Consider the following 56110-nt stretch of genomic DNA (forward strand, 5'->3'; position numbering starts at 1 on the left):
TGGCCGAGTTCCAGGCGCCTTCGACGACACCGTTCCCGACGGTGCCCCCTGTGGTGGCGTTGGTGGCGCCGTTGATGTGCGTGGAGGCGGCCGAGTCGTCGCCGGGCAGGGACTTGAATTTGTCCTGGTACCCGTAGATGAAAGTCGGAATGGTGCGGAAATCGTTCGCCAGGTTCTTCACCTTGGCGCTGTTGATCAGTTCCTGGCCCTTGAGGATGCCCCCGAGGAGCAGGCCGATGATGACCAGCACGATCGCGATTTCAACGAGCGTGAAGCCGGATTGTTGCGATTTCATTTTCTTCTCCTGGTGTAGAGGCGGGTGACGCTCAGAAGCCGAAGAGCCCGGCCAATTGGCGCGAGTTCTCGATGACCCGCGCGATGAGGCCCAGCAGCAGTCCGGAGCCGAGAACGGCGACGGCGGCATCGAGTGGCTTCAGTGTCGGGGTCTTCATGGTGAGCTCCTGGGTCGGTTGTGCACCCAAGTCTATGCAACCGCCATGCCAGAAGTGTTAAGCATTTGATTTTGAATGATTAAGCGACAAATGTTCCGTTTTGCCAGGCATCGGAACTTCGCTGGCTGTCGAGAATCCGGACACCAGGTGTCTGGCCCTCAGGCAATCGGACAGGTTCGCGGGGTCGCCGGTGGTCCGGTGGCTACGTCGCACCTGTGCGATTATCGAGCCGGACACCCCCGACACGATCCCCTTGCCCGCGACTGCCTTCTACGCCACCCGCCTGGGCGGCCTCCTGCACAACTCTCGGCGCTGGGTGGTGCTCGCGATGCTCCTCGCGCTGCACGAGGCGCTCATCACCGACCCCGGCGGGAATTTCCAGCGCATCTGGCTGCTCGTGCATTTCGGCCTGTTCCTTATGTGGCAGCCCTTCTTCGAGACCGACCAGGAGCTGGGCAGGTTCGCGATCGGCCTCCTGGTGGCGATCACCTGTGCGATCCTCTACTTCCTTCCAGGGTGGCTCATCGGCGCGTGGATCTGCGTCCTCATCGGAATTCTGGGGGGCAAGGTCTTCATGGTGCAGGCCTCGCGGCGCGGCCGGTTCTACCTGGTCGCGTTCTTCTACCTGGCCTCGGTGATGCTGCTTTGGGCGGTGCCGCGCCTCGTGCTGCGCGAATCGGCGATTCCCGAGCCCGTCGCGGTGTTCGCGCAATGGCTGCTGCCCCTGACGCTGGCTGCGCTGGTATTCCTGCCGTTCGACCCGAATGACGACGATTCGCGTCAGGTATTCGATTTCTTCTATGCGGTGCTCGTCTTCCAGCTGGTGGTGGTTCTGGTGCTCGGGTCGATTGCGCTCATGCGCTACACCGGCGGGGAGTACTTCCAGGCCGCCGGCCTGACGGTGATCGGCTTCGGCGCCACCCTCTTCGTGCTCGCGGTGTTCTGGGGCCCGCGCGAGGGGTTCGGGGGTCTGCGGACCTACCTCTCGCGCTACCTGATGTCGGTGGGCATGCCCTTCGAGGTGTGGGTGCGGCGGGTGGCCGAACTGGCCGAGCGCGAGGCCGATCCGCAACGCTTCCTCGGGCAGGCGCTGCTTCTGGTATCGGAGCTGCCCTGGGTGCGCGGCGGTCGCTGGAAGACCGCGGAGGGCGAGGGCGAGTTCGGGGCACGCTCGGATGACGTCGTGAAGTTCGGCTTCCACGGGCTCGAACTCACGTTCCATACCGAGATCAGCCTGTCACCGGCGCTCTTCCTGCACATGCGCCTGCTCGCGCAGGTGGTGGGGGAGTTCTACGAGAGCAAGCGCCGCGAAGAGACGATGCGCCGCAACGCCTACCTTCATGCAGTTTACGAAACGGGCGCGCGCCTCACGCACGACATCAAGAACCTTCTGCAGTCGCTTTATGCGCTCACCTCGGCGTCCCCTCGCGAAGGGGCCATGGACCCGGCCTACGCGACCCTCCTGCAGCGCCAGTTACCTCAGCTCACCAAGCGCCTGCAGTCCACGATCGACCAGCTTCGCTCGCCGCAGGTGGAAACGACCGAAGTGCTGCGCCCCGCGCGGATATGGTGGGCCGACGTCGAGCGCAGGCATTCCGCCGACCGGCTCGTGCTCGAAGCCAGCATCGACGGCGATGCGGGGGTGCCGGCGAACCTGTTCGACGCGTTTCTCGACAACTGTCTCGACAACGCGCGCGGCACGGGCAGCACGGCGGCGCGCATCAAGGCCTCGCTTGCCGTGAGCCGGGGCCGCGCCGAACTCGTTTTCGAAAATGATGGAGATGCCGTGCCGGCTGCGGTCGAGAGGACGCTCTTTCGCGAGCCGATTGCGGACTCGACCAGGGAAGGCCTCGGTATCGGCCTTTATCAGGTGGCGCGCCTCGCCGCGCAGGCGGGCTACGCCATCGAACTCGCCCACAACGAGCCCGGCCGCGTTGCCTTCCGGCTATATCCGGGCTGACAGGCCAGCTCAAGGCAAGCGCCCGGCGGCGATCATGCGGGCGGCGAGCACGTTCACGGGAACCCAGGTGAGGTAGTCGTCGAACTCGTTGCCGGGCACGGTCGAGAGTTCGTGCGACACAAAGACGGCATCGCCATCGAGGTTGCGCGACTCGTCGGTGCCCGGACCTGGACGTTGCATAGCGTTCGGCCCCAGCGAAAGAAGAATGAACGCCGCGCGGCGAGTGAGCTGATTCGCCGCCGGGCCGCAACCCGATGCGCTTGCGGCCGAACCCACGCCGCAGATCACGAGGTATCCCGGCCAATCGCCCAGGGCGGCCAGCGTGGCCTGCTGCATGCCGTTGGCGCGCGTCAGCGGATTCGCCACGCCACCGACCAGGTGGCCGGCTCCGAAGACGGCGTAACGGATGCGATTGGATTGCGTGCCCCACCCATCCCGCGCGAACCCGTCCTCATCGAGCGGCGCCAGGCCGATCGACGCCGCGGGAAGGAATCCATCGTGGAAGTTGGAGCAGTTGCCGTCCCGCGAATCGCCGCCGGCCGCGAAACTCTCCTCTCCGCGGCTGCCGGTCGTGGCGGGGCAGGCAAGCCTTCCGTGGGTCGCGGCAAAACCGAGCAGGGCCTCGCGCGCCTCGTCGAGGATACGCCGCGTATCCTCCTGCCGGCGCATCGCAACCTGGGCGGCGAGCGGAACGGCGAGCCCCGAGACCAGGATCGCGAGGACCAGCATCACCAGCATCACCTCCAGGAGCGTGAAGGCGGGAGAGGCATCCTGTTTCGCGCTCATGGCCGGGTTCCTCAAGGGCCCGTGACCACGACGTCGTTTCGGCTGCGGCTGGCAAGCGTCGCCACGCGGTTGTAGGACGCAGTCGCCGGGCCCTCCGGGTAGGAAAGATCCGCGGGACACTCGGGCGCCGCGGGATTGGCATTGAGGCGCCGCAGGTCCGCGTTGGCTCCCTCGAGCCAGTCGCGCACATCGGCATCCGCCATCGCGCTGCGTGACTGCCGCCCCGAATCGAAGAGTAGCGGAGGGCCGGCGACGAGCACCGCGTAGCGACGACCCTGCGAAGCCACGCCTGCGCCGTCTTGCGACACGAAGAGGCAGGTGAGGGAATCGCAGGCCGCCGGAGCGCCGGGGGCCGGCCGATTCGCGGGCGCCACCGAATAGAACACGTGCCGCTTCCACGCGCTCCACCAGGTGAAGCCGGTGGCGCCTGCCGTGCTGCCGTTGGCGTCGGCGATGCGGCACCCTGGCGCCCATTGCCCGAGCATGGTGGTGCCGCTATCGCGGACCGTGGCCAGGAACGGTGTATCGGGAACGCGCCCGAACAGCGTGCCGGACGAATCGGATCCGCGAAGAATGAGGTCCGGATCGCGGCTCCGGCACGCGGGCGCAGCCCAGGGCAGCAGGCCGCGGTTTTCGCTCCGCGCTGCGTAGTCACGAAGGCAGGCGGAAACTTCCTCGGCTACGCGGCGCATCACGCGCGGCATCAGGTCGTCGTAGGAAATGACGGCCAGCCGGTCGTTCACCCAGACGGTGCCGTCGCGGCCGGCTATCGGCCCGTGGATGAACCCGTCGCGATTGCCCGCGCGGCCGGCGGCATCGTTGCGATCGACGAAACGGGCATTGTCCTCGTCGGCGTAAGCGGGGCCGGGCGAGCGGTCGAGGTAGTTCGCCGGGTTGCACTTCGGCGTGAGCGTGGGAGGCGAGGTGAGGCAGTGGCCCGCGGCATTGCAGCGCCCGCCTTCGCAGGTGCGGGCCTGTGTCGTCGTCGATGCGCCGTTGCCTGCCCAGCGCGCGATCGGCGGACCCGGCGCGAAGATCACCGCGACCGCGCCGCCCCTCCCGGGCTCGTAGGGGCTGGGGGAAGTGCCGTCATGGATCACCGTGCCGGATGCGTCGCGAATGGTGATGGTGCCGAGCGCCGCCTCGGGGCTCATGTCGAGGCAGGCGGGGCTCACGGTGCAGTTGAGCAGGCCCTTGTGCTTGCTGGACACCGCGTACCACAGGCGCTCGCCGTGCGCATCGCGCAGGTCCGGCAGCCCCAGTGTCTTCCACGGCAGCCGCCCGAGGCGCTGCCATTGGCCCGTTTCGCCCGTCATCGAGCCGCACGTGGACTCGGCCCAGCCGTCGTCGTCGAGGTCGGGGCAGGGAAGGTAGCCGGGGCCGACGATCTCGTCGAGGGGCCGGCTGGTGGCGTGGGCGGTGAGCGCTTCTCGCGCGGTGGCGAGGGCCTGGTCGGTGATTGCGGCGCGTCGTGGGCCCGCGGCGCTGCGCGCGATGGCGGCGGTGAGCGCCGTCAGGACGGCGATGGCAAGGATGGCGGCGATGGCGACGAGGGCGATTCCCCGTTCGCGAAATGGGGGCGCCATGGCGGTCCTCCGGAAGCGTGGGTCGTGTCCGGAGTTCTACCGATGCGACTCGCGATCGTCCCGCGGAAATTGCGGAAACGCTTCAGGGAATTTCGTCACGCGCGAAGGCGGAGGCGTAACGAGTCAGGGACAGTCTTCGCTGGCGATTGCGCCGGGAGCGGCGCACGCAGCGTTTGTCGAAGGGCAAGTGGCGATGGCTGAGACGTTCAGCGTCGACGAGAAATTGAAGAACTGGGTGAGCCGCGGCTCGATCGTCACCTGGTCGAAGTCGCCGCCGGGGTTTATCGTGAAGTTGGCGCGACCGTCGCCAGTGCGGCATGCGATCTTGGTTATCCGGATGGCCGATCCCCCGATGACGAAGTCGAAGCTGACTCGCTCCAGTTCCCCGGACTCACTTCCGAATCGGCCAAGCGTGACGCCGAGATACCGTCCCGTTTGTGTGAAGGAAAATGTAAGTCCCTCGTTCGTTGCGCGGTTGGCTGTTGCGGTCGTTTGGGAGTTGGAGCCCGTGCCGATTGCACCGATGCCCGTGCCCACGTTGAGGTCGAAACCCACATTCCGTGCGGTGTCGCCGAAAGCCGTCACCGTGAAGGTGCCGAAATTGAGCGAATTCCGACCGGTGTTGAACTGGGTCGAATTGCCGCCGGCTGCGGCGATGGACGCTGCCGTGAATTCCTGTGAGGCCGTCGTTGGGGGGGGCGCGGGCGCATCCCACGACTTTGCGGTCAGCCTGGCGCTATTGATCAAGTCGGAAGCGGAAACGGCAACGACGATATCGTCGAAGAACGCGGCATCGGAGGTCGCGGTCCCCGGGACGGAGTACGACCATAACGCGTACGTGCCGCTGGCCTGGGTATTCGGGTACTCGCGCGTACCCGCGGAGGGAGGCGCGATGCGGGTCCCGCCTTCTGCAACAAAGGCGCCTGCACCGGACTCACCATGACTCACAAGGATGAATGCATATCCGGATGCCGTGCCTGCCTCGCTTTGTATCGACAGGCTGTTTGCCGCCAGGTTTCGATAGGCAAGGTAGGTACTGTCCCTTGTGTCGTGCGGCGAAGAATTGCACCTTCCGGTGCCGGGCACCGCGGCGACGGCCCAGGACTGCGTGTTGCAGTCGGTCATGCTGACGCCGCCTGCCTGAGTGAACCCGGCGGGGCCCGCGAAGACGCGGTACGAGATCTTTCGCCCCCATCCGTCGAGAGCGTCGGAGCGGCGCAGCGCAAGGGCAGCCCAGGGGATCACTCCGTTGGCCGAGTCGCACGTTGCGGAAGGGCCCGCGGGATCCTCGGTGCCGGCGTCGGCGGCGCCCGAGGCTGGACAGGGAAGGCGTTGATTGAGGCTGGCGAACTCGATGAGCGCATCGCGCACGAGTTTGAGATTCGCTTCAGTCGCGACGCGCCGGTCCAGCATGGCCTCGGATCGAAGATAGCTGCGGCCCAGCATCATGGCGGCCAACGCCAGGATCACCACGATCACGACAATCGCAGCAGCAAGACCGCGTTGAGACCGAAGCGGGAGCATGGTCGATCCGTCAGTGAGCGCGCGGACCGAGTTGCGCCTTCGTCGCGACCGTCAGGATGGAGGGTCGAAGGACGAAGTCATCGAAATGGCCGGCGCTCGCCGGGTAGGACGGGAAGTCGTCGACGTAGTAGGGTGCAAGCGCAAGATTTGCAGCGTTTTTCGCCTCCTCAGTGCCCGAGGCCGTCCCCGCGCCGGCCTGCAACACACCTTGGTTGTTGTACGCGCCCTCTCCGTTTTCACCATGGCTGATTACCACATAGGCGGCCCCGGTGGACGGGGTCAACGCTGAATTCATGGTCGTCCCGCCAGCGAGGTTCTTCACGTCCAGGCCTCGTCCGGCTGTCACGTTCTTGGGGTCTGTCCACTCGCTGGGCGTGAATGTGCTCGAGGGGGGGGAGGGATTCACGCAATACCCGTTCGTGATGTCCACTGCGCCGTTCCGGTCCGCCGCACCCGCCGGATCACAGCGCGTGAAGTTCATCGAGCCTGCGCCTACGAAATCCGATGAAACACGATACGTCAGCCTGTTGCCCCAACCATCCGTGACGTCTTGCTCCGCAAGACCGAGAGCCTGCCACGGGACAACGCCGGTCGCCTGACTGGCTGCGCAAACCCCGGTGGGAGGATCGGGGTTCTCCTTGCCCGCATTCGCATCCGTGCCGGGCGCTGTCCCAATCGCGGGGCACGGAAGGCGGCGATGTTGCGAAACGAAGAGCGCAATTGCCGTCTCGACACCGGCCAGGCGCTGCCGCGTGACCTCGCGCCTTTGCTGTCCCAGCATGGACGTTGCGATCCCCGCAAACATCGCCAGCAGGAACGACAGGACGACGATCACCACGGCGATCTCGATCAGCGTGAATCCGGTGGCACGCGCGGTGGCCGTCCTGCGCATGGTGATCACTCCGCCTTGCCGCCTTTGGTCGGGGCGGCCTGGGCCTTGTTCTGTGCCGCCGGCCTTCCGGCCCCTTCCCCGTTCTCGACAGTTGCGGGAGCCGGCGGCTCTGGAGGCAAGGGAATGGGTTCGTACCGCTCGACAATCCGCGGTTCGAGCAATCCCTGCATCCTTCCATCCCTGGCCGGGTAGGGCTGCTTGTCGAGAAACACGGTGCTCTTCCCGTCGCTGCGCTTCACGTATCCGGTGACGACGGGATCGGCCCGCATGGCGGATCCGGAGCCTTGCTTCACCTCCGTCGGGTCGCCGCGCCGCAATTGCTCCAGCGCCTCGCGTTCCTTCGGCGAATAGAAGAGAGTGCCCAGTTGCGGCTCTGCGGCCTGTTCCGCCATCGCGGCGCCCGAGAGCAGCAGCAGGAAAGCAGCGACGCTAGTTCGCACGGTTGCCCCGCTTGTCCTTGAGCGATATCCACTCGAGCGTGCATTCTGCCTCGACCCGCGGGCCGGTGGCGGATACCGCGCCTACGGCCATCTTGCGAAGGGTGCAGCGGCTCAGCGGGTTGAACCCCCGTTCGGGCTTTGCGAGATCCTCGAGGAACGCGAGCGCGTCGCCCTCATGGAGGGCCAGCGCGTGAACCTTGACGCGGCTTCCCAGCACCTCCACCGCATTGAAGACGCGCCCTCCCGCAAGCGGCAGCGGCCGCTGTGCCGCGATCTCGTACTCCAGTCCCAGGAGGTGGTGGCGTGTTTTCAGGCGGTCGAGCCGCTCGATCAGGTCGAGGCGGCTTTCCTCCTGCAGTATCCCGCGCTTGACGAGGTCCTCGAAGATCTCCGAGGACGACTTCAGGTCTTCCCGTTCGCGCTTCGCGGCGTTCACGCGGGCCTGCGCCTCGGCGAGCGCCCGCTTCGACGAAATATCGTCTCGCTTCTCCTTCTGCAGGTAAAGGAGGCTTCCCCAGGCCACGGCAGCCGCGGCCACGATGGCGAGCCCCAGGATCACCCACGCGATGCGCAGCGACCGGAAGCCCTCCTTGGAGAACATCACGTTCATGACCGGGGCTCCGTCGCCCGGGACACCCGGACGCTGAACCGCGCCTGGCTCGTCACCGGATCGCGCTCGCCCAGTCGCGCGGAGATGGCGCTGCGCGGCGTGATGTCGAGGGGGCTGTCGAAAAGGCTCGCCTGGTAACCGGGAATTGCCGCGATGTCGGCCACGAAGGCCTGGACGTTCGACAACGCCGCGCGGAAGCCCAGGCCGTCGATGGTCACCGTGGCTTCGAGGATCGCCACCGCATGGCGTCCCGAGGAAAAGGGGGCTTCCGCGGTCATTGCCGCAGGCCTCTGCCCGGTGCCTTGGGTCGGGTCGGCGCCCTTCGCCATCGCCTTCAGCGGAGGGGCTTCACGGGGAATGATGGGAACCAGCAAAGGCGTGACCTTGTCGTCGTCGGCGGACTGCCACGCCACTTGCGTGAGCCGGATCTTCGGGTGCTTCTCGAGGACGACGGACACCGGCAGGAGGAACGACTCCACCGTCGGGTATTCGCGCAGCAACCCGGAATAGAATGCCACCGTGTCGCGCATCGTCTGCCCGCCGACGCCCTGCGCGGGCATGGAGCGAGCGATGTCGTCGAGTTCCCGGTTGGAAGCCATGATCTGCCTGGCCGTCAGCAGGTCCTGCCCGCGGTTCTGGAGGGCCAGGGAGAGGTTCCAGCCGCCATAGGCCACCCCTGCCCCGAGGAAGGCGCCGGCGATCGAGTAGATCGCGATTCGCGCATTGCGCAGCATCGCGTAGCGGCGAAGCTCGGGGGAGGCGAAATTGTTGGCCCCGGGCCGGCGCAGGAACAGGTGCGACAGGACCTCCTCGGCGCTCGAGGACACGGGCGGGGGCTTGAGGCCCAGCTTCGCCGCCACCTGCTCGATGTCGAGCAGCCGGTACTGGATCTGGTCGAAGTCGCGAAGCACCGGCTCGATCGAGGGTCGGTCCTTCGGGTGCAGGAGAACGCAGACCTCCAGCCCGTCCGTAGGCGCAAAATAGCGCAGCGTGTCCAGGTACTGCCAGGTCCTGCCGATCTCCTCGGCGAGGAAGTTGCCGAGCGTCTGGCCTTCCTCGAGATCGACGGGCGTGAGGCGGCTGAACTTGATTTCCTTGTTGCGGAAATAGGTCTGCCGCAGCGCGTCTCCCGGCGTGAAGGTCACCAGCAGCGTGTGCGGAAATTCGAGCCCCAGGTCGGAGAGCAGCCGGCCGCTGAAGACGGCGGAGGAATGGATTCCCTCGACGGGAACCTTCAGGCGCTCCAGAACTTCAACCCAGGGCCGCAGGATCTCGCCGTTGGTGATCGCCGTGTAAATGACGCGGTCGTCGCGGCGGCCATCCGCCTCGCGGCCCTGTGCGATGGCATGCCGGTAGGGCGTGCCGCGGAAGAGCTGGGAAAGCTTGCGCGTGAGCACCGCCTCCTGGTCGCGCCCCCCCAGGTGCGGGATCGTGTCGAGACGGAAGTCCTCCTCGGCAAGGTCGGTGATCAGGTGCGTCGGAACCTGCTGAAGGCCGTGCAGGTGGCGCTCGAAATCCTCCATGCCGGCGCCCGAGACCGGGAACACGGTGCGCCCCGTGATGCGCCCCCCGTGGGCGACGAGGCTCACGAGGTTTTCGTTGGTCAGGTAGAGGAGGTGCCGGGCGGCCATGGGGCGCTAGAACTTGATCTTGCTGATCACGTCGTACAGCGGCAGGAAGATGGTGTAGAGAATCGCCACGATCAATCCCCCCAGCACGAGCGTCGTTGCCGGTCCGATGAGGCTTTGCATCTTGTTGATGCCCTCGCGCACTTCGCGGTTGTAGAAGTAGCTCACGTTGACGAGCGCCGTGTCGAGCCCGCCCGTCGATTCGCCCACGCGCAGCATCCGCAGCACGAGCGGGGGGAAGAGCTTCGTGGCGGTGAAGGCCTGGCTGATGCCCTGCCCCTCGGAAATGGACCGGCCCACGCGCTGCAGCGCCTCCTCCATTATGCGGTTGCCCATGATCTTCTCGCAGATCTGGATGCAGTCGAGCACGCTGATGCCCGAGCGGTAGAGCATGGCGAAGAACGTGGAGAACCGCGCGAGCATGATCTTGAAGCGGATGGGCCCGATCACCGGCATCCTGATGGACAGGGACTCCAGGCGGCGCTGCAGGTTCTCGTTCGTCCGCGCGGTGACGAGGATCCCGGACACCACCGCGATCGGCACGCCGAGCAGCAGGTACCAGTACTTCACGAAGATGTTCGACAGCCAGATGAGCAGCTCGGTTTCGCGCGGCAGCTTTGGCACCAGCGACTTGAAGGTGGAGGCGAGCTGCGGGACGAGGAAGATCATGAGGACGAAGATTACGCCGACAACCACCACCATCACGATCGCGGGGTAGATGAGCGCCCGCTGGGCCTGGCTGGCCATCTCGTCCTGCCACTTGAGGTTCTCGGAGAGCTCGTCGAGCACCTCGCTGAGCTGCCCGCTCTGCTCGCCGGCGCGCACCAGCGCCACGAAGACGGCGTCGAAAATGTACGGGTGGTTGGCCATGGCGTCCGAAAGCCTGAGGCCCCCCTCGATGTCCTCGATGAGCCCGGCCACCACCTGCCGGAAGCCGGGGTTGTCCACCGTGTCGCGCAGGTCGGTCAGCGCCTCGATGATGTTCACGCCCGCCTTGAGGAGCTGCGACAGGTGGAAGCAGAACGTGATGAGCTCCTGCCGAGTGACTCGCCGGGACCGGGCTGCGACGCTGCGTTTGACCGACTCGAACGTGACCAGGTCGAGCCCGAGGCGGCGAAGCCGCATCTCCAGGTCGATCGCGTTGGTGGCATCGAGGCTGCCGGAGGAGATCCGGCCTTCCTCGTCGACGGCGCGGTAGGCGAAGAGCGCCAAGGCGACTCCTAGATGACGCGGTCGGTCAGGTCGACCACGCGCGAGATCTCCTCGAGGCTCGTCTGGCCCATGAGGACGCGGGAGATGGCGTCGTCGGCGAGCGTGCGAAAGCCTTTGGCGGAGGCGGCGGTGCGGATTTCGCGGCCCGTGGCGCGGCGCGCGATGAGCTCGTCGATCTCGGAATCCAGCTTGAAGATCTCCATGATCGCCAGGCGCCCCCGGTAGCCCTGGTTCTCGCATTTCGCGCAGCCCACCGGCTGGTAAACCGGCCGGTCATCGGACTCGTCCATGGAAAGCAGCTGCCGCGTGGCCGGATCCGGGTCATAGGGGGCACGGCAATGCACGCAGAGCTTGCGCATCAGGCGCTGCGCGATCACGCCGATGATGTTGCCGGCCATGATGTCGGGAAGCACGCCCAGGTCCATGAGGCGCGGAATCGCGCCGATCGACGAGTTGGTGTGCAGCGTCGAGTAAACCTGGTGGCCGGTCATGGCGGCGCGGAAGGCCATCTCGGCCGTCTCCTGGTCGCGGATCTCGCCCACGAGGATGATGTCCGGGTCCTGGCGCATCATCGAGCGGATGCCCGAGGCGAAGTCGAGCTTCACGACCTCGTTCACGGAGGTCTGCCGGATCATCGCCATCGGGTACTCGACCGGATCCTCGAGCGTCATGATGTTCACGCCCTCGGTGTTCACGTGATTGAGCACCGAATAGAGGGTGGTTGTCTTGCCGCTGCCCGTGGGGCCGGTCACGAGGATGATGCCCTCGGGCCGCGCGAGCATGAGCTTGAAGATCTTCAGCTCCTCGGGCTGCAGGCCCAGGTCCTCGAGCGGAACGATGCCCTTGTCGCGGTCGAGGATGCGAAGCACGATGTTCTCGCCGTGCGTGGTGGGCTGGGCGGAGACGCGGAAATCGACCTGGCGGCCGGAGAGCAGCAACGAGATGCGGCCGTCCTGGGGCGCGCGCGTCTCGGCGATGTTCATGCCGCTCATCACCTTCAGGCGCACCACCATCGCGGCCCAGTAGTTCTTGTGCAGGCTGCGGATCTGGCGCAGCACCCCGTCGATGCGGTAACGGATGCGCAGGAACCCCTGCTCGGGCTCGAAGTGGATGTCGGAGGCGTTGCGCTTCACCGCGTCGTTAAGGAGCGCGTCCACCAGGCGCACCACCGGCTGGCTGTACTCGTCGAACTCCGCGGCGAGGCTCTGGTAGTCGATCTCGCCGGTCTCGATCTCGTTCAGGATGCCGTCGATCGAGAGCTCGAACCCGTAATGGTGCTCGATGCCGATGGTGATGTCGGATTCGCGCGCGAGGACCTGCTCGATGCGCAGGTCCTCGCGCACCAGCGCGCGGATCTGGTCGAGGGCCACCACGTTGGTCGGGTCCGACACCGCGATGAGTAGCGAGCGCTTGTCGTGGTCGTAGGAGACCGGCAGCACGTGATAGCGACGCGCGAGGTCCTTGGGCACCAGGGCGATGGCGGCCGGGTCCACGATCGTGTTCTCGAGATCGATGGACACCTGCCCGAGGGTCTCGGAGAGGATGTCGCGGATCGTAGCCTCGGTGACGAACCCGAGCGTCACGAGCACCTTGCCGAGCGGCGCCTTGAAGCGCTTCTGCTCGGTGAGCGCGATGTTGAGCTGGTCCTGGCTGACGATCCCCTTCATGAGGAGCGTCTGGCCCAACGGAACCTGGGAAAGGGGCGTTGCCTGCACGTTGCCCATCGCTAGGGCTTGAGCTCCGCGATCCGCCGCGAGACCTGGCCCTTGTCGAACTGAGCGGCCTGCTTGCCGGTGGCGGCCAGCGCTCGTTGGTAGAAGTCGGCGGCGAGCCGGGACTGCCCCAGGTGGTCGAGGCTAACGGCAAGGTTGTACGCAAGGTCCGCGCTGTCGGGATCGAGGCGGTAGGCCTCGAAATACGCGGCCTGGGCTTCGGTCCAGCGCGACTGCGACGCGTAGAGATTGCCGAGAGTGAACTGCAGGGCCGAGCTCTGCGGATAGCGCGTGATGTCGGCGCGAAGCTGTGCCTCCAGGCCATCGGGGCGCGTGAAGTCCGCGAGCGAGGCAAGGCCGGCGACGGCCGACGGGTTCTTCGGGTCGAGCGCAAGGACGCGGCGGTAGTGGCGCGCGGCGGTCTCCCGGTCGCCGGTTCTGGCGGCAGCGGTGGCGAGCCCGAGATGCGCGTCGATGCTGGTCGCGTCGGCGGCCACGGCGGCCTCATAGGACGCGCGGGCCGCGGCGGGCTCGCCGCGTTTCAGGGCGTCGTAGCCCCGGCTCACATCGGGGGATATGCGCGGTGCGTCGATCGTGCGGGTGAGCTTGAGCGGCGGGGCCGGCTTCCCGTCGGCCGATTCCTTGAGCAGGCTCATGACGAGTTGTTCGGCCGCCTGGGGCTGCGGCTTGGGCCTGGCGGGAGCTGTCGCGAGATTCTCCGGCTTGAGCAGCGCAACCGGCGGCACCGCATCGGGACCGGGCGCAGGCAACGCTGCCGCAGGCGGTGCCGGCGTAACGGGCCGGGGAGCGGACACGGGGCCCCGGGCCACGGACGGCGGGGACTTGTTGATCTCGTACCAGACGTATGCGCCACCGGCGGCACAGAGCACCACGGCGCCGGCCACGATGGCGATGATCGCCTTGTTCTTTCCCGATGCCGGCGAGGCGGGATGCGGTTCGGCCTGCTTGGCGGCGAATGCCGCCTTGGCGCCATCGCGGTCGCGCTTCACATTCGCCGCGGCAGTCGGCGCGGCAGTCGGCGCGCCAGGCAGCGTCTCGGTCGCCGGCGCGTGGGATTCGAGCTCGAGCCGGCGGCGCTGCCCGGATTCCGCGGCGGCTGGCGCGGCGACTACCGCGGCGGGCGGCTCGTGCCCCTGGCGCGCGAGCTTCTCCTGCTCGGCGCGCTTGAGGGCATCCAGGAGAAGGCTCATCGCGCCGCCTCGGGAACCGGCGGTTCAGGCACGATCGGGTTGGGCTTCGACAGCGGCGCTTCCAGGCGCTCGATGCGCCCCATGGCATCCTGGAACTCGGGCACCGGTCCCTGCGTGTCCCGGAAGAATTCGCCGTCGGGCAGCAGTCGCTTGTAGGCCGCAAGGTCGCCGTCGATGCTCGCGTTTCGCACCACGAGCGGCCTGAGGAAGATCACCAGCTCCTTCTTGGTCGACGTGTCATTGCGGTAGCTGAAGAGATCCCCGAAGATCGGGATGCGCGATGCGTTCGGCAGCCCGTCCCGCGATCCCTGGAAGCCGTCCTCCATGAGGCCGCCGAGGACCGCCGTCTGGCCACTGGCCACTCGCAGGACGCTTTCCATCTCCCGCGTGCGCGTTTCCGGGATCAGGCTCGGGATGGCCGGCTGGGTGAGGGTCGAGCGAAGCGCGGGGTTGGGATCCTGGACGTACTTGGTGACGCTGGTGATGGTCGGGCGCACGTTCAGGGTGACCACGTCGTTTTCGCTGATCTGCGCCGTGAGGTTCATGATGAAGCCGACCGGCACCACGTTCTGCGTCGTCGTGTACGTCGTCGTCGAGGTGTTCGCGTTGGTGTTCGTGTCCGCCTTGATCGTGAAGTACACGATGTTGTCGGTGACCTTGAGCACGGCGGTCTGGTTGTTGAGGACCATGAGCAGGGGCTCGACAGCACGCGCGTCTTGCCGAAGGTGTTCAGGAGCTTCACGGTGGTCGCGATATTGCCGCCGGCCGCAGGATTGGGATTGCTGTAGGTGAGCGAGAAGAACGGGGCCGCCGACAGCGCGGCGCCGAGGAAGCTCTGGCTGATGGAGTACCCGAGCCCGTTCGTGGCCAGCGCCGACCAGTCCACGCCCGATTGGTACTGGTCGCTGAGCGCCACTTCGACCACGGTCGCCGCGATGACCACCTGCCGCTTCGACGAGCCGCTGACCTGCTCGATGAACTCCGCGACCTTCTCGTGCTGGCGCGAGGTGGCCCGGACGGTCACGGTGCCGGACTCGGCGTTCACGATGACCGAGGCGGCTTCCCGGAACGTGAGGCGCTGCTCCACGAAGTCCGACGCCTGCTGGACCTGGGTCTGTCCCGGTGTGAGCGTCGTCGCGCCGGCGGCGCCGGCGAGCGCGCCCTGGGCGGTGGTGCCGGCCGCCGCCCGGCGTTGCGCTGCCGTCTGGGTGGTCGCCAGGCCCGTCTGGCCGCGGCCGCTCACGAAGGTCTCGCTGCTGCCCTCGGGGAGGAGCCTGTCCGTCTCGCGCAGCATGTCCTTGATGTTCCTTTCAAGGGTTTCCCAGAAGCGATTGCGGGTGATGCTGTTGATGCGCAAGGTGGAGTTGTTGTCGCCCTGGCCGCCCGCTGGCGCGCCGGTCCCCGAGACGCCCCCCGAAATCACCTGCGTGGAGACGGACACCGTCTCCGTGGTTTCGCGGGACAAGTTCACGTAGTCGACGCGATAGTTGCGCAGGTACGGGCTGTCGGGCATGACGTGGATCGTCTGGCCGTCGATCTCGTAGCGCATGTCCACCTGCTTCGAGATCCGCGTGAGGATCTGGCGGAGCGTCTGGTCGATCGCGTTGAGGGTCACCGACCCGTCGAGGCCGGGATGGACGTCCACGTTCACCTTCGTCTCGGCCGCGATGGCGAGCAGCACGTCACGCACCGGCTGGTTGGAGACGACGATGGAGTACTTGATCTCGGCGGCGCGCGCCTCGGGGGGCGGCGGCAGCGGAGCCGGAAGGACCGGCTTCGGTATCGAGGAAGCCGCCGCGCCGCGCCCCGGATCCTGCCGGAGGTGGCTCTCGGGCTGGGCGAGCGGCTGCGTTCCACACCCTGCCGCGAGAGCAGCCAGCACTGCCACGGCGAAGACACCGGAGCCGCGGTTCAGGCGCATCGTCAAAATGTTTCCGTAAGTGATTGTTTTTGGGGGGGAACCAAACACGCCACTTTATAGCGTTTTCGATGGCGGAACGCAATCGAAACCCGCCCGATTCGGGCCATGGAAACGACTTGACGGACCCGTCGGACCCCGATCATGTCGCCGGCCGCTGGCGAACGTCGTTGCGGACGGCCTCCACCGATCGGACATAGGGGCGGAACTGGCGCAGGTTCGCGGGCAGCGCGTTGATCGCTTCACTCGCCTCGCGGCGGCTCTGGAAGGCGCCGAACAGGACGCCGACCTTGGGCGAGTCCGCGCTCCCGCTCGGGTAGAGGAAGAGCTCCTCCGGTTTGAGCGTGCGAGAGGCTTCCCCGAGGTAGGAATCGATGTACGCCGGATCGCGCGCGTCCGTCATCATCAACTGGACCACGTAGCGGCCTCCCGAGGGACTTTCCAGCAAGGCCACGCCGGCCGCATAGCGCGAATCGACGCGCGCGGTGCTGTCCGCCGGGGTCACCGGGAGGCTCTTCGAATTCGATGGCCCGCCCGGCGCGGTTTCAGGCCTGGCCGGAATCGTTGCCGGCGTGTCCGTGGCCACCGCGGCGGCGGCGCCTGCAGGGGCTGCGGCTTGCGGGTGGGCCTCCTGCGCCACCGCCGTCCCGGACGGCGCAGCGGCCGGGGGAGAGGGAGCCGGCGCCACAGAGGCCGCGGCGGGCGCTGTGGCCGGCGCGGGCTGCAGGAGAAGCGCGGCGCCGTATCCGATCGCGATGCCCAGCGCGAGGCCCGCGACCCCCGTCACCACGGCGCGCCTGGGCGAAACCTTGGGAGCCACCACGATCTGGGTGTCCGACACGGCAGCGCGCGCATGGTCCGGGCTTACGGTATGCGTCCCGGCTGCGAACGCCGCGAGGAGCGTCTTGTCCGCGTAGATGTTGATCCGCCGGGTGAGGCCCTCGGAGGCGTCCGAGATGATGCGAAGCGCCTCGGTGCCGAAGAGGTCCGGGCCATGGTAGCCGGCCGCGCGCAGCCGGAAATTGATGTAGTCCTTGATGTCCCGCGGCGGGAGCGGGGCGAGCCCGAAGGCGTGCGTGATGCGCTCCTTGAGCTGGCGCATGTGCGGCAGGTTCAGGTGTTCGTCCAGCTCCGGCTGCCCGAAAAGGACGATCTGCAGGAGCTTGGCGGTGCCCGTCTCGAGGTTCGAGAGCAGCCTGATTTCCTCGAGCGTGGCGAGCGGCATCGCGTGCGCCTCGTCGATCAGGGCGACGACCTGGCGCCCCTGCGCATGCAGCGCGACGAGGCGCTCCTGGAGGCCGCGAAGGAGCTTGGTGGTATTCGCTCCCTGGGTGTCGATGCCGAGTTCGCTCGCGATCGCGATGAGCATCTCGTCGCGGGTGAGGCTGGGCACGGCCAGGTAGATGGTCTCCACCGTTTCCGGGAGCCGCTCCATGAGCACGCGGCAGAGCATCGTCTTGCCGGTGCCGACCTCGCCCGTGACCTTGACCAGGCCCTCGCCCGCGGTGATCGCATAGACCAGCGCCTCGAGCGTGGCGCCGCGGTTGGCGCCGGCGAAGAAGAACTCCGTGTGCGGCGTGATGCGGAACGGCGCCTCGCGCAGGCCGAAATGCTCCAGGTACATCGTCATGGCAATGGCAGGCCGGGGGTCAGTTGCGGGCGGCGGGCACGGGTGCCGGCTCGGGAGGATCCGATGCGGCGAGTTTAGCACCCGCGCGCCCGGCCGCTTCGAGTCGGCTGTAGAGGGTGCTGCGGGATATCCCGAGGAGCTTGGCCGCCTGCGACATGTTCCCCTCGGCCACCTCGATGGCGGCGTCCAGGTAGGTCGATTCGACGGCCTTCAGCGCCGTGTCCAGGCTGAAAGGGCGCCCCGACGCGAGCTCGGCCCGCGCGCCGGCCAGCGGGTCGCCGCCGAGGCCGGGAATGGCCTGTTGCGGGGCGAATTCGGCTTCCAGGTCGGTCACGCCGACCGTATAGCCGGCGAACTTGGTATGGAGCCGGATCACGATGTTGCGCAGCTCGCGGACGTTTCCCGGGAACGCGTAGGCCAGCCAGCGTGCCCGGGCTTGCTCGTCGAGCTCGAAGGGCTGGGTGCCGGCGCGCTCCGAGAACACGCGGCTGAAATGGTCGAGGAGGCGAAGCTTGTCCTCGCCCAGGTCGCGCAGCGGCGGCATTGCGATGGTGAAGACCGAAAGGCGGTGGTAGAGGTCGGCGCGGAATCTTCCCTGCTGGATTTCCCGGCGCAAGTCGCGGTTGGTGGCCGCCACGATCCGGGCGCGGCTTACGCGCGTCTGCGTCTCGCCCACGCGCTGGTACTCGCCGTTTTCCATGACGCGCAGGAGCTTTGCCTGCAGGTCCACGGGCAATTCCCCGATCTCGTCGAGGAAGAGCGTTCCCTCCGCGGCATCCTCGAAGTAGCCCGCCTTCGACTGGACCGCGCCGGTGAACGCGCCCTTCGCGTAGCCGAACAACGTTGGCTCCACGAGGGAGGGGGATATTGCCGCGCAATTCAGGGCGAGGAAGGGCTCGCGCGCCCGCGGGCTCAGGTGGTGCAACGAGAAGGCGACGCGCTCCTTGCCGCTCCCCGACTCGCCCTCGATGAGCGCAGGGAAGCCCGAGGACGCGTACAGGTCGATCTGGCTGCGCAGCTTGCGCATGGGCGGGCTCTCGCCGATGATCGTCCGGCCTTCCTCGGCGCTGCCCGGGGCCGGAGCGAGGTCGCGCGAGCGCAGGACTCGCCGCAGCAGCGCGCGCAGATCGTCGGGTTCGCACGGCTTGGGCACGAGGTCGGCCGCCCCGAGCGCGCGCGCGCGGCGGGCGTTCGATTCCTCGTTCTGCCCTGTAAGGACGACGATGCGGACGTCCGGCGCGTGCGCCAGCAGGTCGCCGATGAGCTTGAAGCCCTCGTTGGGCAGGTGTGCGGCAGGAGGCAGCCCCAGGTCGATCAGGGCAAGATCCGGCGGGCCGGGCATTTCGCGAAGCGCCGCGATGGCGGAGGCGCGATCCGACGCGCAGGCGAGCTCGAATTCCGGGCCCAGGACATAGGCGAGGCTTTCGGTGATCAGCGGATCGTCGTCAACGAGCAGGAGGCGGGGCTTCATCCGGGGTGCCGGGGCACTGATGTATGACGGTGATTATAGGACGCCGCGGCCGCGGGAGTGCCTTCGGATTGCTGCTAGAATGGCGCTTCATTTCCGCACCGACCCCTATCCCCGCGTGTCTGCAGAAAATCTCGTCGAGATCGACGGCGTGAATTTCGGCTACGGTCGCCGCCTGGTGCTCGAGGGCATCTCGATGCGCGTGCCGCGCGGCAAGGTGGTCGCCATCATGGGCGGCAGCGGTTGCGGAAAGACGACGCTACTTCGACTCATGAGCGGCCAGTTGCGGCCCACGCGCGGCGTGGTACGCGTGGACGGCCGGGTGGTCCACGAACTCGACCGCGAGGGGCTCTACGCGCTTCGCCGCCGCATGAGCATGCAGTTCCAGTTCGGCGCCCTTTTCACCGACATGACCGTCTTCGACAACGTCGCGTTTCCGCTGCGCGAGCATGCGAGCCTGCCCGAGGCGATGGTCCGCGACCTGGTCCTGATGAAGCTGGAAGCCGTGGGGCTGCGCGGCGCGCACGGCCTGATGCCATCGGAGCTTTCCGGGGGCATGGCCCGGCGCGTGGCGCTGGCGCGGGCCGTGGTGATGGACCCGATGCTGGTCATGTACGACGAGCCCTTCGCCGGGCTCGACCCGATCGCGATGTCCGTGGTGGGCACGCTCATCCGGCGCCTGAACGACGCGCTCGGAGCCACCTCGATCATCGTGACGCACGACGTCGTCGAATCCTTCCAGATCGTGGACTACCTCTATTTCGTCGCCGACGGACGCGTGGTCGGCGAGGGAACGCCCGCGCAGATCCGCTCAACGGACATGCCGGTGGTGCACCAGTTCGTGCACGGGGAGACCGACGGCCCCGTTCCTTTCCACTACCCGGCGATGGCGTACGGCGAGGACATGGGGCTGGCGGCGCCCTGCGCGGAGGTTGCCCATGCTTGAGCGGGCTCGCCGCACCCTGGCGCGGGTGGGGCACAACTTCATCGACAACGTCTGGCGCGTGGGGTCGATGACGCGGTTCTTCTTCGTGGTCCTCGCCTCCTCGGGCACCAGCTTCCAGCGCTTCCGCCTCGTGATGCGCGAGGTGTATTTCACGGGGGTGCTTTCGCTCATCATCATCATGGTCTCGGGGCTGTTCGTGGGCATGGTGCTGGGATTGCAGGGCTTCGAGACGCTGCAGAAGTACGGCGCGCAGGAATCGATCGGCGTCCTGGTGGCTCTCTCTCTCGTGCGGGAGCTCGGGCCCGTCGTCTCGGCGCTGCTTTTCGCGAGCCGCGCGGGTTCCGCCATCACCGCGGAGATCGGCCTCATGAAAGCCACCGAGCAGCTCACGGCGATGGACATGATGGCGGTCTCCCCGATGTCGCGCGTGATCGCGCCGCGCTTCTGGGCAGGCGTGATCTCGATGCCGCTGCTCGCAGCGCTTTTCTCCGCGATGGGCGTTTTCGGCGGCTACCTCGTGGGCGTCGTGATGGTCGGCGTGGACAACGGCGCCTTCTGGTCGCAGATGCAGGCGGCGGTGGACTTCCGGTATGATGTGATGAACGGCGTCGTGAAGAGTTTCGTGTTCGGTATTGCCGTGACGGTCATCGCGACTTTCGAGGGTTATGATGCGCCGCCGACCGCGGAAGGCGTATCGGGCGCGACGACCCGGACCGTGGTGAGTTCCGCGCTCACCGTCCTTGCCCTGGACCTGATGCTCACTGGGTTCATGCTTCGCGGCGAGAGCTGAAGGACACACCGCAAGCAACGCGCGAATATTATGGAAAGAACAACCATCGATGTCTGGTTCGGCGCCTTCGTGCTGGCGGGTTTCGCGGCGCTGCTGGTGCTCGCGCTCAAGGTGGGCAACCTCGGCGCCGAGCGCGCGAGTTCGACGTATCACGTCGAGGCCCGCTTCGACAATATCGGCGGCCTCAAGGTGCGCGCGCCGGTGCGCAGCTCCGGGGTGCTGGTGGGACGCGTGGCGGACATCCGGTTCGATAACGAGCGCTTCCAGGCCTCGGTCCTCCTCGCGCTCGACTCGCGCTACGGATTTCCCAAGGACACGATCGCCTCGGTTCTCACTTCAGGACTGCTCGGCGAATCGTACGTCGGGCTGGACGCGGGTGGCGACGACAAGAAGCTCGCCGACGGCGACCGCATCACGATCACGCAGTCGGCCGTCGTGCTGGAACGACTCATCGGCCAGCTCCTCTTCAGCAAGGGCCAGGACGACGCGACGAAGAAGTAGGGCGCCTGGAACCCCCGGCTCCGGAACCGCTCCAATCGCAGACCCCGCCCCAAGACAGGACAGCCCATGACCCGAATGCTCGCAGCCCTGGCCCTGACCACGGCCGCCCTTCTCGCCGGCACGTCCGCCCTTGCCGATGAAACCGCCCCCGATGTGCTGGTGCGCAAGTCGATCGACGAGGTGCTGGCCATCATCAAGACGGACAAGGACCTGCGGGGCGGCAACCAGAAGAAGATCCTCGATCTCGTCGAGGAGAAGGTGCTCCCCCATTTCGACTTCAACCGGATGACGCGTCTTGCGGTGGGCCGCAACTGGGCGCAAGCCTCGGATGCCCAGAAGGAAGCGCTCACCCGGGAATTCCGCACGCTGCTCGTTCGCACCTACTCGACCTCGTTGTCCCAGTACCGCAACCAGACGATCGACGTGAAGCCCGCCAAGTTCGCGCCGCAGGACAAGGACACCGTCGTGAGGACGGTCGTCAACCAGCCCGGAGGGCAGCCGATACCCATCGATTACGGCATGCAGCGCTCCGACAAGGGCTGGAAAGTGTACGACGTGATCGTCGATGGCGTGTCGCTCGTCACCACGTATCGCGGCACGTTCAACGAGCAGATCCAGAAGTCCGGCGTGGACGGGCTCGTGAAGACGCTTGCCGACCGCAACCGCCCCTCGGAGACCCCGAAGGCGGCAGTCAAGGCCGACCTCAAGTAGTGAACGCGAACGCGCGCGCGCAGGTCCTGGCCCTCGAGGGAGCGCTTTCCTTCGAGACCCTGCCACGCGTGCTGGCCGAGAGCCAGGCCTACAGCGCACACCCCGATCTTCCGGACCGCCTCATCATCGACTTCGCGAAGATCACTGCGGTCGATTCCTCGGCGGTCGCGCTTCTGCTCGAATGGCGCCGCGAGGCCGCCCGGCGCGGCAAGGGCATCGAGTTCACGAACCTCCCGGCCAACCTCCTCGCGCTGGCCGAGCTCTACGGCGTTACCGCGCTCATCCAACCCTGCCGGGCCTGATGGTGGCCGCGGTCGAGGTGCAGGAAGCCTGCAAGAGCTTCGGCCCGCTTCGCGCGCTCGATGGCGTATCCCTCGCGGTGGAGGAAGGCGAATTCTTCGCCTTGCTCGGACCGAACGGCGCGGGCAAGACCACGCTCATTTCCGCGCTGGGCGGCCTGGTGCGCCCCGACTCGGGGCGATTTCGCGTGATGGGCCGCGATGTCGCCGCCGAATACGGCGTGGCTCGCAAGCTCCTCGGAATCGTTCCGCAGGAGATCGTCTTCGATCCCTTCTTCAGCGTGCGCGAGACCCTCGAGCTGCAGTCGGGCTACTTCGGGCTGCGCGGCAACGGAGCGTGGATCGAAGAACTGCTCGAACGCCTGGCGCTGGGGGCCAAGGCCGATGCGAACATGCGCTCGCTCTCCGGCGGCATGAAACGCCGCGTGATGGTGGCGCAGGCGCTGGTCCATCGCCCGCCGGTCATCGTGCTCGACGAGCCGACGGCCGGGGTGGATGTCGAGCTGCGCCAGACCCTCTGGCAGTTCATCCGCGAGCTGAATGCGGCCGGGCACACCATCGTCCTCACGACGCACTACCTGGAGGAGGCCCAGGCCCTGTGCTCGCGCATCGCGATGATGAAGGCCGGGCGCATCGTGGCGCTCGATTCGACCGAGCGCCTGCTCGCCGCGTTTTCGGAGCGCGTCCTGCGGGTGAAGCTCGATTCGTGCGACCTTCCCGCCTCCCTCACCCCCGGCGCGACCCTCGATGCGTCCGGATGGCACCGGATCCCGGTCGGCAATGCCGCCCAGGTGGAGAGCGCGCTCGCGCGGCTTCGCGAGGCGGGCGCGCGGGTGACGCACCTCGAGGTCGCCGAGCCGGAGCTCGAGGAGGTGTTCGTGAAGATCATGGCGCGCAGCGAGACGCCCGCGCGCGAGGCCGCATGACGCGCGGCTTCCCGACCCTGTTCCGGAAGGAAGTGATGCGCTTCTGGAAGGTGGCCTTCCAGACCGTGGCGGCGCCAGTGCTCTCTGCGCTCCTCTACCTCGTGATCTTCTCGCACGCGCTGGCCTCGCATGTGGAGGCCTACCCCGGCGTGGGCTACACCCAGTTCCTGGTGCCGGGACTGGCGATGATGTCGATGCTGCAAAACGCGTTCGCCAACGCCTCCTCCTCGCTCATCCAGTCGAAGATAACGGGCAACATCGTGTTCATCCTGCTTGCGCCCCTCACGGCGGGTGACCTCTTCGCCGCCTACCTCCTCGCCGCCGTCGTGCGGGCGGTTGCCGTGGGCGCGGGCGTGATCCTTGCGGCAGCCTGGATGGTCCCGCTTCCGCCTCCGAACCTGCTGTGGCTCGCCGCGTTCGCGTTCACCGGCGCGGGGATCCTCGGCGCGCTGGGCATCGTTGCGGGAATCTGGGCCGAGAAATTCGACCAGCTCGCGGCTTTCCAGAACTTCGTCATCATGCCGTTCACCTTCCTTGCCGGGGTCTTCTATTCGGTGGAGTCACTGCCCCCCTTCTGGAAGGCGGCCTCGCAACTGAACCCGTTCTTCTATGTGATCGACGGATTCCGGTATGCCTTTTTCGGGAAGGCGGACGTGTCGCCCTGGGCGAGTCTCGCGATTGCGAGCGCCACGTTCTGTGCCCTATCATGGCTGACTCTTCGCCTGCTGCGCTCGGGCTACAAGTTGAGGCATTGAGGTCACCATGGCCGACAGAAGATCCATCGATGAAACGATCCGCCAGGGGCTCGAGTGCACGCACGTCGAGGTCCGCGGCGACGACGGGGCGCACTTCGAGGCGCTCATCGTGAGCCCCTCCTTCGCGGGGCTTTCCCGCGTGCGCCGGCACCAGCTGGTCTATGCCGCGCTGGGCGACCGCATGCGCGAGGAGATCCACGCGCTCTCGATGCAAACCCTGTCGCCTGAGGAGTGGACCGGCCGCTGACCCGATGCCCGGGCCGGCCCGACCGGTTCCCTGAAACGAACCCTGCAGAAGCAGGGTGACGATGTTCGGGCCCGGTGCCCGCCCGCCCGCGTCAACCCGAGAGCCCCGTCATGATCACCATCGCGCTTTCCAAGGGTCGCATCTACGAGGAAACGAAGCCGCTCCTCGAGGCGGCGGGCATCGTTCCCGCCGAGGACCCGGAGGTATCCCGCAAGCTGATCCTCCCTACCGCGAAGGCTGGCGTCCGGGTGATCATCGTGCGCGCCTCCGATGTGCCCACGTACGTGCAGTACGGCGCCGCCGACCTGGGCGTTGCCGGGCGTGACCTGCTGATCGAGCACGGGGGCCGCGGCCTCTACCAGCCCCTCGACCTGGGCATCGCGCGCTGCCGGATGATGGTGGCGGTGTCCGAGGATTTCGACTATCCCGCGGCGGTGCGCCAGGGCGCCCGGCTGCGCGTGGCGACCAAGTACATGCAGGTGGCGCGCGAGCACTTCGCCGCCAAGGGCGTGCACGTGGATCTCATCAAGCTCTACGGGTCGATGGAACTCGCGCCCCTGGTCGGGCTCGCCGACGCCATCGTGGACCTCGTGGACACCGGCAGCACCCTGCGCGCCAACCGCCTCAAGGCTGTCGAGGAGATCCTGGCGGTATCCAGCCGGCTCATCGTGAATCCCGCCTCGATGAAGGTGAAGCGCGCCGAAGTGCTGCCGCTCATCGAGGCTTTCGAGAGGGCATCCCGTGCCTGAACCGCGCCGGCTGTCGAGCCGCGACCCCGGATTCGAAGCGCAGCTCGATTCGCTCCTTGCGTTCGAGGGCGCCCAGGACGAAGGAGTGGACCGGGCCGTGGCGGCAATCCTCGCGGACGTGCAGCGGCGCGGGGACGAGGCGCTCCTGGACTACACGCGCAGATTCGACCGCTGGTCCCCGGCCTCGGCATCCCATCTCGAGGTGACTGCGTCCGCCTGCCGCGAGGCGCTGGCCCGCATCGGCCGCCCGGAACGGGAGGCCCTCGAGACCGCAGCCGCACGCATCCGCGCCTATCACGACCATCAGCATCTGCGCAGCTGGCGGATCGAGGACGAGGATGGCACGATGCTCGGCCAGCAGGTCACGCCGCTCGATCGCGTCGGCCTGTACGTGCCCGGAGGCAAGGCCGCCTACCCGTCCTCGGTCTTGATGAATGCGGTGGCCGCGAAGGTTGCCGGCGTACCCGAGCTGGTCATGGTGGTGCCCACGCCGGACGGCGCGACGAACGATTACGTGCTGGCGGCCGCTTCGCTCGCCGGCGTTGACCGCATCTTCCGCCTGGGCGGCGCCCAGGCGATCGGGGCCCTCGCGTTCGGAACGCGCAGCGTCCCGGCCGTCGACAAGATCGTCGGACCCGGCAACGCCTACGTGGCCGCCGCGAAGCGCCGGGTCTTCGGCCGTGTGGGCATCGACATGGTGGCTGGCCCCTCGGAAATTCTCGTCGTGGCCGACGCCTCGGCGAACCCGGACTGGGTTGCGATGGATCTCTTTTCGCAGGCCGAACACGACGAGATCGCCCAGTCGATCCTGCTCACGCCCGATGCGGCGTTCGCCGACCGGGTCCTCGCATCCATGCGCGCGAGCCTCGACGCGATGCCGCGGCGCGCCATCATCGCGGCCAGCCTGGCCAATCGCGGTGCGCTCATCGTGGTGCGCGACATGGACGAGGCCTGCGCGATCGCCAACAGGATCGCGCCCGAGCACCTGGAGCTGGCCGTGGCCGACCCGGACGCGCTGCTGCCGAAGATCCGTCACGCGGGCGCCATCTTCATGGGCCACTATTCCTCGGAGTCGCTGGGAGACTACTGCGCGGGGCCGAACCACGTGCTGCCCACTTCCCGCACCGCACGGTTCTCATCGCCGCTGGGGGTCCATGACTTCCAGAAGCGCTCGAGCCTGATTCGCGTCACGCGCGAGGGGGCTGTCCGGCTCGGGGCCACGGCGCGCACGCTCGCCCGCGCCGAGGGGCTGGAAGCGCACGCGCGAAGCGCGGAGCTGCGAAGCGAGAAGGGCCAATGAAGGGCGCCGAGCAGTGGGTGCGCGACGAAATCCGCGCGCTGCGGGCCTACCACGTTGCTCCGGCGGCCGGCTTCGTGAAGCTCGACGCGATGGAGAACCCGTATCGCCTGCCGCCGGAGCTTGCGGACGACCTCGGCCGCCACCTCGCACAGGTCGCGATGAACCGCTACCCCGATCCCGAGGCGCCCCGCCTGAAGGCGATCCTGCGCGAGGCGATGGCGATTCCAGACGGGCTCGGCATGGTCCTCGGCAACGGCTCGGACGAGATCCTGCAGATAATTGCCGTGGCGCTCGCGAAACCCGAGGCCGTGATGCTCGCGCTCGAGCCCTCGTTCGTGATGTACCGGATGAGCGCCATCACCGCCGGCATGCGCTTTGCCGGGGTGGATCTCGCGGGCGATTTCTCGCTGGATCTTCCGGCGACACTGGCAGCGGTCGGGCGGCTTCGGCCCGCGCTCACCTGGATCGCCTATCCCAACAACCCCACGGGAACGCTGTTTTCCCGCGAGGCGATCCTTGCCATCGTCGAGGCCTCGCCCGGACTCGTGGTGGTGGACGAGGCCTACTACGCTTTTTCGGGCGGGGCGTCCCTCCTGTCCGAGGTGGGGCGGCATCCCAATCTCGTGCTGGTGCGCACTGTCTCGAAGCTCGGGCTCGCCGGCCTTCGTCTGGGACTCGCGGTCGGGCCCGCCGACTGGCTGGAGGAATTCGACAAGGTCCGCCTTCCCTACAACGTGAACGTGCTATCTGCGGCGGCGGCGGAATTCATCCTCTCCCGCCGCGAGGTGCTGGAGGGGCAGACGCGCCGGATCGTCCTCGATCGCGCGCGGCTCGAGGAGGGGCTGGACGCGATCCCCGGCGTGACCCGATTTCCCTCCGCGGCGAACTTCGTGCTGGTGCGCGTTGCGGACGCGCCGCGGACGTTCGAGTCTCTCAAGGCGCGTGGTATATTGGTTCGCACCCTCCACGGCTCTCATCCCCTGCTCGCCAACTGCCTCCGGCTCACGGTCGGGGCTCCCGACGAAAACGCGAGGTTACTCGCGGCACTTGCCCAGGCGACCGGCTGAATCCATGCGCACCGCGGAAATCCAGCGAGACACGAAAGAAACCCAGGTCTACGTCTCCGTGAACCTCGACGGCACCGGGAAGGCGAGCCTCGCCTCGGGCATCCCGTTCCTGGACCACATGCTCGACCAGATCGCCCGCCATGGGGCCGTGGACCTTGCCGTGAAGGCCAGGGGCGATCTCGACATCGACGCCCACCACACGGTGGAGGACATCGGCATCACGCTCGGCATGGCGGTCGCGAAGGCGCTCGCCGACAAGAAGGGCATCCGTCGCTACGGGCACGCCTACGTCCCCCTCGACGAAGCGCTCTCCCGCGCGGTGGTCGATTTCTCGGGCAGGCCGGGCCTGGAATTCCACGTCGCCTTCACGCGGGCCCGGGTGGGCGAGTTCGACGTGGACCTCACCCGGGAGTTCTTCCAGGGCTTCGTGAACCACGCGCTCGCCACCGTTCATCTGGACAACCTGCGCGGCGACAATTCGCACCACCAGTGCGAAACGATCTTCAAGGCGTTCGCGCGCGCGCTGCGAATGGCGGTCGAGCCCGATTCGCGCGCGGCAGGCGTCGTTCCCTCCACGAAGGGAACCCTCTAGGCAAATCACCGCAGCCGGGGCGTGGCCCCGGGGCCGGCATGGGACAGCGCATCGCAATCGTCGATTACGGGATGGGCAACCTTCGCTCGGTGGAGAAGGCGCTCGTGCACGTGGCGCCGGCCGCCTCGGTCGCGATCACGTCCGAGCCGGATGCCATCCGCGCGGCGGACCGGGTTGTCTTCCCGGGGCAGGGGGCCATGCCCGACTGCATGAAATGTCTCGTGGAAAGCGGTCTGGGAGAGGCGGTCGGGGAAGCGGCGGCCACGAAGCCGTTCCTGGGGCTGTGCATCGGGCTGCAGATGCTCTTCGAGCGCAGCGACGAAGGCGACACGCCCGGCCTCGCCATCCTCCCGGGCGAAATCCTCGCCTTTGCGCGGGCCGCGCAGACGCGGCAGGCCGGGTTCAAGATTCCCCACATGGGCTGGAACGAGGTCTGGCAGGCGAAGGCCCATCCGATCTGGAAGGGGATCGCGGACGGGGCGCGCTTCTATTTCGTGCACAGCTATTATTGCCAGCCCCGCGACCCCGCGCTTGTGGCGGCGACTACGCACTACCCGCACGCCTTTACCTCGGCCATCGCGAGGGATAACATCTTCGCGACGCAATTCCATCCTGAGAAAAGCAGCGCCGCGGGGCTCACGCTACTCGAGAACTTCACTTCCTGGACCCCTTAAGGATCCGGCCCCGACCGCTCCCATGCTGATCATTCCCGCGATCGACCTCAAGGACGGCCGCTGCGTTCGCCTCGAACAGGGCGACATGGCGACCGCCACCGTCTTTTCCGACGACCCCGGAAAGACCGCCACGCACTGGGCCGGGCTCGGCGCGCGTCGCGTCCACGTGGTGGACCTTAACGGCGCCTTCGCCGGCAAGCCGGTCAACGAATCGGCGATCAGGGCGATCATCGCGGCCGTCGATCACGACATCCCGGTCCAGGTGGGTGGCGGCATTCGCGACCTCGATACGATCGAGCGCTACCTGGACGACGGCGTCTCCTACGTGATCATCGGGACGGCGGCGGTGAAGAACCCCGGCTTCCTGCACGAGGCTTGCGACGCCTTTCCGGGCCACATCATGGTCGGGCTCGACGCGAGAGACGGCAAGGTCGCAACCGACGGCTGGTCCAAGCTCACGGGCCACGACGTCGTGGATCTTGCCAAGCGCTTCCAGGATTACGGTGTCGAGGCCATCATCCATACCGACATCGGACGCGATGGCATGCTCAAGGGTGTGAACGTCGAAGCGACCGTGAAGCTCGCCCAGGCGCTTGCCATCCCGGTCATCGCAAGCGGCGGCATTGCCAATCTCGACGACGTGAGGCGGCTTTGCGCCGTCGAGCCCGAAGGCATCGTCGGCGCCATCACCGGCCGGGCCATCTACGAGGGACGCCTCGATTTCGTCGCGGCCCAGAAGCTGGCCGACGGCGAGGCCTGACCGGCGAACGGCCGGCGCCTCGCACCGCCCCACGAGACCATGGGCCTCGCCAAGCGCATCATTCCCTGCCTCGACGTTCACGCGGGCCGCGTGGTCAAGGGCATCAATTTCGTGAGCCTGCGCGACGCGGGCGACCCGGTGGAAGTCGCGCGCCGTTACGACGAGGAGGGGGCGGATGAGATCACCTTCCTCGACATCACCGCGTCGAGCGACGCCCGCGACACCATCATCCCGGTGATCGAGCGCGTGGCCGAGCAGGTGTTCATCCCGCTCACCGTCGGCGGCGGCGTGCGCAAGGTGGACGACGTGAGAAAGCTCCTCAATGCGGGCGCGGACAAGGTGAGCATCAACACCGCGGCCATCGAAAATCCCGCGCTCGTCGCGGAAGCGGCGCATCGCTTCGGCTCCCAGGCCATCGTCGTCGCCATCGACGCCAAGCAGGCCGGTCCGGGCAGGTGGGAGGTCTACACGCACGGCGGAAGACAACCCACCGGTCTCGACGCCGTGGAGTGGGCGGTCAGGATGGCAGGGCTTGGCGCGGGAGAGATCCTCCTCACCAGCATGGACCGCGACGGCACGAAGGCGGGGTTCGACCTGGAGCTTACGCGCGCGGTGTCGCGCGCCGTTCCCGTGCCGGTGGTTGCGAGCGGAGGCGTCGGGACCCTCGAGCACCTGGCGCAGGGCGTCGAGATCGGCGGGGCGGACGCGGTGCTGGCCGCCTCGATATTCCATTACGGGGAGTTCTCGGTGGGCGAGGCGAAGCGCTTCATGGCCGGCCGCGGCATCGAGATGAGGCTCTAGGGCGAGCCATGGACTACCTCGACGCCATTGCCTGGAACGCCGACGGCCTCGTGCCCGCCGTGGCGCAGGATGCCGCATCGGGTGAAGTCCTGATGCTCGCCTGGATGAACCGCGAATCCCTGGCGAAGACCGTCTCCACGGGCGAGGCGGTGTACTGGTCGCGCTCGCGCGCAAGGCTCTGGCGCAAGGGCGAGACTTCGGGGCACCTGCAGCGCATCGTCGACATCCGGCTCGATTGCGACGCCGATGCGATCCTGCTTCGCGTCGAGCAGGTGGGCGGCATCGCCTGCCACACCGGCCGTCGGCGCTGCTTCTTCAACTTGCTGGGGTCCGAAGGCGGCTCGGCGCGTTGGAGCGCGACGGACCCGGTCCTCTCCGATCCGGGAAGATTCCGAAATGGCGGCTGACAGGACGATCCTCGAACGGCTGGAAGCGGCGATTGCGGCGCGACGCGAGGCCGACCCTTCCTCCTCCTACGTGGCGAATCTCAACGCCAAGGGGCTGGATGCCATCCTCAAGAAGATCGGCGAGGAGGCCACGGAGACCGTCATCGCCGCCAAGACGGGGGAGCGCGCCGGCATCGTCCACGAGACGGCCGACCTCTGGTTCCACTGCCTGGTGCTGTTGGGGCGGCAGGGGATTGCCGTATCCGAAGTGCTTGCCGAGCTCGAGCGGCGCGAGGGCCGCCCGGGAATCGAGGAAAAGGCCTCACGAAAGGAATCGCGATGAACAAGGACGACTGCCTCTTCTGCAGGATCGCGGCGGGAAGCATCCCGTCGAAGAAGGTCTACGAGGACGAGGAGATCCTCGCCTTCCACGACATCCAGCCGGTCGCGCCGGTCCATTTCCTGATGATCCCGAAAGAGCACATCGACTCGATGGCCGAATGCGGCCCCGAGCATGCGCCGGTTCTGGGCCGCATGATGGCCATGGCCGGCCGGCTCGCGAAGGAGCAGGGGGCCACCGACGGCTTCCGCACCATCGTGAACACGGGCAGGGTGGGGCGGCAGGACGTGTATCATTTGCATGTCCACATCATCGGCGGCCCGGATCGCCTTCCGCGAATGATCGCTGCGGAATAGCGACGCCGCAAGGAGCGTTCCATGGGTTCATTCAGCATCTGGCACTGGTTGATCGTCCTGGTCATCGTGCTGCTCGTCTTCGGCACGAAGAAGCTGCGCAACATCGGCGCCGACCTGGGTGGCGCCGTCAAGGGCTTCAAGGATGGCATGAAGGGCGAGGACGACAAGAAGCCCGCCGGAGAGATCGCGGCCACTGGCGCGACGCTCGAGGGCGAGGTCAAGGACAAGCAGAAGAGCTGAACGCCCGGGCGGCGGAAACGCTTCGCCGGGCGCTACCATGTTCGATATCGCTTTCTCCGAATTGCTGGTGATCGGGGTGGTGGCGCTTGTCGTCATCGGCCCGGAGCGCCTCCCCAAGGTCGCCCGAACGGCGGGGATTCTCTTCGGCCGCCTGCAGCGCTACGTGTCGCAGGTGAAGTCCGACATCAACCGGGAGATGAATCTCTCCGAGCTCTCGAAGGTGAAGACCGAGTTCGAAGGCGCCGCGCGCGAGTTCCAGACGGACATCGAATCCAGGGTGCACGAGGCCGAGCGCGACATCCGCGAGGTCGAGTCCGATATCGGCCGGCAGATGCGAAACGACGGCGATGCGGCGCCCGTCTCGGCCGAGCCCGTCCTTCCGGAGCCCGCAACGGCCGCGGCCGCCGCGGAGCCAGCGCCCCCCGCCTCCGCGCAGCTTGAACTTGCGATCGACGAGCCGGCGACGCCCCTGAAGCCGGGCGCGGCATGACCGACACGCCGCAGGAGACGTTCCTTTCGCACCTGTTCGAGCTGCGCGACCGGCTCGTGCATTCCCTCGTCGCGCTCGCGCTGGTGTTCATACCCACGTTCTTCTACGCCTCCGAGCTCTACGACCTGCTCGCGATGCCGATGATGCGCACGCTCCCGGAGGGCTCGAAGATGATCGCCACCGGCGTGATCACGCCGTTCTTCATCCCGATGAAGATCGCGCTCATGGTGTCGTTCCTGATCGCGCTTCCCTACATCCTCTACCAGGCGTGGGCGTTCGTGGCACCGGGCCTCTACGCCCACGAGAGGAAGCTGGTGGTGCCGCTCATCGTGTCCAGCACCTTCCTCTTCTTCCTCGGCATGGCGTTCTGCTACTTCTTCGTCTTCGTGACGGTCTTCTCGTTCATCGCCAAGTTCGCGCCGAAATCGATCACGGTGGCCCCCGATATCGAGGCCTACTTCAACTTCGTGCTCGGGATGTTCATCGCCTTCGGGGTCACCTTCGAGGTGCCCGTCGTCGTCGTGGTCCTCGTGATGACCGGGGTGGTCTCGGTGGAGACGCTGCGCGAGATCCGTTCCTACGTGATCGTCGGCGCGTTCGTCGTGGCGGCGATCGTGACGCCGCCGGACGTCGTTTCGCAACTCATGCTTGCGATCCCGCTGTGCCTGCTCTACGAGGCGGGGATCTTCGTCGCGCAGTTCGTCGGGAAGCGCAAGCCCGCCGTCCCTGCGGACTCGGCGCAGTAGCGGCCTACTCGGCCTCGGCGGGGCGCGGCTTGCGCCGCCCCACGGTGACCGGCAGGGCCACTTCCTGGTTGCGCCTGACCACTTTCACCTGCACGGCCTTGCCGGGCGGGATGTCCGCGATCGCATTGAGGGTCGAGGTGAGGTCCGGAACGGGTTTCTCGCCGATCGCGACGATCACATCGCCCAGGCGGATCCCGGCCCGGTCTGCTGGGCTGCCGCGCTCGATGCCGCCGACGATGGCGCCGTGCGTGCCCGCAAGCCCCAGGGAATCGGCGAGCTCGGGCGTGATGTTGGCGACCTCCACGCCGAACCAGCCTCGCGTGACGGAGCCGGTTTCAATGATCTGCTCCATGACCTTCCTCGCGAGGCCGACGGGAATGGCGAACCCGATGCCCTGGTAGCCACCCGACTTCGAGAAGATCAGCGAGTTTATGCCCACGAGGTTACCGCTGGCATCCACGAGCGCGCCGCCGGAATTGCCCGGGTTGATCGCTGCGTCGGTCTGGATGAAGCTTCCGAAGGGGTTGGCCTGGCCGAGGTCCCGTCCGACCGCGCTCACGATGCCCATGGTCACTGTCTGGCCGACGCTGAAGGGGTCGCCGATCGCGAGCACTACGTCACCCACGCGGATCTGGTCGGGCTGCCCGAACGTGATCGGCGTGAGTCCAGCCGCCGAAATGCGGACCACGGCGAGGTCCGTTTCAGTGTCCGATCCGACGATCTTGCCGGGGACTGTGCGGCCGTCATTGAGGGCCACCTGGATCTCGGTCACTCCCTCGACAACGTGCGAATTGGTCAGCACGAATCCTTCCTGGCTCACGATGACGCCGGAACCCAGGGAGAGCCGGGTCTCCGGAACGCTGAACCGCTCGCCGAAGAAGCGGCGCAGGACCGGGTCGTCGAGCATGGGATTGCGGCGCCGGACCTGCTTGGTGGCCGAAATGTTCACGACCGAGACCACCGCCTTGCGGGCGGCGTCGCTGAAGGAAACCGGCCTGCCCTGCGCAGCCGGCAGGGCGGCGGGCGTGGCCGGAGACTCCCGTATTTCAACGACGTTGTTGCCGGTTCGCCACGGAAGCCACTCGGGCTTCACCAGGCTCGTGACAAAGATCACCCCCAGCGTGGCCGTGACGACCTGCGCGAAGACGAGCCAGAGCCGACGCAGCAAGCGCCTATTTCCTCAGGCTGTCGCGGATCTCGCGCAGCAGCTGGACATCCTCGGGAGGGGCGGCCGGCGGCGCCGGCGGCGCCTCGCTCCTCAGCCGGTTGAACTGCCTCACCATCATGAAAATGATGAATGCGAGGATCGTGAAGTTGAGGGCGATGGTCATGAAGTTTCCCCACGCGATCACCGGGATCCCCGCCTTTTTCACGGCTTCCAGGGTCTGGGGGACACCAGGCGGGATCTCCCGGAGAGCAAGAAAGAGGTTCGAAAAGTCCGCATTTCCCAGGAACCGGCCGACGACCGGCATCACCAGGTCGCTCACCACCGAATCGACGATTTTTCCGAAGGCTGCGCCGATGATCACGCCGACGGCCAGGTCCACCACGTTGCCTTTGAGGGCGAACTGCTTGAATTCAGAGGCAAAACTCATAACTTCTCCATGGTGACCGATAGTGGCCGTGAAGGGGAATTTACGGGGGGGGATGGGGGGCGTCAACCCTCGACGACATCGGCGGGCTATAAGTCCCTGCAGGTAATCGGCTAAAATGGAGGGCGACACTCCTTCCACCCTCGCTCTCCTCCCATTCCCTCCTGCAATGACTGCCATCGTCCTAGACCAAGTCGACGAGAAGAAGCGCCGCTTCCTCATCGTCGCCACCACTGCCGCGAGTGCTGTCGCCGCGGGGGGTGTCGCCGTCCCGTTTCTCGGCAGCTGGTTCCCGAGCGCCCGTGCGCTCGCGGCCGGCGGTCCTGTCGAGGTGGATGTATCCAAGATCGAAGCCGGACAACAGATCACCGTCGAGTGGCGGGGCAAGCCGGTCTGGGTCCTGCGGCGCACGCCCGAGATGCTGGCGCAGCTGGAGAAACACGATGCGATACTCGCGGATCCGACGTCCGCCTCGTCAAAGCAGCCCGACTACGTGAAGGGCGCCGCCCGCTCGATCAAGCCGGAGTTGTTCGTGGCCGTCGGGGTCTGCACCCACCTGGGCTGTTCGCCGACCCTGAAGAAGGAAGTCGGCGCCAACTCCGACATGGGCAGCGACTGGCCGGGCGGCTACTACTGCCCTTGCCACAACTCCCGGTTCGACCTCTCGGCCCGCGTCTTCAAGGGCTCCCCGGCCCCGACCAACCTCGAAATCCCGCCCCACCGATACCTGAGCGACGCCAGGATCGTGGTGGGCGAAGATCAGAAGGGATAGCGCGATGGCCGCCACCAACAAGCCTCCCGTCACCGGCGCCGGCCCGGCCAATGGCATCCTCACGTGGATCGACCAGCGCTTTCCGCTGATAGTGCTCTGGAAGAGCCAGCTCACCGAGTACTACGCGCCGAAGAACTTCAACTTCTGGTACTTCTTCGGGTCCCTCGCGTTGTTGGTGCTCGTGATCCAGATCGTCTCCGGCATCTTCCTCACGATGAACTACAAGCCGAGCGCCGAGCACGCCTTCGCCTCGGTCGAGTACATCATGCGCGACGTTCCGGGCGGCTGGCTCATCCGCTACATCCACTCCACGGGGGCCTCGGCGTTCTTCATCGTCGTCTACCTGCACATGGCGCGCGGCCTGATGTACGGCTCGTACCGCAAGCCCCGCGAGCTCACCTGGATCTTCGGCGTGGTGATCTACCTGTGTCTCATGGCCGAGGCCTTTTTCGGCTACCTGCTTCCGTGGGGGCAGATGTCGTTCTGGGGCGCGCAGGTCATCATCAACCTGTTCGCCACGATCCCGATCATCGGCGAGGACCTTTCCGTCTGGATCCGCGGCGACTACAACGTGTCGGACGCTACGCTCAACCGTTTCTTCGCACTGCACGTGATCGCGATCCCGATGGCCCTGCTGGGGCTCGTGGCTGCGCACCTGATGGCGCTGCACGAGACGGGCTCCAACAACCCCGACGGCATCGAGATCTACGAGAACCTCGATCCGAAGACGGGCACGCCGGTGGACGGGATTCCCTTCCACCCCTACTACTCGGTCAAGGACCTGGTGGGAGTGGCTGTGTTCCTGATCGTCTTTACGGCGATCGTGTTCTTTTCGCCCGAAGTCGGGGGCTATTTCCTCGAGTACAACAACTTCATCCCGGCCGATCCCCTCACTACGCCTGCGCACATCGCCCCCGTGTGGTACTTCACTCCGTTCTACGCGATGCTTCGCGCGATCCCTTCCTTCTTCAACATGCAGGTCTGGGGCGTGATCGTGATGGGCGCGGCGGTGATGATCTTCTTCGCCCTGCCCTGGCTGGACCGGGGCAAGGTGAAGTCCATCCGCTACCGGGGACCGATCTACAAGGCCTTCTTCGCGGCCCTGATCGTGAGCTTCCTGATCCTCGGGTACCTCGGCGTCGAGCCCACGAACGTGTGGGGCGAGTTCTCGAAGGGCCTGCCCGTGGTCGGCGGCGACTACATCGCAACCTGGGTGGCGCGCGTGCTGACGGTCGTCTATTTCGCCTTCTTCCTGTTGATGCCGTGGTACACGGCGGTGGACAAGGAAAAGCCGGTGCCCCAGAGGTTGACCTGATGATGAAAAAACTGATTGCCGTCCTCCTCCTCATGGTGCCGGGCCTCGGGTTCGCCTCGAGCGGCGGGGTGAGCCTGGATGCCGCCCCTGTCAACCTGCATGACAAGCTCTCGCTGCAGCGCGGGGCGCAGGTCTTCGTGAACCACTGCCTGAACTGCCACTCGGCCTCGGCCATGCGCTACTCCAAGCTCACGGACCTGGGCCTGAGCGAAGGGCAGATCCGCGAGAACCTGATGTTCGCGACGGACAAGGTCGGCGACCCGATGTCCACGACCCTCGATCCGAACGATGGCAAGAGCTGGTTCGGGGTGAATCCGCCGGACTTGTCGCTCGTCGCCCGGTCCCGGGGCGCAGACTGGCTCTATACCTACCTGCGCGGGTTCTACCGCGACCCCGCCGCGAAGAGTGGCTGGAACAACACGGTGTTCCCGAACGTCGGCATGCCCCACGTGCTCTGGGAATACCAGGGCAGTCAGGTGCTGCACGCGGCCGAGCACGGCGCGCCCGGGCTTGCGCTCGAAGTGCCCGGGAAGCTGTCCCCCGCGGAATACGACAAGTACGCGGGAGACCTGGTGAACTACCTCGTGTACATGGGCGAACCTGCCCGTGCGAAGCGGGTCCAGATCGGGATCGTGGTCCTCTTCTTCCTGGCGATCTTCTTCGTGATCACGGTCCTGCTGAAGAAGGAATACTGGAAGGACGTCCGCTAGCGAAGGACCGGCGGTGGAAACTTTGCCCGGTGCGCCCCGGCGGGGTGCATCGGGCTTGTCGCTTCCGGAGGCTAGGCGCGCAACGGGACCCGGCGGCGAGAGAAATTCAAAAGAGGTGAAAAAGACATGATGACGCTTTATTCGGGGATCACCGATCCGTTCAGCCACCGCTGCCGGATCGTGCTGTACGAGAAGGGGATGGACTTCGAGATCATCGATGTCGACCTCATGAACAAGCCCGAGGACCTCGCGGTGATGAACCCCTACAACACGACGCCGGTGCTCGTGGAGCGGGACCTCGTGCTTTACGAGTCGAACATCATCAACGAGTACATCGACGAGCGCTTCCCCCATCCGCAGCTCATGCCCGCGGACCCGGTGATGCGCGCCCGCGCGCGGCTGTTCCTGTTCCGCTTCGAGCAGGAGCTCTTCACCCACGTGAAGGCCCTCGAATCCGGCCCTTCGAAGGGGTATGACAAGGCGCGGCTCTACATCCGCGAGAACCTCATCCAGATCGCGCCGATCTTCGTGAAGCAGAAGTTCATGCTCGGCGAGGAATTCTCGATGCTGGACGTGGCGATCGCGCCGCTGCTCTGGCGGCTGGGCCATTACCAGATCCAGCTGAACAAGCAATCGGCGCCGCTGCTGAAGTACGCCGAGCGCCTGTTCACACGCCAGGCATTCATCGACTCGATGACCGCCTCCGAGAAGGCCATGCGCCGCTGAAGGCGCCGCCATGCCCGAAGTCTCCACCAAGCCGTACTTCATCCGCGCCATTTACGAATGGTGCTCGGACTGCGGGTTCACGCCTTACCTGAGCGTGAAGGTGGACGATCGGACCCGCGTGCCGGTCGAGTACGTCAAGAACGGCGAGATCGTGCTGAACGTGAGCCTGAACGCCACTCGCAACCTGACCATCAACAACGAGCTGGTGCAGTTCTCCGCCCGGTTCAGCGGCGTTTCCCGGGAAGTGACCGTCCCCGTCGACCGGGTGCAGGGCATCTTTGCCCGGGAGAACGGGCAGGGCGCGTTCTTCACCGTGGAAGTCCCGGCGGCCGCCCCCGAGTCCTCCGCGGCGGCCGCCGGATCGAATTCCGCCCCTCCGACGCCGCCGGCTACGGGAAAGGCAAGGCTGAAACTGGTCAAGTAAGCGCCCGCTGTGCCGGCATAGCTCAGCTGGTAGAGCAACCGCCTTGTAAGCGGTAGGTCCCCTGTTCGATTCAGGGTGCCGGCACCAAGTCCCCGCGGTGTGAGTCGCGGGCATCAAGCATCGAAAACCTTGTTTTGATTGACCTTACTCTAGGAAGGCCGGATAATTGAGAGTTTCCCGGAGGGGTGCCCGAGTGGTTAAAGGGGGCAGACTGTAAATCTGTTGGCCTTGCGCCTACGTTGGTTCGAATCCAACCTCCTCCACCAGTTTTCCAGTTCGCGCGCCGCCCACGGGATGCGCGCTGGGTCAAAGGGTCGTGATGCGGCGCGGGTGTAGCTCAATGGTAGAGCAGAAGCCTTCCAAGCTTACGACGAGGGTTCGATTCCCTTCACCCGCTCCACGAATGCCCGCGCCGGAAACGGACGGGAGCAGCATCTGGCCCATGTAGCTCAGTGGTAGAGCACTCCCTTGGTAAGGGAGAGGTCATGCGTTCAATCCGCATCATGGGCACCAGGCATTTCGCATCACCAATGACGGCCAGCGACTGCGCTGGGCATTCTCTTCCAAGGCGCTTGAAGAGAAAGAAACGACCATGGCAAAGGGCAAGTTTGAGCGGACCAAGCCGCACGTGAACGTGGGGACGATTGGGCACGTGGACCACGGGAAGACGACGCTGACGGCGGCGATGACGCTGGTTCTGTCGAAGAAGTTCGGTGGCGAGGCGAAGGCCTACGACCAGATCGATGCGGCGCCGGAGGAGAAGGCGCGCGGGATCACGATCAACACGGCGCACGTCGAGTACCAGACGAAGAATCGGCATTACGCGCACGTGGACTGCCCGGGCCATGCGGACTACATCAAGAACATGATCACGGGGGCGGCGCAGATGGACGGTGCGATCCTGGTGGTGTCGGCGGCCGACGGCCCGATGCCGCAGACGCGCGAGCACATCCTGCTGGCGCGCCAGGTGGGTGTGCCGTACATCATCGTGTACATGAACAAGGCGGACATGGTGGACGACAAGGAGCTGCTGGAGCTTGTCGAGATGGAGGTTCGCGAGCTTTTGTCGAAGTACAAGTTTCCCGGGGACAAGACGCCGATCGTGATCGGCTCGGCGCTCAAGGCGCTCGAGGGGGACACGGGGGAGCTGGGCGAGCAGTCGATCATGAAGCTGGCGGATGCGCTGGATAGCTACATTCCGATGCCTGAGCGCGCCATCGACGGTGCGTTCCTGATGCCGGTGGAGGACGTGTTCTCCATTTCGGGGCGCGGCACGGTGGTGACCGGGCGGGTGGAGCGCGGGATCGTGAAGGTGGGCGAGGAGCTGGAGATCATTGGTCTTCGGGCGACGCTAAAGACGGTGTGCACGGGCGTGGAGATGTTCAGGAAGCTGCTGGACCAGGGCCAGGCCGGGGACAACGTGGGGGTGCTGCTGCGCGGCACGAAGCGCGAGGAGGTCGAGCGCGGCCAGGTGCTGGCCAAGCCCGGCTCGATCACGCCGCACACGAAGTTCGAGTGCGAGGTGTACGTGCTGAGCAAGGAGGAGGGCGGTCGTCACACGCCGTTCTTCAACGGCTACCGTCCGCAGTTCTATTTCCGCACGACGGACGTGACCGGTTCGCTGGAGCTGCCCACGGGCGTCGAGATGGTGATGCCCGGCGACAACATCAAGATGACGGTGACGCTGATTGCGCCGATCGCGATGGAGGACGGCCTGCGCTTCGCCATCCGCGAAGGCGGCCGCACCGTCGGTGCCGGCGTCGTCTCCAAGATCCTGGAGTAAACGAGTTCAAAAGGTTAGGCCAGTAGCTCAATTGGCAGAGCGGCGGTCTCCAAAACCGCAGGTTGGGGGTTCGAGACCCTCCTGGCCTGCCACCGAAGTGGCAGAGGATATGGCAGAAAAGATAAAGATTTCGGCAGCGGCGTTGATCGCGATCGCGGGCCTGTGGGGCTTCTACGCGATCGCGGACCAGGCCACCATCGTGCGCCTCGGCGTGCTTCTCGGCGCCTTCGCGCTTGCCGCAGGTGTCATGTGGCTCACCCAGTCGGGTCGCGATTTCGTTGTCTTTTCCCGGGAGTCCTGGGACGAGTCGAAGCGCGTCGTCTGGCCCTCGCGCAAGGAGACACTCCAGACAACGGGCATCGTCTTCGCGTTCGTGTTCGTGATGGCCATGCTGCTTTGGCTCGTCGATGCGGGGCTCCTCTGGCTCACGCAGCGGCTTCTCGGGCAGGGGGGCTGACATGACGACGATGCGCTGGTACGTCGTGCACGCCTACTCCGGCCAGGAGAAAAGCATCCAGGCGGCGCTGATCGACCGGATCAAGCGCTCCGGCATGGCCGACAAGTTCGGCCAGGTGCTCGTGCCTACGGAGGAAGTCGTGGAAATGAAGGGCGGCCAGAAGGCGCTGAGCGAGCGCCGCTTCTTCCCCGGCTACATCCTCGTCCAGATGGAGATGACGGACGACACCTGGCATCTCGTGAAGAGCACGCCGAAGGTGACCGGATTCATCGGCGGAACCGCGATGAAGCCCACGCCCATCACCGAGAAGGAAGTCGCGAACATCCTGCACCAGGTGCAGGAAGGCGTCGAGAAGCCCAAGCCGAAGGTGCTCTTCGAGGTGGGCGAATCGGTGCGCGTGACCGAGGGACCGTTCACCGACTTCAACGGAAACGTCGAGGAAGTGAACTACGAGAAGAGCAAAATCCGGGTCTCCGTGCTGATCTTCGGGCGCGCGACTCCGGTAGAGCTGGATTTCGGACAGGTCGAGAAGGCCTGAACCATTTTCGCCGCGTCGTGAGGACGCGGCGTGCGGTGGCCGGGCGCGTTTCCCGGCCGAACTGAACGGGGAGGGCGCGCAGCCTGGCGTCCGCTGGAACCCGGGGAGTGCCATCGTGGCAAAGAAGATCATCGGCTTCATCAAGCTGCAAGTGCCTGCGGGCAAGGCGAATCCCTCGCCGCCCATCGGCCCCGCGCTCGGCCAGCGCGGCCTGAACATCATGGAATTCTGCAAGGCCTTCAACGCCCAGACGCAGAAAGTCGAGCCGGGCCTCATGCTCCCGGTCGTGATCACGGCGTTCGCGGACAAGAGCTTCACCTTCATCATCAAGACGCCCCCGGCGCCGGTGCTGATCAAGAGGGCGCTCAAGCTCGAGAAGGGCAGCAGCAAGCCCCATTCGGAAAAGGTCGGCAAGCTCACCCGCGCGCAGGCCGAGGAAATCGCAAAAATGAAGATGCCCGATCTCACGGCTGCCGACCTCGACGCGGCCGTCCGCACGATCGCCGGCAGTGCCCGCAGCATGGGCGTCGAAGTGGAAGGAGTCTGACCATGGCCAGCTCCAAGCGTGCCAAGTCCCTCAATGTCCTCGTGGATCGCACGAAGGCGTATTCGCTCGGCGATGCGCTCGACCTCGCCAAGAAGACGGCCACCGCCAAGTTCGACGAATCCATCGACGTCGCGGTGAACCTGGGCATCGATTCCAAGAAATCCGACCAGGTGGTGCGCGGCAGCGTCGTGCTCCCTCGTGGAACGGGCAAGACGGTGCGCGTCGCCGTGTTCGCACAGGGCGCGAACGTCGAGGCCGCCAAAGCTGCCGGGGCGGATGTGGTCGGCTTCGACGACCTCGCGGAGAGAATCAAGGGCGGATTCATGGATTTCGACGTCGTCATCGCGACGCCGGACGCGATGAAGGTCGTCGGCCCTCTCGGCCAGGTGCTCGGCCCGCGCGGCCTCATGCCCAACCCGAAGGTCGGCACCGTGACTGCGAACGTGACCGAGGCGGTGAAGAACGCCAAGGCCGGCCAGGTGCAGTACCGCGCCGACAAGGCGGGCATCGTGCAGTGCACGATCGGCCGCGCGTCCTTCCCCGTCGAGGCGCTGACCCAGAACTTCGAGGCGCTCCTCGGGGCGATCAACAAGTCGAAGCCCGCCGCCACGAAGGGCGTTTACGTGAGGAAAGTGTCCGTCTCCAGCACGATGGGAGTCGGTATCCGCGTGGATCAATCAACGCTGGCCGGCGCTTCTGCCGGCGCGGCGCAATAGCTTTGGGCCGCTGCCGACCCCTCTGGGGCCGGCAGCGGGTTATCCAAGACCGTAGGTGCCTCGCGGGGATCTCCAGCTTCGCTGGAGCGACCCGAAGACGAGGCTCAATGGAGGGGGCGGTTGACCCCGAAGCCTACGCAGATAGCGAACCCAAGACAGGATTCTCGCGCCCCACCGGGCGCAATCGGTCTCCTGACGAAAGGTCGCTATGGATGGTGCGGCGTTTTCCGGGCATCCCCAAAGGCCCGTGATGGCGATGCATCGATTAGCTGAAGGAGAATGACCTTGAGTCTGAATCTGGAAAGTAAGAAGGAAGTCGTGGCTGAGATCTCCGCCCGGCTGGTCAACGCGCAAGCCGTCGTGCTTGCCGAGTATCGCGGCCTGCCGGTCGAAAAGATCACGCAGCTTCGCGCGAGAGCGCGCGCTTCCGGCGTCTACCTTCGCGTGCTGAAGAACACCCTCGCGCGCCGCGCGGTCCAGGGAACGCCTTTCGAGAAGCTTGCCGACCAGATGGTCGGCCAGCTCGCCTACGGCATTTCCGTCGACCCCGTTGCTGCAGCAAAGGTGCTCCACGCCTACGCGAAGGAGAACGACAAGCTCGTCATCAAGGGCGGAGCGATGCCCAACCAGCTGATGAGCGCAAAGGAGGTCGGCAGCCTCGCGATGCTCCCGGGTCGCGAGGAACTCCTCGCGATGCTCATGGGAACGATGCTGGCGCCGGCAACCAAGTTCGTCCAGACGCTGAATGAAGTGCCGGGCAAGTTCGTCAGGACCCTCGCCGCGGTTCGCGACCAGCGCGAAAAGCAGGCAGCCTGAGCGCCCAAGACCCCATTGAACGACAACTGAACCAAGTACAGGAGAACGAAACATGGCTATCGCCAAGCAGGAAATCCTCGAAGCAATCTCCAGCATGACCGTCCTCGAGCTCTCGCAGCTCATCAAGGACATGGAAGAGAAGTTCGGCGTGTCCGCCGCCGCCGCCACTGTCGCCGTTGCCGCACCCGCGGCGGGCGGCGCCGCCGCTGCAGCGGAGGAGCAGACCGAGTTCACCGTGATTCTCCTCGCCGCTGGCGAGAACAAGGTGAACACGATCAAGGCGGTGCGCGAAGTGACGGGCCTGGGCCTGAAGGAAGCCAAGGACCTCGTCGACGGCGCGCCGAAGCCGGTGAAGGAAGCCGTCAACAAGGCCGAAGCCGAAACGGTCAAGAAGAAGCTGGAAGAAGCCGGCGCCAAGGTCGAGGTGAAGTAGGCGCAGTTTGCGGGATGTCTGCTGGCGTTGAGCGGCGCCGCCTCGGCGGTGTCCGCTCCAACGCCATCCCAGATGTCAAATCTAAGCCCTGACGGGCTTCGATTTGCCTTCTGAAGCGACTGCAGGAGGCAAGGTTTGGTCGGGCCGCATCCCGTGCGGCTGTCCGCCAGCGGCTGGTAGGGGCCAGCCACCAGGCCATGAGCACCAGTCGGGTGCAACGGGCGCGCACGCGCCCGCGGGATTCACGGAGCCATCATGACCACGACCTACTCGTTCACCGAGAAGAAGCGCATTCGCAAGAGTTTCGCCAAGCGGGCGGCCGTCCTCGACGTGCCGTTCCTCCTGGCCACGCAGCTCGATTCCTACGCCGATTTCCTGCAGGCCGAGGTGCCTCCGAGCGAGCGCCGCGATGCCGGCCTGCAGTCGGCCTTCACATCCGTCTTCCCGATCTCCAGCCATTCGGGCAACGCGCGCCTGGAATTCGTGAGCTTCGCCCTCGGCGAGCCCCCGTTCGACGTGGTCGAGTGCCAGCAGCGCGGCCTCACGTTCGCCAGCCCCCTGCGCGCCAAGGTGCGGCTCACGATCATGGACCGCGAGGCGACCAAGCCGACGGTCAAGGAAGTGAAGGAGCAGGAGGTGTACATGGGCGAGATCCCGCTCATGACGCGAAACGGCTCCTTCGTCGTGAACGGGACCGAGCGCGTGATCGTGAGCCAGCTCCACCGCTCCCCTGGCGTCTTCTTCGAGCACGACCGCGGCAAGACCCACTCCTCCGGCAAGCTCCTCTTCTCCGCCCGCGTGATTCCCTACCGCGGCTCCTGGCTCGACTTCGAGTTCGACCCGAAGGACTTCCTGTACTTCCGCGTCGACCGCCGCCGCAAGATGCCGGTCACCATCCTCCTGAAGGCGCTGGGCTACACGCCCGAGCGCATCCTCGCCGAGTTCTTCGCGTTCGACACGTTCCACTTCGGCAAGAAGGGCATCGAGTTCGATGTCGTGCCCGAGCGCCTGAAGGGCGAGATCGCCCGCTTCGACATCGTCACCAAGGCCGGCAAGACGATCGTCCAGAAGGACAAGCGCATCACGGTGAAGCACATCCGCGAGATGGAGGCCGCCGGAATGAAGAAGCTCTCCGTCGAGCCCGATTTCCTCCTCGGGCGCACGCTCGCCAAGGGCATCGTCAACAAGGAGACCGGCGAGATCGTCGCCAACGCCAACGAGGAGATCACCGAGATCCTCCTCAAGAAGTTCGAGGAGGCCGCAGTCGAGCAGGTGCAGACGATTTACGTGAACGACCTCGACCAGGGACCGTACATCTCGCAGACACTGCGCATCGACGAATCGGTCGACCAGCTGAACGCCCAGGTCGCGATCTACCGCATGATGCGCCCCGGCGAGCCGCCGACCGAGGAGGCCGTGAAGACCCTCTTCAACGGGCTCTTCTTCAGCGAGGACCGCTACGACCTGTCGGACGTGGGCCGCATGAAGTTCAACCGCCGCGTGGGCAGGGACGAGCTCACCGGCGCGATGACGCTCTCGACCGAGGACATCGTCGCGGTCATCCGCATCCTGGTGGAGCTGCGCAACGGCCGCGGCGAGATCGACGACATCGACCATCTCGGAAACCGCCGCGTGCGCTCCGTCGGCGAGCTTGCGGAGAACCAGTTCCGCTCCGGCCTCGTGCGCGTCGAGCGCGCGGTGCGCGAGCGCCTCTCGCAGGCCGAGAGCGAGAACCTGATGCCGCACGACCTCATCAACGCGAAGCCCGTCTCCGCCGCGATCAAGGAGTTCTTCGGCTCCAGCCAGCTCTCGCAGTTCATGGACCAGACGAACCCGCTCTCCGAGATCACGCACAAGCGCCGCATCTCGGCGCTCGGACCCGGGGGCCTCACGCGCGAGCGCGCCGGCTTCGAGGTGCGCGACGTGCACCCGACCCACTACGGCCGCGTGTGCCCGATCGAGACGCCTGAAGGCCCGAACATCGGCCTCATCAACTCGCTCGCCCTGTACGCGCGCACCAACGACTACGGCTTCATCGAGACGCCCTATCGCCGCGTGAAGGACAGGAAAGTCACGAAGGACATCGAGTTCCTGTCGGCGATCGAGGAAGGCAAGTACGTGATCGCCCAGGCGAACGCGGCCCTCGACAAGTCCGGTCACTTCGTCGACGAGCTGGTCTCCTGCCGTCACCGCAACGAATTCACCCTCTCGGCTCCGGACAGGATCGAGTACATCGACGTGGCGCCCTCGCAGATCGTGTCGGTTGCCGCCTCGCTCATCCCGTTCCTCGAGCACGACGACGCGAACCGCGCCCTCATGGGTTCGAACATGCAGCGCCAGGCGGTGCCGTGTCTTCGCGCCGAGAAGCCGTTCGTCGGAACCGGCATCGAGCGCACGGTCGCGATCGACTCCGGCACCGCCGTCCAGGCGCGACGGGGCGGGCGCGTCGATTACGTCGATGCGGGCCGAATCGTGACGCGGGTGAACGACAGCGAGACCGATGCCGGCAAGGCGGGCGTCGACATCTACAACCTCACGAAGTACACGCGCTCCAACCAGAACACGAACATCAACCAGCGTCCCTTGGTGAAGGTGGGCGACGTGATCGCCGCGGGCGACGTGATCGCCGACGGGGCCTCGACCGACATGGGCGAACTCGCCCTCGGCCAGAATCTCCTCGTCGCGTTCATGCCGTGGAACGGTTACAACTTCGAGGACTCGATCCTCATCTCCGAGCGCGTGGTCGCCGACGACCGCTACACCTCGATCCACATCGAGGAGCTGGTGGTCGTCGCCCGGGACACCAAGCTCGGCCCCGAGGAGATCACGCGGGACATCTCGAACCTGTCCGAGCGCATGCTCGCGCGGCTCGACGAATCCGGCATCGTGTACATCGGCGCCGAGGTCGAGGCGGGCGACGTCCTCGTCGGCAAGGTGACGCCCAAGGGCGAGACCCAGCTCACGCCGGAGGAGAAGCTCCTGCGTGCGATCTTCGGCGAGAAGGCCTCCGACGTGAAGGACACCAGCCTCAGGGTGCCTTCCGGCATCTCCGGCTGCGTGATCGACGTGCAGGTGTTCACCCGCGAGGGAATCCAGCGCGACAAGCGCGCCCAGCAGATCATCGACGACCAGCTCAAGGACTACCGCAAGGACCTCCACGACCAGCTGCGCATCGTCGAGGACGACCTGTTCGCACGCCTGGAGCGCATGCTCAACGGCAAGGCCGCCAAGGGCGGCCCGAAGAAGCTGGCCAGGGGTGCGAAGCTCTCCAAGGCCTACCTTGCCGAACTCGAGCGCCACGAGTGGTTCGACATCCGGCTCGCCGACGAGGAAGGCGCCGCCCAGCTCGAGCAGCTGCGCGAATCGCTCGACCTCACCCGCAAGGAGTTCGACCGCGCCTTCGAGGAGAAGAAGAAGAAGCTCACGCAGGGCGACGAGCTGCCGCCGGGCGTGCAGAAGATGGTGAAGGTGTATGTCGCGGTCAAGCGCCGGCTTCAGCCAGGCGACAAGATGGCCGGGCGCCACGGCAACAAGGGCGTGATCTCCAAGATCGTGCCCGTGGAGGACATGCCGTTCATGGCGGACGGCACCTCCGTCGACATCGTTCTCAATCCCCTGGGCGTGCCGTCGCGGATGAACGTTGGCCAGATCCTCGAGACCCACCTCGGGTGGGCGGCCAAGGGGCTGGGCCAGAAGATCGGCGAGATGCTCCGCGGCCACGAGAGCGTGTCCAAGCTGCGCAAGTACCTGGACAAGATCTACAACTCCACCGGCAAGAAGGAGGACCTCGCAGCCTTCACGGACGCGGAGGTCATCGAGCTTTCGGAGAACCTCTCCAGGGGCGTGCCCTTCGCCACGCCGGTTTTCGACGGCGCGACCGAGGCCGAGATCAAGGACATGCTCGAGCTGGCCGGGTTGCCCCGCAGTGGTCAGATCGCACTGCATGACGGCCGCACCGGCGACGCGTTCGACCGCGAAGTGACGGTGGGTTACATGCACATCCTGAAGCTGCACCATCTCGTGGACGACAAGATGCACGCGCGCTCGACCGGCCCGTACTCGCTCGTCACGCAGCAGCCGCTGGGCGGCAAGGCGCAGTTCGGCGGCCAGCGCTTCGGCGAGATGGAAGTCTGGGCGCTCGAGGCCTACGGCGCGGCCTACACCCTGCAGGAAATGCTCACCGTCAAGTCCGACGACACGCAGGGTCGCACCAAGGTCTACGAGAGCATCGTGAAGGGAGAGCACAAGATCGAGGCGGGAATGCCCGAGTCGTTCAACGTGCTGGTGAAGGAAATCCGTTCGCTCGCGATCGACATCGATCTCGAACGCTACTGACCGGGAAACACCCAATCAAGCGCGTCCAAGCAGCGAACGCCCCAGGAGAAATCGGATGAAAGCATTGCTCGATCTGTTCAAACAGGTCACCCAGGAAGAGGAATTCGACGCGATCCGCATCGGCCTCGCCTCCCCGGACAAGATCCGGTCGTGGTCCTACGGCGAGGTGAAGAAGCCCGAGACCATCAACTACCGCACCTTCAAGCCCGAGCGCGACGGCCTCTTCTGCGCCAAGATCTTCGGCCCGACGAAGGACTACGAGTGCCTTTGCGGCAAGTACAAGCGCCTGAAGCACCGCGGCGTCATCTGCGAGAAGTGCGGCGTCGAGGTCACGCTCACCAAGGTGCGCCGCGAGCGCATGGGCCACATCGAGCTCGCGAGCCCCGTCGCGCACATCTGGTTCCTGAAGAGCCTGCCGTCCCGGCTCGGAATGGTGCTCGACATGACGCTTCGCGATATCGAGCGGGTCCTCTACTTCGAGGCCTACGTCGTCACGGATCCGGGCATGACCCCCCTCAACCGCTGCCAGCTCCTCTCCGAGGATGACTTCCTCGCCAAGCTGGAGGAGTACGGTGACGACTTTCACGCCTCCATGGGCGCGGAGGGCATTCGCGCGCTGCTCAGGGCGCTCGACGTCGGCCACGAGATCGAGACGCTCAGGAAGGATCTCGCCGCCACCAGGCTCCGAAACCAAGATCAAGAAGATCTCCAAGCGCCTCAAGGTGCTGGAGGCGTTCAGCAAGTCCGGCATCAAGCCCGACTGGATGGTGATGGAGGTCCTGCCGGTCCTGCCGCCGGACCTTCGCCCCCTCGTTCCCCTGGACGGCGGCCGCTTCGCGACTTCCGACCTGAACGACCTCTATCGGCGCGTGATCAACCGCAACAACCGCCTCAAGCGCCTGCTCGAACTGAAGGCCCCGGAGATCATCGTGCGCAACGAGAAGCGCATGCTCCAGGAGGCGGTGGACTCCCTGCTCGACAACGGTCGCCGCGGCAAGGCGATGACGGGCGCCAACAAGCGCGCTCTCAAGTCGCTGGCCGACATGATCAAGGGCAAGAGCGGCCGCTTCCGCCAGAACCTGCTCGGCAAGCGCGTCGACTACTCGGGCCGCTCCGTGATCGTGGTGGGCCCGACGCTCAAGCTCCACCAGTGCGGCCTTCCGAAGCTCATGGCGCTCGAGCTCTTCAAGCCCTTCATCTTCCACAAGCTGGAAGTGATGGGACTCGCGACGACCATCAAGGCGGCCAAGCGCATGGTGGAAAGCCAGGAGCCGGTGGTGTGGGACATCCTCGAGGACGTGATCCGCGAGCACCCGGTGCTGCTCAACCGCGCGCCCACCCTGCACCGCCTCGGCATCCAGGCCTTCGAGCCGGTCCTGATCGAGGGCAAGGCGATCCAGCTGCACCCGCTCGTCTGTGCGGCGTTCAACGCCGACTTCGACGGCGACCAGATGGCCGTCCACGTGCCCATCTCCCTGGAAGCACAGATGGAAGCGCGCACGCTCATGCTTTCGTCGAACAACGTGCTGCACACCGCCCACGGCGAGCCGGTCATCGTGCCCTCGCAGGACATCGTGCTCGGCCTCTACTACGCCACCCGCGAGCGCATCAACGCGCGCGGCGAGGGTTCGCTCTTTTCCAACGTGGCCGAGGTGAGTCGCGCGTACGAGTCGGGCGGCGTCGAGCTGCACGCCAGGATCACGGTGCGAATCCGCGAGTCCCGGCGCGAAGAGTCCGGCGAGCTCAGCGAAGTGATCGCGCGCCACGAGACGACGGTCGGCCGTGCGCTCCTGTCGGAGATCCTGCCGGCGGGGCTGCCGTTCTCCGTCATCAACAAGGCGTTGAAGAAGAAGGAGATCTCGAAGCTCATCAACGAGGCCTTCCGCCGCTGCGGCATCCGCGAGACGGTGATCTTCGCCGACAAGCTCATGTACACGGGCTTCGGCTACGCCACGCGCGCGGGCCTGTCGATCTGCGTGGACGACCTGCTGATCCCCGTCCAGAAGGCGGTGATCATCGGCGAGTCGGAGAAGGAAGTGAAGGAGATCGAGCGCCAGTACACCTCGGGCCTGGTGACCCAGGGCGAGCGCTACAACAAGGTGGTCGACATCTGGGGCCGCGCCGGCGACCAGATCGCCAAGGCGATGATGGACCAGCTCGGCAACGAGAAGGTCCTCGACCGCAAGGGCAAGGAGACGACCCAGGAGTCTTTCAACGCCATCTACATGATGGCCGACTCGGGCGCGCGCGGCTCCGCGGCGCAGATCCGCCAGCTCGCCGGCATGCGCGGCCTGATGGCGAAGCCGGACGGCTCGATCATCGAGACGCCCATCACGGCGAACTTCCGCGAAGGGCTGAACGTCCTGCAGTACTTCATCTCGACGCACGGCGCCCGAAAGGGCCTGGCCGACACCGCGCTCAAGACCGCCAACTCCGGCTACCTGACGCGCCGCCTGGTCGACGTGACGCAGGACCTGGTGGTGATCGAGGACGATTGCGGCACCACGCTGGGAATGGCCATGAAGGCGCTGGTCGAGGGCGGCGAGGTGGTGGAGGCGCTTCGCGAGCGCATCCTGGGCCGCGTCACGGCGACCGAGGTGGTCCACCCCGAGTCGCAGCAGATGATCATCGCCGCAGGCACCCTTCTGGATGAGAGCGGGGTGGCGAACATCGAGGCCCTCGGTGTCGACGAGGTGAAGGTCCGCACCCCCCTTACCTGCGAAACGCGCTACGGCCTGTGCGCCAAGTGCTACGGTCGGGACCTCGGCCGGGGCGCGCTCGTGAACGTGGGCGAGGCGGTCGGCGTCATCGCCGCCCAGTCCATCGGAGAGCCGGGGACGCAGCTCACGATGCGCACGTTCCACATCGGTGGTGCGGCCTCGCGGGCGGCGGTTGCTAGCTCCGTGGAGTCCAAGTCCAACGGCGTCGTGCGCTTCGCGCCCACCATGCGCTACGTGACGAACTCCCGTGATGAACAGATCGTCATCTCGCGCAACGGCGAGATCATCATCACCGACGACAACGGCCGCGAGCGCGAGCGCCACAAGATTCCGTATGGCGCCACGCTGGCCGTGCGCGACGGCTCCAAGGTCAAGGCCGGCCAGTCGTTGGGCACCTGGGATCCGCTCACCCGCCCGATCATCACGGAGTACGCGGGAGAAGTCCGGTTCGAGAACGTCGAGGAGGGGGTCACCGTCGCCAAGCAGATCGACGAGACGACGGGCCTTTCGAGCCTGGTCGTCATCGACCCGAAGCGCAAGGCCGGTGCCGCCGCGAAGGGCCTGCGGCCTGCGGTGAAGCTCCTGAACGAGAAGGGCAAGGACGTGAAGCTCGCCGGAAGCGATACTTCCGTGAACTACACGTTCCAGATCGGCGCGATCATCACGGTGAAGAACGGGCAGAGCCTGAACGTGGGCGACGTGCTCGCGCGCATCCCGCAGGAGTCGTCCAAGACGCGCGACATCACGGGCGGCCTGCCGCGCGTGGCGGAGCTCTTCGAGGCGCGCTCCCCGAAGGACGCCGGGCTGCTCGCCGAGATCACCGGAACGGTTTCGTTCGGCAAGGACACGAAGGGCAAGCAGCGCCTGATCATCACCGATTTCGACGGTGCCGCCCACGAGTACCTCATCCCGAAGGAAAAGCACATCTCCGTGCACGACGGGCAGGTGGTGAACAAGGGCGAGATGATCGTCGACGGCCCCGCCGACCCGCACGACATCCTGCGGCTCCAGGGGATGGAGGCGCTGGCCCGCTACATCATCGACGAGGTCCAGGACGTCTATCGCCTGCAGGGCGTGAAGATCAACGACAAGCACATCGAGGTGATCGTCCGCCAGATGCTGCGCCGGTTGCAGATCGTGGACCCGGGCGAGACCCGGTTCATCACCGGCGAACAGGTCGAACGCGCCGAGGTCCTGGCGGAGAACGATCGCGCCCGGGCAGCCGACAAGAAGCCTTGCACCACCCAGTACATGCTCCTGGGCATCACCAAGGCGTCGCTTTCGACCGACTCCTTCATTTCCGCGGCCTCCTTCCAGGAGACCACGCGAGTGCTCACCGAGGCGGCGATCATGGGCAAGAAGGACGACCTGCGCGGCCTCAAGGAGAACGTCATCGTCGGGCGCCTCATCCCGGCCGGAACGGGCCTCGCCTACCACATGACCCGCAAGAAGGATGCCGAAGCGGAGGCGGCGGGGGCGTCCTTCACGTTTGCCGTCGACGACGCCGACGTCGGCAGCGAGCAGGTTGCTTGACTGAAATGACCTAAACCCCTAAACTTGAGAGCTTTTTTCCGCCGCCTTTTTCCATTTGGGGCGGCGGAACCGGGCTCCCGGTAGGGGGCCCGAACGACCATCGGACGAAAAAACATGCCCACGATCAATCAGTTGCTTCGCAAGCCGCGCCAGAAGGCCGTCACCAAGAGCAAGGTGCCCGCCCTCGGCGGCAGCCCCCAGAAGCGGGGCGTGTGCACCCGCGTCTACACCACCACCCCGAAGAAGCCGAACTCGGCGCTGCGGAAAGTCGCCAAGGTGCGCCTGACCAACGGCTACGAGGTCATCAGCTACATCGGTGGCGAAGGGCACAACCTCCAGGAACACTCGGTGGTGCTCATCCGCGGGGGCCGCGTAAAGGACCTTCCGGGCGTGCGTTACCACATGGTTCGCGGCAGCCTCGACACCGCCGGGGTGAAGGACCGCAAGCAGTCGCGCTCGAAGTACGGCACCAAGCGGCCGAAGGCCGCGTAGCCCCAGGCAACTGGCCGGAAGTCGCCAGACATACATTTACTGAACGGATAAAGACCTATGCCCCGCCGCAGAGAAGTCCCCAAGCGCGAGATCCTGCCGGATCCCAAGTTCAAGAGCGAGGAAGTCGCGAAGTTCATCAACGTGCTGATGACCCGCGGCAAGAAGAGCGTTGCCGAGCGGATCATGTACGGCGCCCTCGACCAGATCGCGAAGAAGTCGGGCAAGGATCCCTTCGAGGTCTTCGGCGCGGCGATCAGCAACGTGAAGCCGATGGTGGAAGTGAAGAGCCGGCGCGTCGGCGGCGCGAACTACCAGGTGCCGGTCGAGGTTCGCCCGGTCCGCCGCACCGCGCTCGCCATGCGCTGGCTGCGCGAGGCCGCCCGCAAGCGCGGCGAGAAGAGCATGGGCCAGCGGCTCGCCAACGAGCTCCTCGAGGCCGCGGAAGGCCGTGGCGGCGCCGTGAAGAAGCGCGAGGAAGTTCACCGCATGGCCGAGGCCAACAAGGCCTTCGCCCACTACCGCTTCTAGCCGAAGCGAAACCCGCCGCGAGCCGCCAACCAGGTTCGGCGGCACGAAACGAAAGTAGAGCAAACCGTGGCCCGCAAGACCCCCATCGACCGCTACCGCAACATCGGCATCTCGGCGCACATCGACGCCGGCAAGACCACGACCACGGAGCGGATCCTTTTCTACACGGGCGTCTCGCACAAGATGGGCGAGGTCCACGATGGCGCGACCGTCATGGACTGGATGGAGCAGGAGCGCGAACGCGGCATCACGATCACCTCGGCCGCGACGACCTGCTTCTGGAAGGGGATGGACGGCAATCTTCCGGAGCACCGCGTCAACATCATCGACACGCCTGGCCACGTCGACTTCACGATCGAGGTCGAGCGCTCCATGCGCGTGCTCGATGGTGCTTGCATGGTCTATTGCGCGGTTGGCGGCGTTCAGCCCCAGTCCGAGACGGTATGGCGGCAGGCCAACAAGTACGGCGTGCCGCGCCTCGCCTTCGTCAACAAGATGGACCGCACCGGCGCCAACTTCTTCAAGGTCTACGACCAGATGAAGTCGCGCCTCAAGGCGAACCCCGTCCCGGTCCAGATTCCCATCGGCGCCGAGGACAAGTTCGAGGGCGTGGTCGACCTCATCCGCATGAAGGCGATCTACTGGGACGAGGCCTCCCAGGGCATGAAGTTCGACCTGCGCGAGATCCCGGCCGACCTCGTCGAGACCGCCAAGGAATGGCGCGAGAAGATGGTCGAGAGCGCCGCCGAGGCCAGCGAAGAGCTCATGAACAAGTACCTCGAGTCGGGCAGCCTCACGGAAGCCGAAGTCAAGCTCGGCATCCGCACGCGCACGATCGCGAGCGAGATCGTGCCGATGATGTGCGGCTCGGCGTTCAAGAACAAGGGCGTGCAGGCCATGCTCGACGGCGTGATCGACTACATGCCCGCGCCAACGGATATCCCGCCGGTGACGGGCGAGCTCGAGAACGGCGAGCCGACCGAGCGGCGCGCTGCGGACGACGAGCCCTTCTCGGGCCTCGCATTCAAGATCATGACCGACCCGTTCGTCGGTCAGCTCATCTTCTTCCGCGTCTACTCCGGCGTCATCAATTCCGGCGACACGATCTACAACCCGATCAAGCACAAGAAGGAGCGCATCGGCCGGATCCTGCAGATGCACGCCAACCAGCGCGAGGAAATCAAGGAAGTCCGCGCGGGCGACATCGCCGCCGCGGTCGGCCTGCGGGAGGCGACGACGGGCGACACGCTCTGCAACCCCGACAAGATCATCATCCTGGAGCGCATGGTGTTCCCGGAACCCGTGATCTCGCAGGCCGTGGAGCCGAAGACCAAGGCGGACCAGGAAAAGATGGGCATCGCCCTCAACCGCCTGGCCCAGGAAGACCCGTCGTTCCGCGTCCACACCGACGAGGAAAGCGGCCAGACGATCATCGCCGGCATGGGCGAGCTCCACCTCGAGATCATCGTGGACCGCATGCGGCGCGAGTTCGGCGTCGAGGCGAGCGTGGGCAAGCCCCAGGTCGCCTACCGCGAGACGATCCGCAAGGTGGTCGACTCGGTCGAGGGCAAGTTCATCAAGCAGTCGGGCGGCCGCGGCCAGTACGGCCACGTCGTGCTCAAGGTGGAGCCCCAGGAAGCCGGCAAGGGCTTCGAGTTCGTCGACGCCATCAAGGGCGGCGCCGTGCCGCGCGAATTCATTCCCGCGGTGGAAAAGGGCCTGCGCGAGACGCTGCCGGCTGGCGTGCTGGCCGGATACCCCGTCGTGGACGTGAAGGTGACGCTGCACTACGGCTCGTACCACGAGGTCGATTCGAACGAGAACGCCTTCAAGATGGCCGCCTCCATCGGCTTCAAGGAGGGCATGCGCCGGGCGAACCCGGTGCTGCTCGAACCGATGATGGCCGTGGAGGTCGAGACTCCCGAGGAATACGCCGGCTCGGTAATGGGGGATCTTGCGTCCCGCCGCGGCCATCTGCAGGGCATGGACGACATTCCCGGCGGCGGGAAGGTGATCAAGGCCGAGGTGCCGCTGTCGGAGATGTTCGGCTACTCGACGAGCCTGCGCTCGGCGACCCAGGGCCGCGCCACCTACACCATGGAATTCAAGCACTACTCCGAGGCGCCGAAGAACGTCGCCGAAGCGATCATCAACCAGAAAGCTGCAGCCTGATATTCACGAGGAATCGAAATGGCAAAGGGCAAGTTTGAGCGGACCAAGCCGCACGTGAACGTGGGGACGATTGGCCACGTGGACCACGGGAAGACGACGCTGACGGCGGCGCTGACGCTGGTTTTGTCGAAGAAGTTCGGTGGCGAGGCGAAGGCGTACGCCCAGATCGATGCGGCGCCGGAGGAGAAGGCGCGCGGGATCACGATCAACACGGCGCACGTCGAGTACCAGACGAAGAATCGGCACTACGCGCACGTGGACTGCCCGGGCCATGCGGACTACATCAAGAACATGATCACGGGGGCGGCGCAGATGGACGGTGCGATCCTGGTGGTGTCGGCGGCCGACGGCCCGATGCCGCAGACGCGCGAGCACATCCTGCTGGCGCGCCAGGTGGGGGTGCCCTACATCATCGTGTACATGAACAAGGCGGACATGGTCGATGACCAGGAGCTGCTGGAGCTGGTCGAGATGGAGATTCGCGAGCTGCTTTCGAAGTACAAGTTTCCCGGGGACAAGACCCCGATCGTGATCGGTTCGGCGCTGAAGGCGCTGGAGGGGGACACGGGGGACCTGGGCGAGGGTTCGATCATGAAGCTGGCGGACGCGCTCGACACCTACATTCCGCAGCCGGAGCGGGCCATTGACGGGGCGTTCCTGATGCCGGTGGAGGACGTGTTCTCCATTTCGGGTCGCGGGACGGTGGTGACGGGGCGCGTGGAGCGCGGCGTGGTGAAGGTGGGCGAGGAGATCGAGATCGTGGGCCTGCGGGCGACGGTGAAGACCGTGTGCACGG

General features: G+C 66.2%; 55 protein-coding genes, 5 tRNA genes and 1 pseudogene (2 of these 61 only partly in view). 45 read left to right on the top strand and 16 right to left on the bottom strand.

What is annotated here, in order from left to right:
- Positions 1 to 295 carry the 5' portion of a prepilin-type N-terminal cleavage/methylation domain-containing protein gene (locus tag IPP91_11600; protein MBL0142716.1) on the bottom strand. Its footprint begins 359 nt before the window's first position, so 295 of the gene's 654 nt are visible here — the first part of the coding sequence; its start codon is at positions 293 to 295; its stop codon lies beyond the left edge, outside the window.
- 410 nt (positions 296 to 705) lie between these two features.
- Here IPP91_11600 and IPP91_11605 point away from each other — a divergent pair, with 410 nt between their 5' ends.
- The gene (locus IPP91_11605) at positions 706 to 2412 is read left to right on the top strand and encodes a hypothetical protein (protein MBL0142717.1); all 1707 of its coding nucleotides are present in this window, start codon (positions 706 to 708) and stop codon (positions 2410 to 2412) included.
- A 9-nt stretch (positions 2413 to 2421) separates the two neighbouring features.
- Here IPP91_11605 and IPP91_11610 read toward each other — a convergent pair whose 3' ends face one another.
- From IPP91_11610 to IPP91_11670, 13 genes are all read right to left on the bottom strand, one after another.
- The gene (locus IPP91_11610; protein MBL0142718.1) at positions 2422 to 3198 is read right to left on the bottom strand and encodes a type II secretion system protein; all 777 of its coding nucleotides are present in this window, start codon (positions 3196 to 3198) and stop codon (positions 2422 to 2424) included.
- Positions 3199 to 3209: 11 nt separating this feature from the next.
- Positions 3210 to 4784 (bottom strand): hypothetical protein, encoded by a 1575-nt coding sequence (locus tag IPP91_11615; protein ID MBL0142719.1) that lies wholly within the window; start codon positions 4782 to 4784, stop codon positions 3210 to 3212.
- A 123-nt stretch (positions 4785 to 4907) separates the two neighbouring features.
- On the bottom strand, positions 4908 to 5909 hold the full coding sequence (locus IPP91_11620) for a hypothetical protein (protein ID MBL0142720.1): 1002 nt from the start codon (positions 5907 to 5909) through the stop codon (positions 4908 to 4910).
- Positions 5910 to 6318: 409 nt separating this feature from the next.
- Complete coding sequence (locus IPP91_11625; GenBank protein MBL0142721.1) at positions 6319 to 7200, bottom strand: type II secretion system protein; 882 nt, start codon at positions 7198 to 7200, stop codon at positions 6319 to 6321.
- Positions 7201 to 7205: 5 nt separating this feature from the next.
- Positions 7206 to 7640: a hypothetical protein gene (locus tag IPP91_11630; GenBank protein ID MBL0142722.1), complete on the bottom strand. Its 435-nt coding sequence runs from the start codon at positions 7638 to 7640 to the stop codon at positions 7206 to 7208.
- The gene (locus tag IPP91_11635; protein MBL0142723.1) at positions 7630 to 8250 is read right to left on the bottom strand and encodes a hypothetical protein; all 621 of its coding nucleotides are present in this window, start codon (positions 8248 to 8250) and stop codon (positions 7630 to 7632) included. Before IPP91_11635 ends, IPP91_11630 begins: the two co-directional genes overlap by 11 nt.
- Positions 8247 to 9881, bottom strand: coding sequence for a hypothetical protein (locus IPP91_11640; GenBank protein ID MBL0142724.1), 1635 nt, complete (start codon positions 9879 to 9881; stop codon positions 8247 to 8249). Before IPP91_11640 ends, IPP91_11635 begins: the two co-directional genes overlap by 4 nt.
- Positions 9882 to 9887: 6 nt before the next feature.
- Positions 9888 to 11090 carry a type II secretion system F family protein gene (locus IPP91_11645; protein MBL0142725.1) on the bottom strand — a complete coding sequence of 401 codons (1203 nt, stop codon included), beginning with the start codon at positions 11088 to 11090 and terminating at the stop codon, positions 9888 to 9890.
- A gap of 8 nt (positions 11091 to 11098) precedes the next feature.
- Complete coding sequence (gene tadA / locus IPP91_11650) at positions 11099 to 12814, bottom strand: Flp pilus assembly complex ATPase component TadA (GenBank protein ID MBL0142726.1); 1716 nt, start codon at positions 12812 to 12814, stop codon at positions 11099 to 11101.
- A 2-nt stretch (positions 12815 to 12816) separates the two neighbouring features.
- Positions 12817 to 14013 (bottom strand): tetratricopeptide repeat protein, encoded by a 1197-nt coding sequence (locus IPP91_11655; GenBank protein ID MBL0142727.1) that lies wholly within the window; start codon positions 14011 to 14013, stop codon positions 12817 to 12819.
- A 541-nt stretch (positions 14014 to 14554) separates the two neighbouring features.
- Complete coding sequence (locus IPP91_11660; protein ID MBL0142728.1) at positions 14555 to 15934, bottom strand: secretin N-terminal domain-containing protein; 1380 nt, start codon at positions 15932 to 15934, stop codon at positions 14555 to 14557.
- A gap of 139 nt (positions 15935 to 16073) precedes the next feature.
- Positions 16074 to 17555, bottom strand: coding sequence for an AAA family ATPase (locus IPP91_11665; GenBank protein ID MBL0142729.1), 1482 nt, complete (start codon positions 17553 to 17555; stop codon positions 16074 to 16076).
- Positions 17556 to 17580: 25 nt separating this feature from the next.
- A complete protein-coding gene (locus IPP91_11670; protein ID MBL0142730.1) occupies positions 17581 to 19032 on the bottom strand; it encodes a sigma-54-dependent Fis family transcriptional regulator in 1452 nt (483 codons plus the stop codon).
- 79 nt (positions 19033 to 19111) lie between these two features.
- Here IPP91_11670 and IPP91_11675 point away from each other — a divergent pair, with 79 nt between their 5' ends.
- From IPP91_11675 to tatC, 21 genes are all read left to right on the top strand, one after another.
- Positions 19112 to 19975, top strand: a complete 864-nt coding sequence (locus tag IPP91_11675; GenBank protein ID MBL0142731.1) for an ABC transporter ATP-binding protein — start codon at positions 19112 to 19114, stop codon at positions 19973 to 19975.
- Positions 19968 to 20765: a lipid asymmetry maintenance ABC transporter permease subunit MlaE gene (gene mlaE / locus IPP91_11680; protein MBL0142732.1), complete on the top strand. Its 798-nt coding sequence runs from the start codon at positions 19968 to 19970 to the stop codon at positions 20763 to 20765. Before IPP91_11675 ends, mlaE begins: the two co-directional genes overlap by 8 nt.
- A 30-nt stretch (positions 20766 to 20795) precedes the next feature.
- Positions 20796 to 21266, top strand: coding sequence for an outer membrane lipid asymmetry maintenance protein MlaD (gene mlaD, locus IPP91_11685; protein MBL0142733.1), 471 nt, complete (start codon positions 20796 to 20798; stop codon positions 21264 to 21266).
- A 66-nt stretch (positions 21267 to 21332) separates the two neighbouring features.
- Positions 21333 to 21977 (top strand): ABC transporter substrate-binding protein, encoded by a 645-nt coding sequence (locus tag IPP91_11690; protein ID MBL0142734.1) that lies wholly within the window; start codon positions 21333 to 21335, stop codon positions 21975 to 21977.
- A 26-nt stretch (positions 21978 to 22003) separates the two neighbouring features.
- Positions 22004 to 22279: an STAS domain-containing protein gene (locus IPP91_11695; GenBank protein MBL0142735.1), complete on the top strand. Its 276-nt coding sequence runs from the start codon at positions 22004 to 22006 to the stop codon at positions 22277 to 22279.
- Positions 22279 to 23202: an ABC transporter ATP-binding protein gene (locus IPP91_11700; GenBank protein MBL0142736.1), complete on the top strand. Its 924-nt coding sequence runs from the start codon at positions 22279 to 22281 to the stop codon at positions 23200 to 23202. Before IPP91_11695 ends, IPP91_11700 begins: the two co-directional genes overlap by 1 nt.
- Positions 23199 to 23957, top strand: a complete 759-nt coding sequence (locus tag IPP91_11705) for an ABC transporter permease (GenBank protein ID MBL0142737.1) — start codon at positions 23199 to 23201, stop codon at positions 23955 to 23957. The genes IPP91_11700 and IPP91_11705 overlap by 4 nt, the downstream gene beginning before the upstream one ends.
- A 7-nt stretch (positions 23958 to 23964) precedes the next feature.
- Positions 23965 to 24204, top strand: a complete 240-nt coding sequence (locus tag IPP91_11710) for a BolA/IbaG family iron-sulfur metabolism protein (GenBank protein MBL0142738.1) — start codon at positions 23965 to 23967, stop codon at positions 24202 to 24204.
- A 110-nt stretch (positions 24205 to 24314) separates the two neighbouring features.
- A complete protein-coding gene (locus IPP91_11715; protein ID MBL0142739.1) occupies positions 24315 to 24953 on the top strand; it encodes an ATP phosphoribosyltransferase in 639 nt (212 codons plus the stop codon).
- Positions 24946 to 26253, top strand: a complete 1308-nt coding sequence (gene hisD, locus IPP91_11720) for a histidinol dehydrogenase (GenBank protein ID MBL0142740.1) — start codon at positions 24946 to 24948, stop codon at positions 26251 to 26253. The genes IPP91_11715 and hisD overlap by 8 nt, the downstream gene beginning before the upstream one ends.
- Positions 26250 to 27320, top strand: coding sequence for a histidinol-phosphate transaminase (locus tag IPP91_11725; protein ID MBL0142741.1), 1071 nt, complete (start codon positions 26250 to 26252; stop codon positions 27318 to 27320). The genes hisD and IPP91_11725 overlap by 4 nt, the downstream gene beginning before the upstream one ends.
- A 4-nt stretch (positions 27321 to 27324) precedes the next feature.
- Positions 27325 to 27912 (top strand): imidazoleglycerol-phosphate dehydratase HisB, encoded by a 588-nt coding sequence (gene hisB / locus IPP91_11730; GenBank protein MBL0142742.1) that lies wholly within the window; start codon positions 27325 to 27327, stop codon positions 27910 to 27912.
- A 38-nt stretch (positions 27913 to 27950) separates the two neighbouring features.
- Entirely contained in the window at positions 27951 to 28586 is a 636-nt protein-coding gene (hisH, locus tag IPP91_11735; GenBank protein ID MBL0142743.1) for an imidazole glycerol phosphate synthase subunit HisH, read from the top strand.
- Positions 28587 to 28608: 22 nt separating this feature from the next.
- Complete coding sequence (hisA, locus tag IPP91_11740; GenBank protein ID MBL0142744.1) at positions 28609 to 29346, top strand: 1-(5-phosphoribosyl)-5-[(5-phosphoribosylamino)methylideneamino]imidazole-4-carboxamide isomerase; 738 nt, start codon at positions 28609 to 28611, stop codon at positions 29344 to 29346.
- A 39-nt stretch (positions 29347 to 29385) separates the two neighbouring features.
- Entirely contained in the window at positions 29386 to 30147 is a 762-nt protein-coding gene (gene hisF, locus IPP91_11745; protein MBL0142745.1) for an imidazole glycerol phosphate synthase subunit HisF, read from the top strand.
- 8 nt (positions 30148 to 30155) lie between these two features.
- Positions 30156 to 30554 carry a phosphoribosyl-AMP cyclohydrolase gene (gene hisI / locus IPP91_11750; GenBank protein MBL0142746.1) on the top strand — a complete coding sequence of 133 codons (399 nt, stop codon included), beginning with the start codon at positions 30156 to 30158 and terminating at the stop codon, positions 30552 to 30554.
- Entirely contained in the window at positions 30544 to 30876 is a 333-nt protein-coding gene (locus tag IPP91_11755; GenBank protein ID MBL0142747.1) for a phosphoribosyl-ATP diphosphatase, read from the top strand. The genes hisI and IPP91_11755 overlap by 11 nt, the downstream gene beginning before the upstream one ends.
- A complete protein-coding gene (locus IPP91_11760; protein ID MBL0142748.1) occupies positions 30873 to 31229 on the top strand; it encodes a histidine triad nucleotide-binding protein in 357 nt (118 codons plus the stop codon). Before IPP91_11755 ends, IPP91_11760 begins: the two co-directional genes overlap by 4 nt.
- Positions 31230 to 31250: 21 nt before the next feature.
- Positions 31251 to 31469, top strand: a complete 219-nt coding sequence (tatA, locus tag IPP91_11765; GenBank protein MBL0142749.1) for a Sec-independent protein translocase subunit TatA — start codon at positions 31251 to 31253, stop codon at positions 31467 to 31469.
- A 37-nt stretch (positions 31470 to 31506) separates the two neighbouring features.
- Positions 31507 to 31959 (top strand): twin-arginine translocase subunit TatB, encoded by a 453-nt coding sequence (gene tatB / locus IPP91_11770; GenBank protein MBL0142750.1) that lies wholly within the window; start codon positions 31507 to 31509, stop codon positions 31957 to 31959.
- On the top strand, positions 31956 to 32705 hold the full coding sequence (gene tatC, locus IPP91_11775) for a twin-arginine translocase subunit TatC (protein ID MBL0142751.1): 750 nt from the start codon (positions 31956 to 31958) through the stop codon (positions 32703 to 32705). The genes tatB and tatC overlap by 4 nt, the downstream gene beginning before the upstream one ends.
- A gap of 4 nt (positions 32706 to 32709) precedes the next feature.
- Here tatC and IPP91_11780 read toward each other — a convergent pair whose 3' ends face one another.
- Complete coding sequence (locus tag IPP91_11780) at positions 32710 to 33873, bottom strand: trypsin-like peptidase domain-containing protein (protein MBL0142752.1); 1164 nt, start codon at positions 33871 to 33873, stop codon at positions 32710 to 32712.
- A gap of 4 nt (positions 33874 to 33877) precedes the next feature.
- A complete protein-coding gene (gene mscL, locus IPP91_11785; GenBank protein MBL0142753.1) occupies positions 33878 to 34300 on the bottom strand; it encodes a large conductance mechanosensitive channel protein MscL in 423 nt (140 codons plus the stop codon).
- 166 nt (positions 34301 to 34466) lie between these two features.
- Here mscL and petA point away from each other — a divergent pair, with 166 nt between their 5' ends.
- The 23 genes and pseudogenes from petA to tuf (IPP91_11900) form a co-directional block, all read left to right on the top strand.
- Complete coding sequence (gene petA / locus IPP91_11790; GenBank protein ID MBL0142754.1) at positions 34467 to 35069, top strand: ubiquinol-cytochrome c reductase iron-sulfur subunit; 603 nt, start codon at positions 34467 to 34469, stop codon at positions 35067 to 35069.
- Positions 35070 to 35073: 4 nt separating this feature from the next.
- Positions 35074 to 36384, top strand: coding sequence for a cytochrome b N-terminal domain-containing protein (locus IPP91_11795; protein ID MBL0142755.1), 1311 nt, complete (start codon positions 35074 to 35076; stop codon positions 36382 to 36384).
- A gap of 2 nt (positions 36385 to 36386) precedes the next feature.
- Positions 36387 to 37094, top strand: coding sequence for a cytochrome c1 (locus IPP91_11800; GenBank protein ID MBL0142756.1), 708 nt, complete (start codon positions 36387 to 36389; stop codon positions 37092 to 37094).
- 126 nt (positions 37095 to 37220) lie between these two features.
- The gene (locus IPP91_11805) at positions 37221 to 37820 is read left to right on the top strand and encodes a glutathione S-transferase N-terminal domain-containing protein (GenBank protein MBL0142757.1); all 600 of its coding nucleotides are present in this window, start codon (positions 37221 to 37223) and stop codon (positions 37818 to 37820) included.
- A gap of 10 nt (positions 37821 to 37830) precedes the next feature.
- On the top strand, positions 37831 to 38244 hold the full coding sequence (locus IPP91_11810) for a ClpXP protease specificity-enhancing factor (GenBank protein MBL0142758.1): 414 nt from the start codon (positions 37831 to 37833) through the stop codon (positions 38242 to 38244).
- An 11-nt stretch (positions 38245 to 38255) separates the two neighbouring features.
- Positions 38256 to 38331 (top strand) — tRNA-Thr (locus tag IPP91_11815).
- Between the two features lie 92 nt (positions 38332 to 38423).
- Positions 38424 to 38510 (top strand) — tRNA-Tyr (locus tag IPP91_11820).
- Between the two features lie 60 nt (positions 38511 to 38570).
- Positions 38571 to 38644, top strand: a tRNA-Gly gene (locus IPP91_11825).
- A gap of 38 nt (positions 38645 to 38682) precedes the next feature.
- Positions 38683 to 38757 (top strand) — tRNA-Thr (locus IPP91_11830).
- 79 nt (positions 38758 to 38836) lie between these two features.
- Complete coding sequence (gene tuf / locus IPP91_11835) at positions 38837 to 40027, top strand: elongation factor Tu (GenBank protein ID MBL0142759.1); 1191 nt, start codon at positions 38837 to 38839, stop codon at positions 40025 to 40027.
- Between the two features lie 16 nt (positions 40028 to 40043).
- Positions 40044 to 40119, top strand: a tRNA-Trp gene (locus IPP91_11840).
- 17 nt (positions 40120 to 40136) lie between these two features.
- A complete protein-coding gene (gene secE, locus IPP91_11845; GenBank protein ID MBL0142760.1) occupies positions 40137 to 40484 on the top strand; it encodes a preprotein translocase subunit SecE in 348 nt (115 codons plus the stop codon).
- Between the two features lie 10 nt (positions 40485 to 40494).
- Complete coding sequence (nusG, locus tag IPP91_11850) at positions 40495 to 41022, top strand: transcription termination/antitermination protein NusG (GenBank protein MBL0142761.1); 528 nt, start codon at positions 40495 to 40497, stop codon at positions 41020 to 41022.
- A gap of 115 nt (positions 41023 to 41137) precedes the next feature.
- Complete coding sequence (gene rplK, locus IPP91_11855; GenBank protein ID MBL0142762.1) at positions 41138 to 41569, top strand: 50S ribosomal protein L11; 432 nt, start codon at positions 41138 to 41140, stop codon at positions 41567 to 41569.
- A 2-nt stretch (positions 41570 to 41571) separates the two neighbouring features.
- On the top strand, positions 41572 to 42285 hold the full coding sequence (rplA, locus tag IPP91_11860; protein ID MBL0142763.1) for a 50S ribosomal protein L1: 714 nt from the start codon (positions 41572 to 41574) through the stop codon (positions 42283 to 42285).
- A gap of 285 nt (positions 42286 to 42570) precedes the next feature.
- Complete coding sequence (gene rplJ / locus IPP91_11865) at positions 42571 to 43101, top strand: 50S ribosomal protein L10 (GenBank protein ID MBL0142764.1); 531 nt, start codon at positions 42571 to 42573, stop codon at positions 43099 to 43101.
- Between the two features lie 52 nt (positions 43102 to 43153).
- Entirely contained in the window at positions 43154 to 43534 is a 381-nt protein-coding gene (gene rplL, locus IPP91_11870) for a 50S ribosomal protein L7/L12 (protein MBL0142765.1), read from the top strand.
- Between the two features lie 255 nt (positions 43535 to 43789).
- Positions 43790 to 47869, top strand: coding sequence for a DNA-directed RNA polymerase subunit beta (gene rpoB, locus IPP91_11875; GenBank protein ID MBL0142766.1), 4080 nt, complete (start codon positions 43790 to 43792; stop codon positions 47867 to 47869).
- Positions 47870 to 47924: 55 nt separating this feature from the next.
- A pseudogene (rpoC, locus tag IPP91_11880) lies at positions 47925 to 52122 on the top strand (DNA-directed RNA polymerase subunit beta').
- 114 nt (positions 52123 to 52236) lie between these two features.
- Entirely contained in the window at positions 52237 to 52614 is a 378-nt protein-coding gene (gene rpsL, locus IPP91_11885) for a 30S ribosomal protein S12 (GenBank protein ID MBL0142767.1), read from the top strand.
- Between the two features lie 57 nt (positions 52615 to 52671).
- Positions 52672 to 53142 (top strand): 30S ribosomal protein S7, encoded by a 471-nt coding sequence (rpsG, locus tag IPP91_11890; GenBank protein ID MBL0142768.1) that lies wholly within the window; start codon positions 52672 to 52674, stop codon positions 53140 to 53142.
- A 66-nt stretch (positions 53143 to 53208) separates the two neighbouring features.
- Positions 53209 to 55314: an elongation factor G gene (fusA, locus tag IPP91_11895; protein MBL0142769.1), complete on the top strand. Its 2106-nt coding sequence runs from the start codon at positions 53209 to 53211 to the stop codon at positions 55312 to 55314.
- Between the two features lie 18 nt (positions 55315 to 55332).
- Positions 55333 to 56110: the 5' portion of an elongation factor Tu gene (tuf, locus tag IPP91_11900; GenBank protein MBL0142770.1), read on the top strand. The gene runs 413 nt beyond the window's last position; only the first 778 of its 1191 coding nucleotides appear in the window; the start codon lies at positions 55333 to 55335; its stop codon lies off the right edge, out of view.

This window comes from Betaproteobacteria bacterium (assembly GCA_016720855.1).
Classification (GTDB): Bacteria; Pseudomonadota; Gammaproteobacteria; order Burkholderiales; family Usitatibacteraceae; genus FEB-7.

Bases quoted from the DNA above. Each gene is read 5' to 3' on its own strand.
- IPP91_11635 (MBL0142723.1), bottom strand. From the start codon at position 8,250: ATGAACGTGATGTTCTCCAAGGAGGGCTTCCGGTCGCTGCGCATCGCG.
- mlaE (MBL0142732.1), top strand. From the start codon at position 19,968: ATGCTTGAGCGGGCTCGCCGCACCCTGGCGCGGGTGGGGCACAACTTC.
- IPP91_11725 (MBL0142741.1), top strand. From the start codon at position 26,250: ATGAAGGGCGCCGAGCAGTGGGTGCGCGACGAAATCCGCGCGCTGCGG.
- IPP91_11675 (MBL0142731.1), top strand. From the start codon at position 19,112: ATGGCGCTTCATTTCCGCACCGACCCCTATCCCCGCGTGTCTGCAGAA.
- IPP91_11710 (MBL0142738.1), top strand. From the start codon at position 23,965: ATGGCCGACAGAAGATCCATCGATGAAACGATCCGCCAGGGGCTCGAG.
- petA (MBL0142754.1), top strand. From the start codon at position 34,467: ATGACTGCCATCGTCCTAGACCAAGTCGACGAGAAGAAGCGCCGCTTC.
- rpoB (MBL0142766.1), top strand. From the start codon at position 43,790: ATGACCACGACCTACTCGTTCACCGAGAAGAAGCGCATTCGCAAGAGT.
- tatA (MBL0142749.1), top strand. From the start codon at position 31,251: ATGGGTTCATTCAGCATCTGGCACTGGTTGATCGTCCTGGTCATCGTG.
- rpsG (MBL0142768.1), top strand. From the start codon at position 52,672: ATGCCCCGCCGCAGAGAAGTCCCCAAGCGCGAGATCCTGCCGGATCCC.
- mlaD (MBL0142733.1), top strand. From the start codon at position 20,796: ATGGAAAGAACAACCATCGATGTCTGGTTCGGCGCCTTCGTGCTGGCG.
- IPP91_11660 (MBL0142728.1), bottom strand. From the start codon at position 15,934: ATGCGCCTGAACCGCGGCTCCGGTGTCTTCGCCGTGGCAGTGCTGGCT.
- IPP91_11620 (MBL0142720.1), bottom strand. From the start codon at position 5,909: ATGACCGACTGCAACACGCAGTCCTGGGCCGTCGCCGCGGTGCCCGGC.
- tatC (MBL0142751.1), top strand. From the start codon at position 31,956: ATGACCGACACGCCGCAGGAGACGTTCCTTTCGCACCTGTTCGAGCTG.
- hisA (MBL0142744.1), top strand. From the start codon at position 28,609: ATGCTGATCATTCCCGCGATCGACCTCAAGGACGGCCGCTGCGTTCGC.
- IPP91_11760 (MBL0142748.1), top strand. From the start codon at position 30,873: ATGAACAAGGACGACTGCCTCTTCTGCAGGATCGCGGCGGGAAGCATC.
- secE (MBL0142760.1), top strand. From the start codon at position 40,137: ATGGCAGAAAAGATAAAGATTTCGGCAGCGGCGTTGATCGCGATCGCG.
- rplA (MBL0142763.1), top strand. From the start codon at position 41,572: ATGGCCAGCTCCAAGCGTGCCAAGTCCCTCAATGTCCTCGTGGATCGC.
- IPP91_11610 (MBL0142718.1), bottom strand. From the start codon at position 3,198: ATGAGCGCGAAACAGGATGCCTCTCCCGCCTTCACGCTCCTGGAGGTG.
- hisI (MBL0142746.1), top strand. From the start codon at position 30,156: ATGGACTACCTCGACGCCATTGCCTGGAACGCCGACGGCCTCGTGCCC.
- IPP91_11705 (MBL0142737.1), top strand. From the start codon at position 23,199: ATGACGCGCGGCTTCCCGACCCTGTTCCGGAAGGAAGTGATGCGCTTC.
- rpsL (MBL0142767.1), top strand. From the start codon at position 52,237: ATGCCCACGATCAATCAGTTGCTTCGCAAGCCGCGCCAGAAGGCCGTC.
- IPP91_11805 (MBL0142757.1), top strand. From the start codon at position 37,221: ATGATGACGCTTTATTCGGGGATCACCGATCCGTTCAGCCACCGCTGC.
- hisH (MBL0142743.1), top strand. From the start codon at position 27,951: ATGGGACAGCGCATCGCAATCGTCGATTACGGGATGGGCAACCTTCGC.
- IPP91_11800 (MBL0142756.1), top strand. From the start codon at position 36,387: ATGAAAAAACTGATTGCCGTCCTCCTCCTCATGGTGCCGGGCCTCGGG.
- IPP91_11795 (MBL0142755.1), top strand. From the start codon at position 35,074: ATGGCCGCCACCAACAAGCCTCCCGTCACCGGCGCCGGCCCGGCCAAT.
- IPP91_11670 (MBL0142730.1), bottom strand. From the start codon at position 19,032: ATGAAGCCCCGCCTCCTGCTCGTTGACGACGATCCGCTGATCACCGAA.
- tuf (MBL0142759.1), top strand. From the start codon at position 38,837: ATGGCAAAGGGCAAGTTTGAGCGGACCAAGCCGCACGTGAACGTGGGG.
- IPP91_11755 (MBL0142747.1), top strand. From the start codon at position 30,544: ATGGCGGCTGACAGGACGATCCTCGAACGGCTGGAAGCGGCGATTGCG.
- tatB (MBL0142750.1), top strand. From the start codon at position 31,507: ATGTTCGATATCGCTTTCTCCGAATTGCTGGTGATCGGGGTGGTGGCG.
- hisB (MBL0142742.1), top strand. From the start codon at position 27,325: ATGCGCACCGCGGAAATCCAGCGAGACACGAAAGAAACCCAGGTCTAC.
- IPP91_11640 (MBL0142724.1), bottom strand. From the start codon at position 9,881: ATGGCCGCCCGGCACCTCCTCTACCTGACCAACGAAAACCTCGTGAGC.
- IPP91_11700 (MBL0142736.1), top strand. From the start codon at position 22,279: ATGGTGGCCGCGGTCGAGGTGCAGGAAGCCTGCAAGAGCTTCGGCCCG.
- rplL (MBL0142765.1), top strand. From the start codon at position 43,154: ATGGCTATCGCCAAGCAGGAAATCCTCGAAGCAATCTCCAGCATGACC.
- hisF (MBL0142745.1), top strand. From the start codon at position 29,386: ATGGGCCTCGCCAAGCGCATCATTCCCTGCCTCGACGTTCACGCGGGC.
- IPP91_11810 (MBL0142758.1), top strand. From the start codon at position 37,831: ATGCCCGAAGTCTCCACCAAGCCGTACTTCATCCGCGCCATTTACGAA.
- tadA (MBL0142726.1), bottom strand. From the start codon at position 12,814: ATGGGCAACGTGCAGGCAACGCCCCTTTCCCAGGTTCCGTTGGGCCAG.
- mscL (MBL0142753.1), bottom strand. From the start codon at position 34,300: ATGAGTTTTGCCTCTGAATTCAAGCAGTTCGCCCTCAAAGGCAACGTG.
- IPP91_11625 (MBL0142721.1), bottom strand. From the start codon at position 7,200: ATGCGCAGGACGGCCACCGCGCGTGCCACCGGATTCACGCTGATCGAG.
- IPP91_11655 (MBL0142727.1), bottom strand. From the start codon at position 14,013: ATGAGCCTTCTCCTGGATGCCCTCAAGCGCGCCGAGCAGGAGAAGCTC.
- IPP91_11690 (MBL0142734.1), top strand. From the start codon at position 21,333: ATGACCCGAATGCTCGCAGCCCTGGCCCTGACCACGGCCGCCCTTCTC.
- IPP91_11665 (MBL0142729.1), bottom strand. From the start codon at position 17,555: ATGTACCTGGAGCATTTCGGCCTGCGCGAGGCGCCGTTCCGCATCACG.
- IPP91_11615 (MBL0142719.1), bottom strand. From the start codon at position 4,784: ATGGCGCCCCCATTTCGCGAACGGGGAATCGCCCTCGTCGCCATCGCC.
- nusG (MBL0142761.1), top strand. From the start codon at position 40,495: ATGCGCTGGTACGTCGTGCACGCCTACTCCGGCCAGGAGAAAAGCATC.
- IPP91_11715 (MBL0142739.1), top strand. From the start codon at position 24,315: ATGATCACCATCGCGCTTTCCAAGGGTCGCATCTACGAGGAAACGAAG.